This is a genomic window from Duganella hordei, from assembly GCF_040369125.1.
In the GTDB taxonomy this organism is placed as follows: Bacteria; Pseudomonadota; Gammaproteobacteria; order Burkholderiales; family Burkholderiaceae_D; genus Rugamonas; species Rugamonas hordei.
This window is the reverse complement of sequence record NZ_BPWI01000021.1, coordinates 1-56,255: the sequence shown is the minus strand read 5'-3', so window position 1 is coordinate 56,255 and position 56,255 is coordinate 1. Positions and strand designations below refer to the sequence as shown.

Here is a 56,255-nt window from a genome sequence, read left to right as displayed (position 1 = left end):
CCGGCCAGCAGTGCAAGGTGCACGTGGTGCTGCACGGCTGCCAGCAGGATCCGACCAAAATCCAGGACCAGTACTACCGCAACACCGGCTATAACAAATGGGCCGACACCAACAACATCGTGGTGCTATATCCGCAGACGGCGCCCAGCAGCACCGGCAATCCAAACGGCTGCTGGGACTGGTGGGGCTACGACGATGCCAACTACGCGAAAAAGAGCGGACGCCAGATGGCCGCGGTCAAGGCCATGGTCGACCGCGTGACCAGCGGCTTTGCCGCCCTGCCCGCGCCCACCGGCCTGCAGGTGACGGGCGTGACCAACAGTTCGATTGCATTGGCATGGAGCGGCGTGACGGGGGCGGCGGGATATGACGTGTACCGTGGCGGCGCCAAGGTCAACACTGCACTGGTGGCGGGCACCGCCTACACCGACAGCGGACTGGCGGCAGGCACCAGCTACAGCTACACCGTCAAGGCGGTGACGTCGGGAGGTTCCAGCAGCGCGGCCTCGTCGGCGGTCAGCGGCACCACCAGCGGCAGCCCGCCGCCACTGACCACGCCGACCGGCTTGAATGTCAGCGGCACCACCGCCAGCAGCGTCTCGCTGGCGTGGAGCGCGGCTTCCGGCGCCAGCGGCTATCACGTGTACCGCAACGGCGGCAAGGTGACGGCCAGCCCGGTCAGCGCCACCACCTACACCGACACCGGCCTGGCGGCCAGCACCAGCTACAGCTATACGGTGACGTCCTATGCGGCGGGGAACGAGAGCGCGCCGTCGTCGGCGGTGACGGGCACCACGCTGTCCGGCTTCACGTGCAGCGCGACGACGGCGTCGAACTATGCGCATGTGACGGCGGGCCGCGCGGTCAACAGCGGCGGCTATGCGCTGGCCAAGGGCTCGAACCAGAACATGGGGCTGAACAACACCTTCTACACCACCACGCTGGCGCAGACCTCGGCCGGCTACTACATCATCGGCAACTGCCCGTAAGCTAGGCTCCTGCGGGCAGCGATTGCTGCACCGCCTGCAGGATTTCCGCCGACAGCGCTTCGTCGTCGACGGCGCGCGCCAGCACGATGGCGCCGACCATCGAGGCGTAGGTGGCCAGGGACTGACGGCGCCTTTCCGCGTCGTCGGCACCCGGCATCAGCTTTTCCAGTATCGCCATCTGCCCGACTGCCCCTTCAGTCAGCGCATGGCGCGCCTTAGGCCCGAGGCGTGCGATGTCCGCTCCAAGCGCGGTGACCGAGCAGCCCTTTTCCGGATGCTCGCAATGCTGCCTGGTCAGGTAGCCGTCGCTGATTTTCTCCAGCGCGGTATCGCGCCCTTCGGCCAGATATCCTTCCCAGCGCTGCACCGATTTTTTCAGCGCATGCGCGGCGGCCTCGGCCAGCAAGTCTTCCTTGGAGTCGAAATGGCCGTAGAAGCCGCCATGCGTCAGGCCGGCGCTCTTCATCAGATCGGCCACGCCGATGCCGTCGTAGCCCTTTTCACGGAACAGCCGCGCGGCCGTTTCGATGATGCGCTCGCGGTTGAGCGCCACTTGCTCCCTGCTGACTTTCATAGCCATCTCCTCCTGAATCCCTGTTGACATTATACATTACGAGCGTAATATATCAATCATTGCGATCATCATTTAAAGGAATCATCATGAAAGCCGTTATCAGCGCCTATGCCCGTTCGCCCTTCCATTTCGCCCGCAAGGGCAAGCTGGCCGAGGTCCGCCCCGACGACCTTGGCGCCCAGGTGGTCAAGGGCTTGATGGAGCGCACCGGCCTCGACCCGGCATTGCTGGACGACGTCATCCTCGGTTGCGCCTATCCCGAATCCTCGCAGGGCAACAACCTGGCGCGCATCGTGTCGCTGCTGGCCGGCTTCCCGCATCAGGTCAGCGGCATGACGATCAACCGCTTCTGCGGCTCGTCGATGTCGGCCATCCACATCGCCGCCGCGCAGATCGAGGCCGGCCTGGGAGAAGCCTATCTGTGCGTCGGCATCGAATCGATGACGATGGTGCCGCAGGGCGGCTTCAACTTCTCACCCAATCCCGCGCTGCTGGCCGAAACCGACGCCTACATCAGCATGGGCGACACCGCCGAAAACGTGGCCCGCAAATACGAGGTGTCGCGCGCCGACCAGGAACTGCTGGCCTTCCAGTCGCACCAGAAGGCCGCCGCGGCCCGCGCCAACGGCTTGCTGAAGGATGAAATCGTGCCGATCGCCACCGCAAGCGGCGAAGTGATCGCCGAAGACGGCTGCATCCGTCCGGGCACCACGGTGGAAGCGCTGGCGTCATTGAAGCCGGTGTTCGATCCCGAGCATGGCGTGGTCACGGCCGGCACCTCGTCGCCGCTGACGGACGGCGCCTCGGCGGTGCTGGTCACCAGCGAGGCCTTCGCCCGCAAGCACGGCCTGAAGCCGAGCGCGCGCATCGTCGCGATGGCGGCGGTGGGATGCGACCCGGCGCTGATGGGCATCGGCCCGATTCCGGCCACGCAAAAGGCGCTGAAGATCGCCGGTCTGCAGGCCAGCGACATCGATGTGGCGGAGATCAACGAGGCGTTCGCATCGCAGGCGCTGGCCTGCGTGCGCGAGCTGGGGATCAAGCCGGAAGTGTTGAATATCGACGGCGGCGGCATGGCCATCGGCCACCCGCTGGGCGCGACCGGCGCCCGCATCACCGGCAAGGCGGCGTCGCTGCTGGAGCGCACCGGCGGCCGCTACGCGCTGGCCGCCCAGTGCATCGGCGGCGGCCAGGGTATCGCGACCATCATGGAAAGGATTTAAGCCGGCTCGATGAGGTTGCGGCCCGCGCGCTTGGCGCGGTGCAACGCCGCATCGACCCGGTCCAGCACCGTGGCGCTGCCCTCGTCCGCACCGACCTGGGCGATGCCCAGGCTGACGTTGACGGCGGCCTTGCTCGGCAAGTCCGCGTCGGCGATGGCGGCGCGCAGCTTCTCGGCCAGGCGCATGGCGTCGGCCGCGCTGGTGTGGGTAGCGACGATCATGAATTCGTCGCCGCGCATGCGTGCCAGCAGGTCCGAGGTGCGCAGGCGTTCCTTGACGATGTCGGCCACCGCGCGCAGCGTTTGCTCGCCGACCGGGGAACCGTATAAATCGTTTTCGGAATGGAAGGCGGCGACCTCGAACGACAGCACCGCCAGCGGCAAGGCGTAGCGGCGCGCGCGGCGGATTTCATTGTCCAGGAAGTCTTCGCCGGCGCGGCGGTTCGAGGCGCCGGTGAGCTTGTCGATGGTGCTCATCAGCGAGATCTGGCCGTTCAACTCGTCGTTCCGATGCTTCAATTCGCTCATGCCAAGGCCGAAGCTGACAAACTGCGCCAGGCTGGAGAAGCAGGCGAACTGCTCGCGCGAGAACACGATGTGGCGGTCGAACATCAGGCAGATCGCGCCCATCTCGGGGCTGCCCGGCTCGGCGCGCAGCGGCAGCGCCAGCACCATGTGCACGGCGCGGTCGTGCAGCGTCATGGCCAGTTCCGGGTTGCCGGATTTTTCCGGCGCGTCCAGCAGCACCATCTCGCCGCGCGCCACGGCCAGCAGCGGCGGGAAGATGTCGCGCAGCGGCGATTGCAGCAGGCGGTCGCGCCGCTGCAGCAAGCGCGCCAGATCGAGGTGGTTGCGCGATTCCTGCGCCACCAGTTGCAGGTCGCCGCGCTCCTTCATATGCAGCAGCGACGTGTGGCGCACGCCGGGGAAATTGCACAGCGCCAGGCAGATCTGCCCCGCCATGGCGTCGATATTGTCGATGTTGGCCAGCGCGCGCTGCAGGCTGCGCTGCACGCCCAGCAGGTCGCGCAATTCCTTTTCCTTGTCCAGCAATTGCTGCTGCATGAAGGCGGCTGAATCTTCCGGCTGGGCCAGCGCCTGCGCGACGGCTTGCTGCAACTCGTCGTTGAGCACCGGACAGATGCGGTAGTCGAACTGGCCGTAGGCCATCAGCTCCGGCAGCCACGCAGTGTGCTCGTAGGCGCACAGCACCAGCACCGGCGCGCCGGCGTGGGCGCGGATCAGCGCACCGACACCGGACAATTCGCTCATCTGCTCATAGCCGTTCAAGTCCAGCACCAGCAGGTCGACCTGGCGCTTGGCCAGCGCGGCGGCCGCCGCGTCGACGCTGTCGGTCAGCGCCAGCTGCGCGAACATCTCGCCGCAACAGGCTTGAAACTCCGAGCGGCGCTCGCCGCTGGCATTGAAAAATACACCTGTGCTGCTACTGGCACGGCCCTGAACATCCGCCATATTTGTTGCTCCCGCGTATTTCTGTATTTGATGAAAACGTCCCCTTCCGCTAGTGTGCCATAAAGTTCATAATTAGCAATATTTTTTGTATTAAAGATCAGTTTATTGCCCGGCAAACTTGTTTGCGTCGCAAATTAATCATATGTGAACGAGCGCACCGTCATGGAAGCGCGCGGCGCGAATACTGTTCCTTCGCAGTCGAGGAGAACAATCATGCCAAACAGCAAGAACCAGAGCGATGCGGGCGCCATGCAGCGCGAGATCCAGCAGCGCCAGGACCAGTCCGACCAGCGCGCCCGCCAGGAACCGCGCGCCAGCCAGATCGGCGAGCGCCAGGGACCGGTGCAGACCACGCAACACGACTATCCCGGCACGCCGCTGCCGGAGCAGCACCTCGAAAAACCCGGCATCGAGGCGCAGATGCAGCTCAAGCCGGAGTTCCTGGCGCCGGACTACTGCGGCAGCGGCAAGCTGGCCGGCATGGCGGCCATCATCACCGGCGGCGACTCCGGCATCGGCCGCGCGGTGGCGGTGCTGTATGCGCGCGAAGGCGCCGACGTCGCCATCATCTATCTTGACGAAGACGAGGACGCCAACGAAACCAAGCGCTACGTGGAGGCCGAGGGCCAGAGCTGCATGCTGCTGCGCGGCGACGTGCGCGACGCGGCCTTCTGCCGCGACGCCGTCGAGCAGGTGCACGAGCGCTATGGCCGGCTCGATATCCTGGTCAACAACGCGGCCTTCCAGGAGCATGCGGAAAAGCTCGCCGACCTGACCGAGGACCGTTTCGACCTGACCATGAAGACCAACGTCTACGGCTACTTCCACATGGCCAAGGCGGTGCTGCCGTATCTGAAGCGCGGCGCCTCCATCATCAACACCGGCTCGGTCACCGGGTTGAAAGGCTCGAAGCACCTGCTGGACTACTCGACCACCAAAGGGGCGATCCACGCGTTCACGATGTCGCTGGCATCGAACCTGCTGGAGCAAGGCATACGGGTGAACGCGATCGCACCGGGGCCGGTGTGGACGCCGCTCAATCCCGCCGACGCGCCGGCCGAGAAGGTGGCTCAGTTCGGCCAGGACACCGACATGCGCCGGCCCGCGCAGCCGCAGGAGCTGTCTCCGGCCTATGTGTTCCTGGCGGCGCCCTGCTGCTCCAGCTATATCAGCGGCATCGTGCTGCCGGTGACCGGCTCAGTCGGCGAGTAGGCCATGGCCGCGCGCGCATTGTGGAAAGGTGCGATCAGCTTCGGGCTGGTGCACATCCCGGTCGAGATGTATTCGGCGGTGCAGGAGCACGAGCTGGACCTGACCATGCTGGACCGGCGCGATTTTTCGCCGGTCGGCTACAAGCGCTATAACAAGAGCACCGGCAAGGAAGTGACGTGGGACGACATCGTCAAGGGCTATGAGTACGAGGACAACGAGTACGTCGTGCTGTCGGACGAGGACCTGAAACGCGCCAATGTGGAAGCGACGCAGACCATCGACATCCAGGCCTTCGTCGACGCGGCCGACGTGCCGCTGACCTACTACGAACAGCCCTACTACCTGGCGCCGTCGCGCGGCGGCGCCAAGGTGTACGCGCTGCTGCGCGAGACCCTGCGCAAGGCCGGCAAGATCGGCATCGCGACGGTGGTGATCCGCACCAAGCAGCACCTGTGCGCGCTGGTGTGCGTCGAGGACAAGATCGTGCTCAACACGCTGCGCTACGCTTCGGAGATACGCGATGTCACGGAGCTGAAGCTGCCGCCGGCCACGATGAAAGCGGCCGGCATCAGCGACAAGGAGCTGCAGATGGCGCTGTCGCTGGTCGAGGGCATGAGCGAGGAATGGAAACCGGAGCAGTACCACGACACCTACAAGGACGACGTGCTCGCGCTGGTGAAAAAGAAGATCAAGGCCGGACAGACCAAGACCATCACCGCAGCAGAACCGGAGGCCAAGGCGCCCAAGTCGTCCAACGTGGTCGATCTGGTGGCGCTGCTGCAGGACAGTCTGGGCAAGCGCCCTGCCGCCAAGAGCGGCAGTAGTGGGGCGCACTCCAAGCCGGCTGCAAAATCGGCTGCAAAACCGGCAGCGAAAACGTCGGCGACAGCAAAGACCGCCGCCAAGCCGGCTGTGTCCAAGGCCGCAGCGCCGATCAGGCGCCGGGCTTGAAGCCTATCTGCCTCATCGCGGGCGCCAGTCCCTTGGCCGATTTGGCGTAGTCATCCCAGGGCGCGTTGCCCACATCGAGCCGGGTGTGGACATTGGCGACGTTCCATTGGTCGGCGCTGTGCAGGCCGGCCAGCTCTTCCCACGTCACCGGAACCGAAATGCCCAAACCTGGCCGCGTGCGCGCCGACCAGGCTGCGACCGTGGTGGCGCCGCGACCGTTGCGCAGATAGTCGATGAAAATCTTGCCGACGCGGTTGCGCGGGCCGCTCTTCAGCACGAAGCGCTCCGGGATGTTGTGTGCCATGTGCGCCACAATCGCCTGCGAAAACGCCTTGACGTCGTCCCAGCCGTAGCCCGGCTTGACCGGCACCACCACATGCAGGCCCTTGCCGCCACTGGTTTTCAGGAACGACGGCAAACCCAGATGATCGAGCAAGGCGCGCAGCAGCAGCGCGCCCTCCTGCACCTGCGCCCACGTCACGTTCTTGCCGGGATCGAGATCGAACACCATGCGGTTCGGCTTCTCGTAGTTGGAGGCGCTGGCGTTCTGCGTGTGCAGCTCCACCACGTTCCACTGCGCCGCCGACAGCAAGCCCTGCTCGGTCGATACTTCCAGCATCGGTGGATGGTCGGGATCGAGCGCGGGATCGAGCCGCTTCACGCCGGGCAGCTTGTCGGTCTCGGCGTGCTTCTGGAAAAACAGCTCGCCGCCCACGCCGGCCGGCGCGCGCACCAGCGAGACCGGACGGCCCTTCAGATGCGGCAGCATCAGCGCACCGACCAGCGCGTAATAGCGCACCAGCGTGATCTTGGTGGCGCCGCTTTCCTTGTCGATCACGCGGTCGGGATTGGTCACTTTGAGCGAGGCGGGCAGTTTGCCCTGTACGGTGCTAGCTGGCTGCATGTCCGTTTTCTCCTTTAGATGGGCCGGCACTTCACGGATGATGGTGCCGGCCTTTTTATCCTTGCGCAGTCCCTTGAATACCGCGTGGCGGATCGAGCCGGAATGCGTCCATTCGCCGAAGCTCACTTCCGCCACCAGGGCGGGTTTGAGCCAGCGGGCTTTCTTGTCGATTTCGCGGTTCGGGGCGAACGGGCTTTTGTCGGAGGCCAGCTTGTCCATTTTACTTTTTACTTCGCGCAGCGTGGCGGCGTCGAAGCCGCTGCCGACATTGCCGGCATATTGCAGCTTGCCGTCCTTGTCGTAGGTACCGAGCAGCAGCGAGCCGAAGCCGCTGCGCGAACCTTGCGGATCGGTGTAGCCGCCGATGACGAATTCCTGGCGCTGGCCGCATTTGAGCTTGATCCACGTGCCGCTGCGCCGCGAGCTGTAGCGGGCGTCGCGGCGCTTGCCGATGATGCCCTCCAGCCCCATGCGGCAGGCGGCGGCGATGATTTCCTGCGGCGTCGCGTCCATCGTGGCGCTGTAGCGGACGCTGTCCGACGGACGCTGGTCCAGCACCTCCCGCAGGATGGCGCGGCGTGACTCCAGCGGCGTGTCGCGCAGGTCGCGGCCGTTGTGGAACGGGATATCGAACAGGAAGTAGACGATCTCGCCGGGGTTGTTCTCGTCGAAGGCGTTTTGCAGCAGGCCGAAGTCCGGGCGGCCGTTGTCGTCGTGGACCACGATTTCGCCGTCGTACCAGCCGTCGGGCAGCTTCATTTTGACGAGCGCGTCGTGCAGGGTTTGCAGCTTGTGCGTCCAGTCGTTGCCGTTGCGGGTGAGCAGGCGGATTTCCTTGCCGTCGACACGCGCCAGCAACCGGTAGCCGTCGAACTTGATCTCGAAGATCCAGTCCTCCGGCGACGACGGCGGCGCATCGACCAGCGTCGCCAATTGCGGCGACAGCGACTCGGGCAGCGCCGCCTTGGGCGCCTCGACAGCGGCTTGCGCAGGCGCGGGCACGGGGGCGGATGCGGGCAGCGGCAGCGACTTGACGCTGTCCGGCATCTCGTCCACCACGCTGAACTCGTCGGCCGGCCGCGCGTAGTCGTCCTTCTCCTTGATCAGCAGCCACGGCTCCTGCTTCTCGCCCTTGCCCTTCATCCGCACCAGCACCCACTTTCCGTGCATCTTGTGGCCTTGCAGCTCGAACTTCAGGTTCCCCGCCGCCAGCGCCTTGTGCGGATCGTCCAGCGGCCGCCACAGGCCCTTGTCCCAGATAATCACCTTGCCGGCGCCGTACTGTTTGGGCGGTATCGTGCCTTCGAAATCGTTGTACGAAATCGGATGGTCCTCCACATGCACCGCCATGCGCTTGTCGTGCGTATCGTAGCTGGGGCCTTTCGGCACGGCCCAGCTCATCATCACGCCGTCGAGCTCCAACCGGAAATCGTAGTGCAGGCGGCTGGCCCAGTGCTTTTGAATGACGAAGGTGCGCGCCTCGCCGCCCTCCTCGCCGCCTTCCGCTGGTTCGGGCGTGACGGCGAAGTTGCGCTTGGCCTTGTAGGTTTTAAGCGAGTCTCTCATGCCGCCAGCGTAGCCCCGCGCCGCGCCGCGTTCCGTGCGGTCACGAACATGTAAGCAATCTGGAGAGCTTGTAAGTGAATGTAAAGCCCGTCAACGGGATGCTTCCGGGGCGCGTTTTTCGCTCAGTGACACGGGAATTGTCCCGGCTCTAAATCAACCTGAATGAGGATTTCATCATGAACAAACTTATCGCTACCCTGATCGCCGGCCTGTTCGCTACCGCAGCTTTTGCACAGACCCCAGCTACCACCCCAGCCACCACCCCGGCTGCTACGCCTGCCGCTGCCAAAGCTGAAGCCAAAGAAACCAAGACCGTCGCCAAAGCCGAAGCGAAAGAAACCAAGGCTGATGTCAAAGCCGAGGCAAAAACCGCCAAGGTAGCCGCCGAAGCCAAGAAAGACGTCACCGTCGCCAAGGCCGATGAGAAAGCCGACAAGGCAGACGCTCACGCCAAGGCCACCAAGACCAAAGCCAAAGCCCACGCCAAGGCAGAGAAAGCCGAAGCCGCAGCAACCCCGGCTCCAGTCGTGACCAAGTAAGCACGACCCCATTGCGGCGCGCCCGGCGCGCCGCATAAAAAAAAGCCTGTGCCGCTCACGCGAACACAGGCTTTTTTATTGCCGATCCAGCTTATCGCTGCGCAACTTTCTCCGGCGCCTTCGCGCCATCCCAGCCGCCGCCCAGCGAGCGGATCAACGCCACCGTGGTCACCGCGCGATTGCCGCGCAGTTGCACCGCGCTGCGTTCCACCGCCGCCAGATTGCGCTGCGCGTCCAGCAAGTCGAGATAGCTCGAACGGCCGGCCGTGTACAGCTTCTGCGCCAGGTCGGCGGAACGGCGTGCCGACACCACCGCGTCTTCGATCTGCGCGGTCTGGCCAGCCAGGATGCGCAGGCCCGCCAGGTTGTCTTCCACTTCCGCGAACGCCACCAGCACGCTCTGGCGATAAGTGCCGACCGATTCTTCCAGCGCGGCTTCGCTACGCGTGATGTTGGCCTTGTTGCGGCCGCCGTCGATCAACGGCATCGACATCAGCGCACCCAGTACCCACGAACGGCTGCTCCACTTGAACACGTCCGCAACGGTGTTGCCGGACGTGCCACCGGCGGCCGCGTTCAGCGTCAGCACCGGGAACATCGCCGACTTGGCCACACCGATGCGGGCGTTGGACGCCTCCATCGCGCGCTGCGCCGAAGCGATGTCCGGACGGCGCTCCAGCAGCGACGACGGCATGCCAGCCGGGATCACCGGCAGCAGCGACGTGTCGAGCAGCGGGCTGGCGCCGGCCGTGTAGCTGGCCGCCGGTTTGCCCAGCAGGACCGCCAGTGCATGCTCGGTCGTCACGCGCTGGCGTTGCAGGCCGATGGCTTCGGCGCGCGAAGTCGCCAGCTCGGTCTTGGCGCGCGACAGGTCGAATTCGCCGATGTCGCCCAGGTCGAAGCGACGCTGGTTGACCTTGACGTTTTCTTCGCGGGTCTGCACCGTGCGGTTCAGCGTTTCCAGCTCGGCGTCGGTGGCGCGCAGACGGAAGTATGTCTGCGCCACGTCGGCTTGCACCGACAGCAGCACGGAGCGGTATGTCGCCTCCACCGAGGCGGCGTCGTTGCGGGCCGCGCTGACGTTCGACGATACGCGGCCGAACAGGTCGACCTCGTAGCTGGCCGTCAGGTTGGCGCTGAACACGTTGCCCGGAGCGACCGGCGTACCGGCCGGCAGGCCGAGCGCGACGTCGGACTGGCGCTGACGCTGGGCGCCGGCGTTGACGCCCACTTGCGGAATGCGGTCCGCCTCGGCGATGCCGGCGATGGCGCGGGCCTGCTTGACGCGGGCCGCGGCCACCGCCAGGTTGGCGTTGGCCCTGGTGGCTTCGGCGATCAGCTCATTCAGGGCTGGATCGTTGAAAGCCAGCCACCATTCGCCGCGCGGCTGCGCCTCGGCGGCTTGCGCCTGTTTCCAGGTGCTGCCGTCGGCCGCGGTCTTCACCGGCGCAGGCGCATCAGGTACCTGCGATTCCTTGAACGCGGTCGGCACGTCCATCGCAGGCTGCTTGAATTCAGGCGCGGCGCATGCGGTCATCAGCAAGGCTGCCAACACTGGCGCCACACCTTTGGCGATCATCTGCAGTTTATTCATCGAGTTGCTCATGTTAGTGAGTCCCTTCCAGTTTTGCCGCGGCGGCGTCGCCAGCCACGGCAGGTTTCTTCTTCTCCATGCTCACGGCCAGCTTGCGCAGCAGGACGTAGAACACCGGCGTCAGGAACAGGCCGAAGAAGGTCACGCCCAGCATGCCGGCAAACACCGCCACACCCATCGCATGACGCATTTCCGAACCGGCACCGTGCGAGAACACCAGCGGCAGCACGCCCATGATGAATGCGATCGACGTCATCAAGATCGGACGCAGACGCAGGCGGCAAGCTTCCAGCGCGGCGTCAACGATGCTGCGGCCATGGTGTTCCAGTTCCCGTGCAAACTCCACGATCAGAATCGCGTTCTTCGAGGCCAGGCCAACCAGCACGAACAGAGCGATCTGCGTGAAGACGTTGTTGTCTCCGTGGGTCAGCTTGACGCCGACCAGCGCGCAGAAGATCGACATCGGCACGATCAGGATCACCGCCAGCGGCAGGGTCCAGCTTTCGTATTGCGCAGCGAGCACCAGGAACACCAGCAGCACGCACAGCGGGAACACATACATCATCGTGTTACCGGACAGGATGTCCTGGTACACCAGTTCCGTCCATTCGTAGCCGATACCCTTAGGCAGCACTTCGTTGATGATCTTGGTCATTTCAGCCTGCGCTTCGCCCGACGACACGCCAGGAGCGGCGCCGCCGTTGATCTCCGCCGCGACGTAGGCGTTGTAGCGCTGCACGCGGTCCGGGCCATAGCTGTCCTTGACGCGCATCAGCGACGACAGCGGAATCATCTCGCCCTTGTCGTTGCGGACTTTCAGCTGGGCGATGTCCTCGGCGTGCGAACGGAACTGCTGGTCAGCCTGGACGCGCACCTGGTAGGTACGGCCGAACTGGTTGAAGTCGTTCACATAAAGCGAACCCAGGTTGATCTGCAAGGTCTGGTAGATCGTCTGCAGCGGCACGCCCAGTTGCTTGGCTTTCGAGCGGTCGATGTCGGCGAACAGCTGCGGCACGTTGATCTGGTAGCTCGAGAAGACGCCGGCCAGTTTCGGGTTCTGCCATGCCTTCATCTGGATCGCCTGGATCGCCTTGTACAGCGCGTCGTAGCCCAGGTTGTCGCGGTCTTCGATCATCACCTTGAAACCACCGGTGGTGCCCAGGCCATTGACCGGCGGCGGCGGCAGCACCATCACGAACGCGCCTTCGATCACGCCCATGCGCTTGTTGATTTCAGCGGCGATGGCTTGAGCCGATTCGCTCTTCTTGGTACGTTCCTCGAACGGTTTCAACGGCGTGAACACGATACCGGCGTTCGGCGCGTTGGTGAAGCCGTTGATCGACAGGCCAGGGAAAGCCACCGAATCGGCCACGCCAGGGATGTCCTTGGCGATGTCCGACATCTTGCGGATGACTGCGTCGGTACGGTCTAGCGAGGCGGCGTCCGGCAACTGCGCGAAGCCGATCAGGTACTGCTTGTCCTGCGCTGGAACGAAGCCCGGCGGCACGATCTTGAACATGAAGCCCGCCGCAACCGCCAGCACGGCGTACACGACCAGCGAACCGCCTTTGCGTTTCAGCACGCCGGTCACGCCGGTTTCATAGCCGTGCGATGCGCGGCCGAAGAAGCGGTTGAACCAGCCGAAGAAGCGGCCGAAGATCTTGTCCATGACGCGGGTCAGCGCGTCTTTCGGTGCGTCGTGTGGACGCAGCAGCACGGCGGCCAGGGCCGGAGCCAGCGTCAGCGAGCTGAATGCCGAGATCACGGTCGAGATGGCGATGGTCAGCGCGAACTGCTTGTAGAACTGGCCGGACAGGCCCGATACGAAGGCGATCGGCACGAACACGGCGCACAGCACCAGCGCGATGGCGATAATCGGACCGCTCACCTCTTTCATCGCCTGGATCGTCGCGTCATGCGGCGACAGGCCGTTGGAGATGTTCCGTTCGACGTTTTCCACCACCACGATCGCATCGTCGACCACGATACCGATGGCCAGCACAAGGCCGAACAGCGACAGCGTGTTGATCGAGAAGCCGAAGCCCAGCATGACGGCGAAGGTACCGACCACCGACACGGGAACGGCCAGCAGCGGGATCACCGATGCGCGCCAGGTTTGCAGGAACACGATCACCACCAGTGCCACCAGGATGATCGCTTCGATCAGCGTGTGGATCACGGCGCGGATCGATTCGCGCACGAATTGGGTCGGGTCATATACAACGCTGTACGTGACGCCTTCCGGGAAATCCTTCGACAGGCGGGCCATCGTCGCACGCACGTCCGCCGACAACTGCAGCGCGTTGGCGTTCGGTGCTTCGAAAATGGGGATCGCCACGGCCGAATTGTTGTTCAGCAGGGAGCGCAGCGCGTAGGAGTTCGAACCCATCTCCATGCGGGCCACGTCCTTCAGCAGCGTTACCGCGCCGTCGGCATTGGTCTTCAGGATGATGTTGCCGAATTCCTCTTCGCTTTGCAGGCGGCCTTGCGTGTTGACGGTCAGCTGGAAGTCGGCGCCCTTGGTAGGACCCTGGCCGATGACACCGGCGGCCACTTGCACGTTCTGCTCGCGGATCGCGTTGACGACATCGCTGGCGGTCAGGCCGCGCTGTGCCACTTTCTGCGGGTTCAGCCAGATACGCATCGCGTAGTCGCCGGAACCGAACAGCTGCACCTCGCCCATGCCGGGCAGGCGGGCCAGTTGGTCCTTGATGTTCAACACCGCATAGTTACGCAGATACAGGTCGTCGTAACGGCCGTTCGGCGATTGCAGGTGGACCACCATGGTCAGGTTGGGCGACGCCTTCACGGTCGTCACACCGATCTGGCGCACCTCTTCCGGCAGGCGCGGAAGCGCGCGCTGGACGCGGTTCTGCACCTGGGTTTCAGCCTGCTCGACGTTGGTGCCGATCTTGAAGGTGACGGTCAGCGCCAGCGCGCCGTCCGAGGTGTTTTGCGAGGACATGTACAGCATGTTCTCGACGCCGTTGATCTGTTCCTCAAGCGGCGCGGCCACGGTTTCGGCGATGATCTTCGGATTCGCACCCGGATACTGCGCGCGCACCACCACCGACGGCGGCACCACGTCCGGATACTCCGAGATCGGCAGCTTGAAGATCGATATCAAGCCGGCGACGAAGATGATGATCGACAGTACAGCCGCAAAAATCGGCTTGTCGACAAAAAATCGAGAGATATTCATATTGTTTTATTCCTTGCTGGTACCGGTTTTCGCCTTGGCGTCAACTGCGGCGACTTTTTCATCTTTTTTAGCTTCGGTTTTTGGCACGTTGGCGGCCAGCGGATCGACATCCATCGCCACCATGGTCGGCGTGATCGGCGCACCTGGATGCACGCGCTGCAGGCCGTTGACGACGATCTTCTCGCCCGGCTTCAAGCCGTCGCGCACCACGCGCAGGCCGTCGATCGCAGGTCCCAGGGTCACAGGGCGGTACTCGGCCTTGTTGTCCTTGTCGACCACGAACACGAACTTGCGGTTCTGGTCCGTGCTGATGGCGCGGTCGTTGATCAGCAGCGCCGACTTGGCGCCGGTGGAGCCGGCCAGCTGCACGCGGGCGAACAGGCCAGGCACCAGCGCGCCGTCGGTGTTGGCGAAGGTGGCGCGCATGCGCACCGAACCGCTGCGCGGATCGAGCTGGTTGTCGACGAATTCCAGCTTGCCCTCGTGCGGGAAGCCGGTTTCGTTGGCCAGGCCGATCTTGACGGTGGCCGGCTTGCCCTGGTGTGCGGCGGCGCCGACGCGCAGATAGGTGTCTTCGTCACCGTCGAACGATGCGTAGATCTGGTCCAGCGAGACCACGGAGGTCAGCACGGCCGACGCGTCGACCAGGTTGCCCAGCGTGATTTCAGCCTTCGATACGCGGCCGTTGATCGGCGACGTCACCTGCGTGTAGCTCAGGTTCAGCTTGGCCGACTCGTACTGCGCCTGCGCGGCACGGACGTCGGCGTCCAGCTGTTTCAGGCTGGACGACAGCGCATCGTATTCGCGCTGGGCGATGGCTTTGTCGGCCAGCAGCTTCTCGGCGCGGGCCAGTTCCAGCTTGGCCAGGTCGGCCTTGGCGCGGGCCGAACCGGCTGCCGCTTCGGCGCGGTTGGCTTCGGCCTGGTAAGGACGCGGATCGATGACGAACAATACGTCGCCCTTCTTGATCTGGCTGCCGGGCTTGAAGTTGATCGCGGTGATGAAGCCGCCGACGCGCGGACGGATCTGCACTTGCTCGATCGCTTCCAGGCGGCCCGAGAACTCCTGGGTCTCGGTGATGGTTTTCTCGACCACGGTGGCGGCGGAGATCGGAGGACCGCCTGCCGCAGGGGCTTCGGCCGTCTTGCCGGTCGCGTCATCGCAACCGGAGAGGCCGAAAGCGGCCAGTCCCGCCAGCGCCATAGCGGCGGCCAGCGGCCGGGCTACAGCGGTGATTTGGTTAATGTTTTTCATGTTAATTCCCTTTTATATGAAAATATTTAATAGAAATGGCGGCACCGGCTACCCTCAACGAATTGCGAGAAAACACGGTACTAGCGCCCCGCTGGCAAGCCAATGGGGACGTGACTACAGATACTGCTAAGAGGTTGGGGAACCCTATGAGGCTGGCGGCGTCTCGGACCGTTCCAGGCCAGCGATGAAACTGGCGATTTCTCCCAGCGCGTAACACTTGCACGCGCATTCGTTGCGCGCCCCTACTTCATCGAGGGACGCTGCTGGCATTCGGTTGACGGTGGTCTTCACGCCGCAGGCGATCAGCTTGGCACCATATTGTTCCGCTTCGTCGCGTAGCGGGTCGTCTTCGGCCGACAGGATCAAGGCCGGCGGCAGGTTTTTCAAGCGGCTCGACTGCAGCGGCGACGCGTACGGGTGGGTACGGTCAGCGGCGTTCGGCAGGTAGCCGCGGTAGGCCGCCGCGCAGGCGTCGGCCAGGTCCAGCAGTTCCGGCGCGTTCTGCATCTCGCGCATCGACCAGGTGCTCAGGCCGGGATCGAGCATCGGCATCACCAGGATCTGGCCCATCAGCGCCGGGCCGCCACGGTCGCGCGACATCAGCGCGCACACCGCCGCCAGGTTGGCGCCGGCTTCGATGCCGGCCACCAGCAGGCGCTTGCCGGTCCAGCCCAGCTTGCCCTTGTTCTTCTTGGCCCAGACCAGCACCGCGTGCGCATCTTCGGCGGCGGCCGGGAACGGGCGCACCGTCGCCAGCGTGTAGCCCGAGGCCAGGATGATGTGGTCCGGGCTGTCGTTCGCCATGTGCCGCAGGAAGATGTCGGCGTCATCGAGGTCGCCGCCATTGAAACCGCCGGCGTGAAAGAACACGATCAGCGAATCGCGCTTGATGCCGGCCTCGCCGCAGGTGTAGATGCGGGCCGGCAGCGGGCCTTCGGCACCCTTCACTTCAATGCCGCGGACCTTCAACTGGTCCGACAGCTGCGGCAATGGCTCGGCGACGCTGCTCATCGCTGCACCGTATCCGCTGCGCTGGACAGCAGGGCGGTGTCGGCGCAGGCCAGCGTTTCGCCGGCGGCCACCTCGGTCAGGGCACGCACGCCGGTCGCTTCGGCCTTGGCCGCCTGCGAGTAGGCATCGGTATAGACCACGCTCGCCAGGGCGACCGAAGTCAGCGCCAGTGCGATCGTTGCAAAAATTCCGTCCCGATATGTCATGGTGTTCCCCTTTCCTTCCAATACTTTCCTTGTGCAGTACAACAATCTTAAACTTGTTCTACAATCCGATAAATAGTGCAATGTCGAATTGATTGTTCAGGATTCCGAACAATGGGACTCAGAAATGAATAAACTACAAGCGATGGAAGTCTTTGTGCAGGTGGTGGACGCCGGCGGCTTCACGCGCGCGGCCGAGCACATGCAGCTGCCCAAGGCGACCGTGTCGACGCTGATCCAGTCGCTGGAGGCCGCGCTGGCGGTCAAGCTGCTGCACCGGACCACGCGCCATGTCAGCGTGACCGCCGACGGCGCCGCCTATTATGAGCGCTGCCTGCGCATCCTGTCGGACGTGCGCGAGGCCGAGGAATCGCTGTCGCGCACCCGGCTCAGCCCGAGCGGACGGCTGCGCGTCGACGCGCCGACCGGCCTCGCCAGCGATGTCCTGATCCCCGCCCTGCCCGATTTTTTCACCCGCTACCCGGACATCCAGCTGGAGCTGGGCTGCAGCGACCGCACCATCGACCTGATCGAGGAAGGCGTCGACTGCGCGGTGCGTGGCGGCCAGCTGGCCGATTCCAACCTGATCGCGCGCCGGGTCGGCATCCTCAATTTCGTCACTTGCGCCACGCCGGACTACCTGGCGCGCTACGGCCGTCCGGCGCACCCGGATGAACTGGTGCGGCACCGCTGCGTGAACTTTTTTTCGTCGCGCACCGGCAAGCTGTTCGACTGGGACTTCGCCCGCAACGGCGAGCGGATACAGGTCGCCCTGCCCGGCCACATCGCCGTCAACGACACCAACGCCTACATCGCGGCCGGGCTGGCGGGGCTGGGCATCGTGCAGATGCCGAACTTCATGCTGGAGCCTATGCTCGGCGACGGCCGCTTCGAGCTGCTGCTGGCCGACTGGACCAGCGACCCGCTACCGGTGCACGTCGTGTATCCGCAAAACCGCCACCTGTCGGCCAAGGTGCGCGTGTTCGTGGAATGGGTCGCCGAACTGTTTTCCAACCATCCGGGCATGCGCCTGCCGAAAGCATCGCCGGCCGCGCGCGCCATACCTTTTGAGGTCGCACTATGACTGAAGCACACCGCATCGTTTTCCTCGACCGCGACAGCGTGATCGCCAACATCCGCAAGCCTGCCTTCGCGCACGAGTGGACCGAGTACCCGGCCACCGCCCATGCCGACGCCGCGGCGCGGCTGCACGACGCGCGCGCCACCATCGCCATCACCAACAAGGTCAAGCTGCGCGCGGATGACCTGGCGCAGCTGCCGGACCTGAAGATGATCACGGTGGCGGCCACCGGCACCGACATCGTCGACCTGGCGGTCGCCCGCGAGCGCGGCATCGTGGTGTCCAACATCCGCAACTACGCGGTGCACACGCTGCCCGAGCACACCTTCGCGCTGATGCTGGCGTTGCGCCGGCAACTGGTGGCCTACCGCGCCGACATCGAAGCGGGGCTGTGGCAGAAGTCCGAGCGCTTCTGCCTGTTCGGCCACCCGGTCTCGGACTTGGCCGGCAGCCGTCTGGGCCTGTTCGGCTATGGCGCGCTGGGCCGGTCGGTGGCCCAGATCGCGCGCGCCTTCGGCATGGAGGTGATCGTGCATACGCGCTCGCCGCTGGCGGACGCGAAGGCCGACGGCGTGCGCGAAGCGGGCTTCGATGAAGTGCTGGAAACGTCGGACATCATCAGCCTGCACCTGCCGCTGACCGACAAGACGCGCAACATGATCAGCGCCAAAGAGTTGATCCGCATGAAGCGCAGCGCGCTGCTGATCAACACCGCGCGCGGCGGCCTGGTCGACGAGACCGCGCTGGCCGACGCGCTGCGCGCGGGCGTGATCGCCGGCGCCGGCTTCGACGTGCTGACGCAGGAACCACCGCCGGCCGACAATGTGCTGCTTAACCTGCGGCTGCCGAATTTCCTACTGACGCCGCACTCGGCCTGGGCCAGCTCGCAGGCGATGCAGGTGCTGGCCGATCAGCTGATCGACAATATCGAGGCGTGGGTGGCGGGCGCGCCCAGGAATGTGGTGGCCTGATAAACGTACAACGAGGGCGGTGGTCGCCGCCGCGGCCGATGTCGGCTTCCGCCCCGCAGCGGCCGTTCAGAAAAAGCGAGATTTAGACTCTTAACGTTTTTGAGTGAACCCGCTGGGCAAGCGCAACTTAAAACGGCACGCTGGAATGGGACGTTAGTTGTAGTTTCACGAACATTCCGGTTACTTCACGTTCCACGCTACACCTCCCGGTACAAGGGGATCAAGCTGGCGTTGCGCGTCTACGAACCACGCCTTTTCAGATTGTGGCGCCGTCACGATACTTACACCCCCGTCAGTCCTGGTATGACCGAACCACAGCACCAGCGTAAGAGACGGATAACCAAACCATTCGATGCTCCGCACTTCGCCACCGAAGACATTAGCGAGAGAAATTCTAAGCTGCTGCACACCGAAGGCCAACATCAGAGCGCTGTCTTCTCTAAGGACCACAAGGGACTTATCGGTGGAAGACGTGTGCTCCTCGTAAGTGGCAACTGCTGGATTTGAAAGGCTAATGACATAGTCACGACCGAGGCCAACCACTACGTCCGTGGGCAAAGTAAAACTAGCACTGTTCATTGATATCCCGCTTAACTAGTTTCTGATCCATCGAGGCCAACTCCATCATGTCGCGGTCATCCAGGTGTTCATTTCGAAGTTTCGGGAAGTGCTCCAGGTGGTTGGCCGCTCCAGCTTGAGCAAGGGCCTCGATAGCGGAATGTGTGATCGTCAACATTGTCTTAGAAATCACTTTGAGCGAGCAATGTGCTTGACCGGCTGTTTCTGGCCGACTGCACCCGGTCACGACAGTGGCGTCATAAATGCCTGGTGCCCAGACCAGAAGAATCATACTCGCGACATTGAAGTAAAGCCACATTGCCAAAGCGGAGGGTCTCGAAACGGCGGCGATTGGTGCCTCTTGCCCCGAAGCGGATTAACAACGGTGGTGGCCGCGCCCTGTTGTCGGTTGCGGCGATCTGGCGTAAGTAGTATGCCGGTGACGGCCACGTAGCGAGGCGGTAGCGCCATAGTTTATGGAGGGGGCTGCTTGCGCAAGCTGACCATCCGATTTGCTTTGATACCTAGCGCATGTTCAGGTGAACGCCCTCAAAAAACACAGCGGCTTCCTGCCTTGCCAGTTTGGACCTCTGCATCGCTGCATACGAGTACCCGGCGAGAAGGCCAAGTGGGACTGTACCGGCATTCCGGCAAGCCATGATGGCCACCGAAACCGGCACGGAAAGAACCCGTTTTTCCTGTGGGAGTGGAACCGATTGCGTCGCTTCCGAAAAGGCCGTTACACAAGGATATCCGCGCGTCCGGCTGGATTCATAAGTCACCTCGCCGAGGACAAGCTCTTGTGGGAATGCGCCAGCGAGCTCGGATTTGAGTTCCGCTTCAATCTTCGCCACGTCGTTCGATGCCTGGAATTTGATGACTCTGGCGTAAGCGGTCCTTTGCTCCTTGGCGATCGGATCTACGCGCTGATAGGTGATCCCAGTCTCCTTGCGCATCACCTGCCAGCCATTTCCGCCTGGCGGGACGACAGACATCGGCGGAATTGAGACGGTTGGACCGGATTGAGCGCCAGCGAAGCTGACCATGAGGAACAGCGGCAGTGCGTAGAGAAGTTTAGAAGCAGTCATATGGGATGGCATCATTAGAGAAAGTGGTCGCAGGAATACAAATTGTTTGCGTGTACGTGTGTGTTTCGAGACTGAGATCAAAGTCCGCTGTTGGCCGAACGCCGCCGTCACGATATCTGGACAGCTGTGCAATTTCGAGGTGTCGCATTTTCATGAAATAGGTCGGCCAGATACTCACACAGCTCATGCTCAGCGATGTCAGCCGGGACAACGAAGTCTGCCGGCCTACGCTTCCCTTCTGCTCCAAGGTAAAAGGCGCGCCAAGCCTCGGCTGTGCCAGTGATAGCAATAAACGAACCGAAAATGTTAAACCTAAATTCTTTCATGCGAGCCCCGATGTTGTCACTTTTCTCCGTCTGCTGGTGGCCGAACTCGACCGACGCCGTTCAGGATAGCAGCTTGCTCATCTGCAAAACTCACAAATTCCCACTTCAGACTGAAGCAGCCCCAGACTCTTAATCCGCCTTGATCAGTTCTACGCCATCTACAACCACGCTTCGGGGTCCACTCCCAGAAAGAGTTGATCCGCATGAAGCGCAGCGCGCTGCTGATCAACACCGCGCGCGGCGGCCTGGTCGACGAGACCGCGCCGGCCGACAACGTGCTGCTCAACCTGCGCCTGCCGAATTTCCTGTTGACACCGCACTCGGGCTGGGCCAGCTCGCAGGCGATGCAGGTGCTGGCCGATCAGCTGATTGACAATATCGAGGCGTGGGTGGCGGGTGCGCCCAGGAATGTGGTCGCCTGATTATCCGGGTACGTCCGACTGCTGGGGCAAGGGCAATTTTTTTCGGCGCGACTTGTGCTCGTACATCGATTGATCCGCCATGGCGAGCAGCAGCTCGCTGGTCGATGCGCAACTGGGGTAAATGGCGCTGCCGATGCTGGCGGCGGCTGTCAGGGTGAGCCCGCCGATGTCGTATGGCTGCTCCATCACGGCCTCGAGCATCGCAACCACCTTCTCCGTTTCGGCGCCGCCGCTATTGACCAGCACGACGGCAAATTCATCGCCGCCCATGCGCGCCGCCATGTCAGCCTTGCGAATATGCGAGCTCAAGCGGCTGGCCGCCTGGCGCAACAATTCATCGCCGGCAGCGTGGCCGTGCGTGTCGTTGATCTGCTTGAAGCCGTCAAGGTCAAGGTACAGCAGGCCAAGGGACGCGCCCGTACGCTCGCATGCGGCCAGTTGCCGGTCCAGGAAGGCATGCAGCATGACGCGATTGGCGATGCCGGTCAGCGCATCGTGATGAGCTTGATGGGTCGCCGCATGCAGCATGTCCGATGCCTTGGCCAATGCCAGACCGACCTCATTGGCCTCGCGCAGGCCATAGTTGGCGGACTTGACTTCCCCGCCCGATCCCAGCGCCAACGCGGGCGGGATCAAGCCTTTCATGGCCCGGCGAATTTTGGTGCCGATTATCCACGCGAAGACCAGGCCGGCGCCCAGTGTGACGATGGTAGCCAGCACCAGCAGCCACAGCTTGCCGACGGTCTGGGTCCTCAACACCTGCAAGGGTATGCCGATAGCCACTGTCCATCCCGAGTATTGCGCGCGCGCCAGCACGGCAAGGATAGGTTTGCCATCCAGGGTGGCCGTTTCAAACGAGCCTTCAGGCTGTTCGCGCATGCGCTTCAATACGTCGGGAATCGCCGAGGCCCCCACATAGCGCTGCATATCGGCCGAACGGGCGACGATTTTTCCGCTTCTGTCCAAAATACTGGTGACCCAGTGCTCGGGATAATTTTGATGCTGCAGGATTTCGCCGAAACGTTCAACCGTCACCGTGCCGGACAACACGTTCAGCCCGCCGCCGCGCTGCACAGGAATGCCGATCGAGACGATCTGCCGCCCGGACAGGCGGCCGGTGAACAGGTTGGAGATATAGGTCGCCCTGTTCTCGCGCAAAGCCTTCAGTGCAAGCTGGTCCGGTTCCGGTGGCAGTGCTTGTCCTGTGGGCATCACGGTGTTCATTACCTGCCGTCCCTCGGCGTCCTCAAGCACCACGTTGAACATATTTTGCTTGATTGACAGCTCGCTGGCCTGCGCATGGAGTGCTGCCAGATCGTGGGCCATGAAGCTCGGCGACGTCGACAGCGCGAACAAGGAGGACTCGACGATGGCGAACTCCTTGTCGACCTCCATCGCGTTCGCGCGCGCGGTGGCCATGGCGCTGCGAATAAAGTTTTCCCGCGTAAGTTGGTAATCGTAGGAGATAAGAATGCCGGCGAGCAGGAAGGCGGGGAAAATGCAGGCTGCGACCAACAACATCAGCCTGGACCTGATCGATGGCGGATGAGATAACTTCATCGAAGCAAGGCAACTATGTGCAAGAGAATATGTTTAGATTCTACAACAAATAGTTTATTGCCATACATGAACTTTTCTCATATTCCCCGGATTACGGACTGCACGCCGTCATGCCATCAAAAGCTCCCCGGCAGCAGGATGTTTTTATCGACCTTGGTCACATCGCGCAGGCCGCAGAAGGCCATCGTCAGATCGAGCTCGTTGCGGATGATGTCCAGGCACTTGCTGACGCCCTGCTCGCCCATCGCCCCCAGGCCGTACAGGAACGGACGGCCGATGTAGACGCCTTTCGCGCCCAGCGCCAGCGCCTTGATCACGTCCTGGCCGGAGCGGATGCCGCCGTCCATGTGCACTTCGATCTGCTTGCCGACCGCGTCGGCGATGGCCGGCAGCGCGCCGATCGACGACTGCGCGCCGTCCAGCTGGCGGCCGCCGTGGTTGGAGACGATCAGCGCGTCGGCGCCGCTTTCCACGGCGAGGCGCGCATCTTCCGCATCCATGATGCCCTTGATGATCAGCTTGCCGCCCCAGCGCTGCTTGATCCACTCGACGTCCTTCCACGACAGGCTCAGGTCGAACTGCTGGCTGGTCCACGCCGACAGCGACGACATGTCCGACACCGAACTGGCGTGGCCGACGATGTTGCCGAAGCCGCGCCGTTTGGTGCCCAGCATGCCCAGCACCCAGCGCGGCTTGGTGGCCATGTTGACGATGTTCGGGATGGTCAGCTTCGGCGGCGCCGACAGGCCGTTGCGCAGATCCTTGTGGCGCTGGCCCAGCACCTGCAGGTCCAGCGTCAGCACCAGCGCCGAGCAGCGCGCGGCCTTGGCGCGGTCGATCAGGCGGTTGATGAACTCGCGGTCCTTCATCACGTACAACTGGAACCAGAACGGCTTGCTGGTGTTGGCGGCGATGTCTTCGATCGAGCAGATGCTCATGGTCGACAGCGTGAACGGCACGCCGAATTTTTCGGCCGCCTTGGCCGCGAGGATTTCGCCGTCGGCGTGCTGCATGCCGGTCAGTCCGGTCGGCGCCAGGGCCACGGGCATGGCCACGTCCTGGCCGACCATGGTGCTTTTCAGCGTGCGGTTTTCCAGGTTGACGGCCACGCGCTGGCGGAATTTGATGGTCTGGAAATCGTCGACGTTGGCGCGATAGGTGGATTCGGTCCACGAGCCTGCATCAGCATAATCGTAGAACATGCGCGGCACGCGCTTCTGGGCCAGCACGCGCAGGTCTTCAATGGTGGTGATGATGGTCATGCACACTCCTCCGTAACGATGATCGGCAAATCATCGGGCATTTCGGCGGAAATGCCAATAGGAATGTACTTCAGCGATTGTGGAGGTAAATTTGCAGCATGGCGAAATTGACGGCAAACTGCAGCGCGCTGGCCGACAATACGACGCCGATCAGCCAATTGCGGCTGCTTTGCACGATCTTTTCAACGTCCGCCTTGGTCGCATAGTGCGACAGACGTTGGTCCAGATATGCCCTGGTCACGTAATTGGCACGGATTTCCTTGACGATATCCACCACCGTTTCCATTTGATACTCCAGCAGCGAGACGCGCACCTCGATACGTTCATCATTTGCCATGATGTCCTCCAAGTCAAGCAGCGCCATCCGGGCGCGATCAGGGCAGCTTACGCCGGCAAGAACAAACCGCTCAGGATGTGGCACAAAGATAAGACCCGGCGAACAAAGAAAAAGGGCCTGAAGATTACTCTTCAGGCCCTTCGTCTTACGAATTTTGGTGCGGCTGGCAGGAATCGAACCCACGACCCCTTGGTTCGTAGCCAAGTACTCTATCCAGCTGAGCTACAGCCGCTTAAGGCAATATTATAACAGGGGAAACTCAAATCAAGAAGCATACCGGCGCGAAATCTCACATATTTGGCCGGCATGTTGAGAAATCCGATTGACCGACAAAATAAGCGGGACGATCATGCTTCCTATGAGTGCGACCACCGACAAGGATTATATCGACGCCAAGCTGGAGGCAACCGCCGCCAGACTAGAGGGCGTTGTGCGGGAAAATGAGGCGCAGCTCAGGACGTTGGAACAAACACTGCAATCGACTGCACAATCGCTACGGGCCGATTATGCAGCCCAGTCCGCACAACTGGAGGCCAACTTTCACCGCACGCAGAGCGAAATGATCAAATGGGTAGCCGCCACCTGCATCGGCAGTTCGGCGCTCACGATCGCGGCGATGTCGTTCATGTTGTCCAATTACGCGCCCAAGACTCCGGCGCCCATCATCGTCTACGCCCAGCCGGCGCCGCCGCGATAAGCTCCGCGTAAAGAAAAAGGGCCCGAAGATTTCTCTTCAGGCCCTTCGTCTTACGAATTTTGGTGCGGCTGGCAGGAATCGAACCCACGACCCCTTGGTTCGTAGCCAAGTACTCTATCCAGCTGAGCTACAGCCGCGAAAAACAAGATTATAACAGCGTTTTCTTGTTTGGCGAAGCATTCCAGAAAGAAATTTTGCAATCCGTTTCAGGAGCTTACACTTAAAGCAAAAGGGCCCGGAGATCGCTCTCCGGGCCCTTCCACTTACGAATTTTTGGTGCGGCTGGCAGGAATCGAACCCACGACCCCTTGGTTCGTAGCCAAGTACTCTATCCAGCTGAGCTACAGCCGCGTAAGCAACATTATAAAGCATTAATTTCGTTTTGCAAAGTTTGATATTTTCTATCGTTTAGTTGGTCAAGCGCACGATACGCCGAATCAACCACACTTGCAAACTGCTTTGCTGCATCTCCTTCAAGCGGCATGCCGTTCGAAAGAAGCAGCATTATAGGGACACTGCCGCAGCTTGTCCAGCACTCTCTGTCAGGTACCGAACTCGGCCGCCGCCTTGGCCGACCACAGCGCCTCGTTGTACGACGGATACGGATCGCCATAACAGTCGACCTGCCCGCCCTCGCCGACGAACTTGACCCACCAGCCGTCGCTGTCGGTGACGATGGCGATATCGCCCCGGCGGCAATGGCCGGCGATCTGCTCGCTGCGTTCGAGCACCACGATATTCACTTTCCTGTGCCTGACCACCGTCGCCATGCCAGCCTCCGCCATGCGCGGCACCGCGCCGCTCCTCTATCAGTGTAGCGCCATTGTGCGGTGCAAGCCCGCTCCGCAGAGGCTTCATTCATGCCAGTGATCTCGATCATCATCAGAAAAAATTTGCATTCGTTTGCGCATTGCAGCATTATTGAGCTGTCTCCTCTATTCTCCTCCAAGGAAATAGATTTAGCCCGCTCCTGTAGCGGGCTTTTTTTTGGTGTACGATGCGGTCAGCTTTGCCTTCCATAAGACAGAAAACAGACAGGTCGCCAGCATGCATGCATCCGATTCCGTCGCGCCGCCCTCCCCGGACTGGTCGCGCTCCGCCCTTGGCGATCCCGCCGGCTGGCCGCCGTCGCTGCGGCTGACGGTCGACATCCTGCTCAATTCCCCGCTGGCCATGTTGCTGATGTGGGGCCCCGAACAAATCATGGTGTACAACGACGCGTATTCCGCGCTGATCGGACTGTCGAGCCTGCGCGCGCCCGGCGGCGGCGTGCCGTCGATCCAGCCGGCGGCGTGGAGCTGGAACGGGGCGGCGATCCGCCAGGCCTGGAGCGGCGCCGGCGCCAGCTATCGCGGCGTCAGCCTGCCGGTGTGGCGCAACGACGGCGTCGCCCAGCAACTGCTCGACCTGTACTACACCCCGATCCGCAACGAACACGGCCAGGTGGCCGGCGTGCTGTGCGCGCTGAACCCGGCCCAGGGCGCGCCGGCGCCCGAGGGCGCGCGCCCGCTGCGCATCCTGGTGGTCGAGGACAACGCCGACGCCCGCTACCTGGTGTGCGAAACGCTGCGCGCGCTGGGCCACGAGGTGCAGGCCGCGGCCACCGGCGAGGACGCGCTGCCGGAACTGGCCGGCCAGCCGTTCGACGTGCTGTTCACCGACGTCAGCCTGCCCGGCATGTCGGGCGTCGAGCTGGCCCGCCAGGCGCTCAGGCAGGCGCCGACTCTGCAGTTGCTGTTCGCCTCCGGCTACGGCGACGAACTGACCCGCCACCTGGAGTTTCCCGCTCAGTCGCTGCAAAAACCCTACGACATCGAACAGCTGCAAGCGGCGCTGGCGCAGATCGCCGGCCGCATGGACGCCGGCCCCGCCTGAGTGCCGCCAACCGTGCGGTGCCACGGCTTTGGTTAGGACTACAATGAAGACACCGTTAAACGTCAAGCGTTAGCCCGGCGAGTCCGCGGCCGCCATCCGGCGCCAACCGGCATCGCAGCAAGCCTGAACCATACATGATCCTTCCAACTGAGCCTACCGATGCCGTCACGCCCGCAACCCCGTCGGACGACGTCGAGCTCACCAGCCCAGCGACCACGCGCAACATGAGCGCGCGCGAGGCGCTGCGCCAAAACCAGCGGGAACTGCGCGCGCTCGCCAACTCGATGCCGCAGCTGGCCTGGATCGCCGAACGGAACGGTACCATGGCCTGGTACAACCAGCGCTGGTACGACTACACCGGCACCACGCCGCAGCAGATGGCCGGCGACGGCTGGCGCCAGGTCTACGCCCCCGACTGCCTGGACGCGATGGAACAGCGCTGGGCGCAGTCGCGCGAAAGCGGCGAACCGTTTGAGCTCGAGGTGCCGATCCGCAACGCCGACGGCGAATTCCGCTGGTTCCTGACGCGCGCCAACCCGGTCCACGACAGCAACGGCCGGGTGCTGCGCTGGTTCGGCACCAGCACCGACGTCGACCAGGTCAAGCGCGTGCAGGAGGCGCTGCGCGACGAAACCGCCGTGCTCGAGCTGGTCAACCGCATCGGCAGCGCGCTGGCCGCCACGCGCGACCTGCATCCGCTGCTGCAGGAAGTGACCGACGCCGCCACCAACATCAGCGGCGCGCGCTTCGGCGCCTTCTTCTATCATGGCGTCGACGCCCACGGCAAGGCGCTGATGCTGCATACGCTGGCCAGCGGCACGCCGGCCGCCTATGCCCGCTTCGGCCTGCCGCGCGACTCGCTGCATTTCGTTCCCGAGCAGTGCGGCCGCGGCACCATCCGCAGCGACGACCTGCAGGCTGATCCCCGCTACGGCGCCGACCACCCCTGCCACGGCGTGCCGCCGGCCCAGCCGCCGGTGCGCAGCTACCTGGCGGTGCCGGTGGCGCTGCGCTCGGGCGTGGTGATCGGCTACCTGTTCTTCGGCCACCCCGAACCGCACATGTTCAGCGAACGCACCGAGCGCATCATCGGCGGCATCGCCGCCCAGGCCGCGGTGGCGATCGACAACGCGCGCCTGTACGAAGCCTCGCAGCAGGCCGCCGAGGAACGCAAGATCCTGCTCGACAGCGAACGCCAGGCGCGCGCCGAGGCCGAACGCAACAGCCAGATGAAGGACGAGTTCCTGGCCACGCTGTCGCACGAGCTGCGCACGCCGCTGACTGCCATCCTCGGCTGGGCCCAGGTGCTGCGGCGCGGCAGCCGCGACCAGGCCGACCTGCACCGCGGCCTGCAGACCATCGAGCGTAACGCCCGCATGCAGGCCCAGCTGATCGAGGACCTGCTCGACATGAGCAGCATCGCCTCCGGCAAGGTGCGGCTGGAAATGCTGACCTTGGCGCCGGCCGCCATCGTCGCCGCCGCCATCGACACCGTGCGCCCGGCCGCCGGGGCCAAGCAGATCGCCATCCACCAGCAGTTCGAGCCGATGCCCGGCATGGTGGCCGGCGACGCCAGCCGGCTGCAGCAGATCATCTGGAACCTGCTGACCAACGCGCTCAAGTTCACGCCGCCGGGCGGCAACATCACCGTCGCCATCCGCCGCGAAGGCGAGCAGATCGCCATTTCGGTGCGCGACAGCGGGGTCGGCATCGCGCCGTCCTTCCTGGCCCACGTGTTCGAGCGCTTCCGCCAGGCCGACGCCACCACCACCCGCAAGCACGGCGGGTTGGGGCTGGGACTGTCCATCGTCAAACACCTGACCGAACAGCACGGCGGCACCGTCACCGCCGCCAGCGACGGCGAGGGCCGCGGCGCCTGCTTCACCGTGCGGCTGCCGCGGCGCAGCGGCTTGGACGAACCGCTGGCCGCGGCCGGCGACGACGGTCGCCAGCGGCGTGCTGCAGCGCATGATTTATCCGGCCTGCAAGTGCTGGTGGTGGACGACGAGGATGACGCCCGCGAGCTGATCAAGCGCATTCTCAACGACTGTAACGCCGACGTGCTGACGGCTGCCACCGCCACCGAGGCGCTGAGCTTGCTGCAGCATGCGCGGCCGGACCTGATGGTCAGCGACCTCGGCATGCCGGAAGTGGACGGCTACGGCCTGCTGGACCGCATCCGTGCGATGGGGCCGTCGCGCGGCGGCGACCTGCCGGCCATCGCGCTGACCGCCTTCGCCCGCTCGGAAGACCGGATCAAGGCGCTGTCCAGCGGCTTCCTGGCGCATATTTCCAAGCCGGTCGAGCCGAACGAACTGATCGCCAAGGTGGCCGCGATGGGGGCCGCCCCCCGCCACGCCTGAGGAGGCCGCGCGACACTGCCTGACTGTCAAGAGTTGTGAATATTCTTGCCACAAGCGGCCCATGTCACTCCTACTTGCAGACGCGGTAATGTCCTACAAGCAATGTGAGCTTCGCTTGCTACACTACAAAAACATCAAAAAGCGCGTACAATTATTTCCACGTGGAAATTAACCACACTTGTGTGCGCCGCAGCACATACGCATGCGCTATGATGGAATTAAGATAATTTTTTCGGCCATATGCCGATTTTGGGACAGACAGAGAACCTTATGCCGAGCCGAGACGAAATCCTGCGCGCCAAGATCCTGGTGGTGGATGACAGCGCCGACAACGTCGAATTGATGTTGGAAATCCTGCGCGAGGCCGGCTATACCGACGTCAGCTCGACCATGCTGCCGGAACAGGTGTGTCCGCTGCACCGCCAGCACTGCTACGACCTGATCCTGCTGGACCTGCAGATGCCCGGCCTGAACGGCTTCCAGGTGATGAAGGGCTTGAAGGAAATCGAACAGGGCGGCTACCTGCCGGTGCTGGCGCTGACGGCGCAGCCAAGCTTCAAGATCGCCGCGCTGGAAGCGGGCGCCCGCGACTTCATCAGCAAGCCCTTCGACCTGCTGGAAGTGCACAAGCGCATCCACAACATGCTGGAAGTGCGTCTGCTGTACAAGGAACTGGCGCAATACAGCCGGCAGCAGCAGGAACTGGCGCTGCATGATCCACTGACCGGCCTGCCCAACCGCCGCCTGCTGGAAGACCGCATCGCCACCGTGCTGCAGCACGCCACCCGCCAGCAGAACAAGGCGGCCGTGATGTACCTGGACCTGGACGGCTTCAAGACCATCAACGATACGCACGGCCACGCCACCGGCGACGAAATCCTGAAAATGGTGGCGCAGCGCCTGGTCGGTTGCGCCCGCAAGGAAGACACCGTCTCGCGCGTAGGCGGCGATGAGTTCGTCATCGTCATGGGCAATATCGGCCACCTGGGCGACACCCAGGAGCCGGCCGCCAAGCTGATCGAGGCGGTTTCCGAACCATATGTGATCAACGGCCTGACCTTGCGGCTGTCGACCAGCATCGGCATCGGCATCTATCCGGACGACGCCGGCGAAGTGGCCTCGGTCATCGCCGCCGCGGACGCCGCGCTGTACGAAGCCAAGCGCTCCGGCAAGAACCGCAGCTGCAGCGCGCAATCGCTGCTGGGCGCGCCGTCGCGCCGCCACACGATGTCGCCCGCCCCGGCCTGAGGCGCGGAGCGGGACCGGCAGGCGCGCCGCTTAGTGCGCCGCCTCCTCGACATCGCTTTCCATCTTGCCCGCGTGTTGGTGATCGTCATGCGCGTCGACCATTTCCGGCGCCACTTCGATGCGCGTCACGCCGGAATCGACCGACACCGGATCGCTGGCCGGGAACGTCATTTCCAGGCCGCCGTCGATCAGCGTTTCCTTGGCCTGCTCTTCCGGCGTGGCCTGCTCGTGTTCGGCCAGCGTGGTGATGGCGGCCGCCCACTTGACGAATTCCAGGTTGGCCAGCTCGCGCACCGAGTGCACGTTGAAGGCCTGCGCCAGCGCCTTGGCGTCCTTGGCGCTGATGCCGCGCAAGGCGCTGACGGGGGCGTCGGCCAGCGCGCGGAAACTCAGGCCCAGATATTCCTTGTCTACGACAGTATCGATATTCATCATGATTCCTTTCAGTGAGGGGATGTCCCAATGTGGCAGGCAGGCGACAACGAGTCTGTGCGGGATCGAACACTGGCGCGGTAGCGTTCGATTGACCCGTGGTTTTTGACATTCATATATGCAATTGCTATGATCGTCGAGCACCCCCAACCATGCTTCCCAGGCAGCTATCAGGCCGCGGATTTTGTTCCGTTCAGTGTCGTGCAGAGACCCCTGTGCCTAAAATAGAAAAACCAAAAATCCTGGTAGTCAACGACGATGCGAACAGCCTGTTTGCGCTGACCAGTTTGCTTGCCCAGTGGGCTGAGCAGGAATCCTACGAAGTGCTGGCGGCCCGCTCCGGCCAGGAAGCGCTGCGCCAGGTGCTGATGCACGACTTCGCCGTGATCCTGCTCGACGTCAACATGCCCGGCATGGACGGTTTCGAAACGGCCGAGGCGATCCACCAGCGCGCCCGCTCGGCCGACATCCCCATCATCTTCATCACCGCCTTCCTGGCCGACGAGCTCGACCGGCTGAAGGCTTACCAGCGCGGCGCCGTCGATTTCCTGTTCACGCCGGTGATCCCGCAGATCCTGTACGCCAAGATCGCCGTGTTTGTCGCGCTGGCGATGAAGAACGAAGAGTTGAAGAAGCAGGCACGCCAGCTGAGCCAGCGCACCACCGAGCTGACCGCCACCAACGTGCGCCTGACGCGCGAGATCGAGGACCGGCAGTCGGCCGAGCGGCAAAACCACGCCAAGGACGAATTCCTGGCCATGCTGGGCCACGAGCTGCGCAATCCGCTGAGCGCGATCAGCAGCGCCGCCTCGCTGATCGGCCTGCCCGGCGTCAGCGCCGAGGGCGTGATCCGCGCCAAGAAGATCATCCAGCGCCAGAGCCACCACCTGGGCCGCATCGTCGACGACTTGCTGGACCTGTCGCGCGCGATGTCCGGCAAGATCCTGCTCAACCGCACGCCGGTGGACCTGGCCGCGCTGGTGGCGACGGCGCTGGACACCTACCGCGCCACCGGCCGCAGCGCCGACTTCCAGCTGGTGCCGGACCTGGACCCGGGCTGGGTCAGCGGCGACGCCACGCGGCTCGAGCAGATCACCAGCAACCTGCTCGACAATGCGCTCAAGTACACGCCGCCGGGCGGCCGCATCGAGGTGCGCACCTGGACCGAAAACGACGACGTGGTGTTGAGCGTGCGCGACACCGGCGTCGGCATCGCGGCCGACCTGCTGCCGCACGTGTTCGACGTGTTCGTGCAGGGTTCCAGCACGCTGGACCGCTCGCAAGGCGGGCTCGGTATTGGACTGTCGCTGGTGCGGCGGCTGGCCGAACTGCACGGCGGCGCCGTGGTCGCCGAAAGCAAGGGTCCGGGCGGCGGCAGCACCTTCACGCTGCGCCTGCCCCGTATCGAGCACCAGCCGGCGCCGGCGCCGGCGCCCAGCGGCGACAGCCAGGGCGAGCTGGCCAAGCCCAGCGTGCTGCTGATCGAAGACAACGACGACGGCCGCGAAATGATGACCATGATGCTGAGCTGCTACGGCTACGAGGTGCAGGCGGCGGCCGACGGCCTGCAGGGGCTGGAGGCCGCCGGCCGCTTCCTGCCGGAACTGGCGCTGGTCGATATCGGCCTGCCCGGCATCGACGGCTACGAGGTGGCGCGCCGCCTGCGCGCCGATCCGGCCACCCGCCACATGCGGCTGATCGCGCTCACCGGCTACGGCCAGGCCGAGGATTTGCGGCGCGTCATGGAAGCCGGCTTCGACCGCCACCTGGTCAAGCCGGTGGACATCGACCAGCTGATGGAAGTGATCGGCAGCCGCATGCCGGCGCCGGTCCGCTAGCGGCCCGGCCAGTGCGCCACGTCCGGCAAAGCTCGGGTATGATCGCTCCATAAAAAGTCCGTCCACGAAGAGAAAACCATGTCCTTACCGGCACAACAAGAACAGCATCCCGACCAGCAGGACGCCCTGCGCAGCGCCGACCTGAGCGACCTGCTCGGCCATCTCCACACGTGCTGGGACAATGAACGCCGCTCGCTGTCGCGCCAGCTGCACGACAGCCTGGGCTCGTCGCTGACCGCGCTGACCATGCACCTGGGCCTGCTGATGCAGAAGATGCCGCAGGAGCCGGCGCTGCAGGACCGCGCGGCCCACATGAAGAAGCTGCTGTTGCAGATCGTCGAAACCAACCGCCAGATGCAGCTCAAGCTGTGGAACGACAAGCTGGAATTCCTCGGCGTGCGCGTGGCGCTGGGCGAGCTGGTCGCGCAGTTCGGCGAGCAGCACCAGCTGGCCGCGCGCTGCAGCCTGCCGGAGGACGAGCTGCAGTGCCCGCGCAGCCACGGCATCGTGCTGCTGCACACGCTGGAAGAAGCGCTGCGCAACATCGCCGCGCACGCGCAGGCCAGCGAGGTGGACGTCATCGTCGACGACAACGAGGACGAGGTCATGCTGACGGTAAAGGATAACGGCATCGGCCTGCCCGGCCCGGTGGCGGCCGTGCTGGGCCAGGTGTCCGGCAAGTTCGGCCTGCGCATGGCGCGCGAACGCGCCGCCTACCTGGGCGGCACGCTGACCCTGGCCAGCGGCGCCGAGCGCGGCGTGACCCTGACCATGATCCTGCCGAAGCAGACTAGTGTAGCTTGACCAGCGGCGTGCTGCGCTTGATCAGGAAGCGCGCCAGCGCCAGCACACCGGTGCGCACCGTGCCCAGCACCGCGCGGTGGTGCAGCAGGTGCAGGCTGACATACATCATCCGCGCGACAAAGCCGTCGACAAACCAGCTCAATCCCTTCAGCGATCCCATCAGGCTGCCCACCGACGTGGTCTGGCCGAACGACACCAGCGAGCCGTAGTCGCGGTACACATAGGGCCGGGCCGGCGGCGGCTTGCCCGCGTGTTGCCGCATGAAGGTGTCGAACAGGTAATCGGCCTGCTGATGCGCCGCTTGCGCGCGCGGCGGCACCAGCTTGCCGTCCGGGCCGGTGCACGCGGCGCAATCGCCCAGCGCGAAAATATGGTCGCAGCCGGCGACGGCCAGGTTGCCGCCGACCTCGACCTGGCCCGATTTCACCGTCGGCAGCCCCAGCGCCTTGAGGAAATCCGGGGCCTTGATGCCGGCCGCCCAAACCACGATCTGCGCCGGATAGACGACCTCGCCGGCGGTGACGGCGTCGGCGGCGATCGCCGTCACGCGGGTACCGGTCACCACCTTGACGGCGCGCTGCCGCAGCAACTCCAGCGCGGCCGACGACACCTTTTCCGGCAGCGGCGCCAGGATGCGCGGCGCCCCTTCGAGCAAGGTGATGCGCACGTCGCGCTCGGCCTGCAGCCGGCGGAAGCCATAGGTGGCGTACACGCCGCTGGCCTCGCGCAGTTCCGCCGCCAGCTCGACGCCGGTGGCGCCGCCGCCGATGATGACGATGTCGACGCCGGCCTCGGGCCGCGTGTCCTTCTGCAACTCGGCCTGCGTCAGCAGCTTGAGCAAGGTCAGGCGGAAGCGCTCGGCGTCCTCGGTGGCGTTGAGTGAAATGGTATGTTCGGCCGCGCCGGGCACGCCGAAATAGTTGGAGGTGCTGCCGACCGCCAGCACCAGCGAGTCGAAGCCGACCTGCCGCTCCGGCAGCACTTCTTCGCGCCGCGCATGGTCGGCGCTGTCGCCGCTGTAGATGGCGCCGACGGTCAGCCGCCGCTGCACCGCGTCGAGCGCGAGCAGCGGTCCGTAGACAAAGGTGAAGCCATTGTCGTGCGCCAGCATCTGGTAGGACAGGCCTTCCTGGTGCACGTCCAGCGTGCCTGCCGCCACCTCGTGCAGCGACGGCTTCCAGATATGGAACAGGCGGCTGTCGACCAGGGTCACCGCTTGGGCGCCCAGCTTGCGGCCCAGCTTGCAGGCAAGCTCCAGCCCGCCCGCCCCGCCGCCCACGATCACGATTTTGCTATGCAAACGCTGCTCCTGTGGCGGCGGCCGGCGCCGCGTTGTCAGTCCTTGTTGTGGCCGTGGCCCTTGCCGTGGCCCTTGCCGTTGTCGTGGTCGTCGCGGTCATCGCGTCGATCGTCGCGGCGGTCTTCACGACGCTCTTCGCGGCGTTCTTCATGGTGGCCGTCGCGATAGCCATCACGGTAGCCGTCGCCATGACGTTCGCGGTAGCGCGGCGCGTATTGGTTGTTGTACCAGCCGTCCTGGACGAAGTACACGCGCTGGCCGCAGGCGTTGTAGGCGCCGCAATGCTTGGACCAGTGCTTGATGTGGCCTGGCGGCACGCGCAGGTAGATAGGCGCGGTCTCGACATAGCGGACCGGACGCTCGACCAATATCGGCTCGCGATAGATCACTTGCGGCTGCGGAAAATCGCCGATATCGAGACGGCCGTAGAAACCGGGCTGGCCGACGTTAATGGAGACGCCCACGTTCTGGGCGAAGGCGCTGCCGGACAATACCAGCAGACTGATGGCGATGATCTTGGCTTTCATATTTGCCTCTTTTCTTATATGAATGGCTGAGCGGTGTTACTCATTCGCAATAATATCAGGCTCAGCTTTCATTATCCGTACGCCAGCGCACATAGTTGTCACCATAGTTGAGCTAGCGGCAACACCACGCCGCTAAAGAAAGACCAATCCGGCGACGCGTGGTTCAATCCGTGCGCAAACCCGGCGTCCAGGGTCAGCCGCTTGCTGGGACTGTACGAGACGGCAAACAGCACCTGCGCCGTGCTGGCCGCGCCGCTGCGGCGGGTGCCGGACAGTTCGCCGGTCGCGCCCCACTGCTCGTTGACCGGCGTCGAGAACGAGGCCGACAGGCCGGTCTGCACGCGTCCGCTGCCCGGTTCGTAGCTGCCCAGGCGGGTGCCGTTCAGGTTGGCGTCCATGTGCACGCTGCCGATGTCCTGGCTGTAGATGCCGTTCAGGCTGTAGTCGGCGCGGCCGCTGCCGATGCTGTCCCTGGCGGTCGGCGCCTTGGCGCCCAGTTCCAGGCCCAGCGCGCTGTCCTCGCCGAGGATGAAGGCGCGCTTGAGCACGAACTGCGTATCGCCGATGCCGTGCGCGCGGCCGCCGTCGCCGTCCGGCGCCGACACATAGCCCTCGCCCACCAGCACCACGCCCCACTGCTGGTTGAAGCCCAGCTTGAGCGCGTACGGCAGGCTGTTGCGGCGGCCATCGTCGGATTTGCTGCTCAGTCCGCCAAGCTCCAGCTCCAGCTGGCCGGCCGCCGGCAATTGGGCCGGGCTCGACACCGACGGCCGGTAAGGCGTGACCGGCGGCCCCTCCTGCGCCAGGCAAAACAGCGGCAACAGGCACAGCGCGGCGGCGGAAACAGGCATTTTCATAGCGGTCCTTGAGAGGGAGATGGCATTCAGCGTAGCACGTCCCTTGGCGAGGAGAAAGTACCTATGCTAAGATAATAGTTCGATACCTAACGATTAGCAGGTGAATAGTATGTCTTCTATCGAAGAGCGTTTCTCCTCCGCGCTGCACGGCACCGCCCGCGCCTGGCGCCTGGCGATCGACCGCCGCCTCAAGCACCTGGGCATCAGCCAGTCCAGCTGGATGGCGATCGCCCTGACCGCCAAGGAAAAGGAGCCGCCGTCGCAGACCCGGCTGGCCGCGCGCGTCGGCGTCGAGGATCCGACCATGGTCGCCACCATCGACCGCCTGGTCAAGGCCGGTTACATGCTGCGCACGCCGTCGGCGACGGACCGCCGCGTCAAGCTGCTCAGCCTGACCGAGGAAGGCTGGCGCCTCTATGCCACCGTGAAATCCGAGGCGGAAGTCGTGCGCAATGAAATGCTCGGCAAGGCCGATCCGGAAATCCTGCGCGTCGTCACCGAGTTCCTCGAGTCGATGCAGACCGACATCGAGTCCTGCGCATGAGCGACGCAGTAACCGCCGCCGGGCCGCAGCAGCAGCCGCCGATCAACCGCCGCATGATCACCATCTCGATCATGCTGGCGACCATCATCCAGGCGCTGGACGGCACCATCGCCAACGTCGCGCTGCCGCACATGCAGGGCAGCCTGTCGGCCTCGCAGGACCAGATCACCTGGGTGCTGACCTCCTTCATCGTGGCCGCCGCCATCGCCACCCCGCTGACCGGCTGGCTGTGCGACCGCTACGGCCAGAAGAACATCTTCCTCACGGCGGTGGCCGGCTTCACCGTGGCCTCGGTGCTGTGCGGGCTGTCCGGATCGCTGGCCGAAATCGTCGCCGCGCGGCTGCTGCAGGGCGTGTTCGGCGCCGCGCTGGTGCCGCTGTCGCAGGCCACGCTGCTCGACATCAACCCGCGCGAAAAGCACGGCTCGGCCATGGCCGTGTGGGGCATGGGCGTCATGATCGGCCCCATCCTCGGCCCCACCCTGGGCGGCTGGCTGACCGACAGCTACAACTGGCGCTGGGTGTTCTTCATCAACGTGCCGGTCGGCGCGATGGCGTTCTACGGCATCTGGCGCTACATCCGCCCTGTGCCGGGCGCGCGCAAGATGACTTTCGACGCCTTCGGCTTCGTCACGCTCAGCCTGGCCATCGGCGCGCTGCAGATGCTGCTGGACCGCGGCGAGCAGAACGACTGGTTCGCCGCCACCGAAACCTGGATCGAGGCGGTGGTGCTGGCGCTGAGCTTTGCGTATTTCGTCGCCCACACCGCGCTGCGGCCGGCCGGCAAATCCTTCTTCGACTACCGGCTGCTGAAGAACGCCAACTACGTCAGCGGGCTGCTGTTCATCTTCATCGTCGGCCTGGTGCTGTTCGCCACCCGCGCGCTGACGCCGTCGATGCTGCAAAGCCTGATGGGCTATCCGGCCGCCGTCGCCGGCCTGGTCACGGCGCCGAGCGGCATCGGCACCATGATCGCGATGATGGTGGTGGGCCGGCTGGTCGGCAAGTTCGACCTGCGGCTGCTGCTCGGCCTGGGCTTCGCCATCACCGCCTTCTCGCTGTGGCAGATGACGCGCTACACGCTGGTGCTGTCGCAAAGCGACATCGTCTGGCCGGGCGTGATCCAGGGCCTGGGCCTGGGGCTGGTGTTCGTGCCGCTCAGCGCCGCCACCTTCGCCACCCTGTCGCCGGAGATGCGCGCCGAAGGCACGGCCATCTACAGCCTGATACGCAATATCGGCAGCTCGATCGGCATCGCGCTGGTGCAGACGCTGCTGGTGCGCAACACGCAGACCATGCACGCCACGCTGGCCGAGAAGATCACCACCGTCAACCCGTCGCTGCTGGACAACCTCGCCACGCCGGAAGCGGCGGCCGCGCTGAACGGCGAGATCACCCGCCAGGCCTCGATGATTTCGTATGTCGACGATTTCTGGCTGATGATGATCTTGACGCTGTGCGTGATCCCGCTGTTGCTGCTGATACGCCCGCCGGCCAAACACGCCGCACCCGCCGTCGACCACGCCGCCATGGACTGATGATGAAAACGATGAAAACCCGACTCAAGAAAACCGCCCCGCTGCTGGCCATGCTGCTGGCGATGGCCGGCTGCGCCCATGTCACGCCGGACCTGCACCCGCTGGCCCGGCGCGACATCGCCGGCGCCGAACTGGCGTCCGGCATCAAGCTGGCGCGCGAAGGCTGGCCGCAGGCGCAATGGTGGACCGCCTACCACGACGAGCAGTTGAACGCGCTGATCAAGCAGGCGCTGGCCAGCGGCCCGACGCTGGAAGTGGCCGCCGCGCAGATCGGCACCGCCAGCTCGGCGCTGCAACGCACGGCGGCCGATGTCGGCGTCGACATCAGCGCCTACGCCAACGCCAACCGCCAGCGCTATTCCGGCACCGGCCTGTTCCCGGCGCCGATAGGCGGCACCTGGTTCACCGCCGAAACGCTGCGCCTGGACGCGCGCTACAACTTCGACTGGTGGGGCAAGAACCGCGCGCAGGTCGCCGCCGCCGTCGGCGAGCTGACGGCCGGCCGCGCCGCCTATGCCCAGGCCGAACAGGCGCTGGCCGCAGCCGTCGCGCAAAGCTACTTCCGCCTGCAGGGAGCCTGGGCGCGCCTGGCCAACACCGAACAGCTGGCGACCGCGCAAACCGCGCTGGCGCAGGACAAGGCCAAACGCATCGCGCGCGGCCTGGCCAACGCCGACGAGCAGCGCGGCGCCGAACTGGAACTGAACCTGATCCGCAAGCGGCAGGCGGAACTGCGGGCCGACATCGGCCGCGAACGCGAGGCCCTGCGCGCGCTGGTCGGCGCCGACAGCAGCGCGCTGGCCGACCTCAAGCCGCAGCCGCTGAATGCCGCGCCGCACGCCCTGCCCGCCCGCCTCGGCATCGAGCTGCTGGCGCGCCGGCCCGACCTGCAGGCAGCGCGCTGGAAACTGGAAGCCTCGCTGAGCCGGATCGACGCGGCCAAGGCGGCCTTTTATCCTGACGTGAACCTGACCGGATCGATCGGCCTCGATACCGTCAAGCTGGAAAACCTGCTGCAGGCGGCCAGCCGCACGCTGTACATCGGCCCGACGCTGACGCTGCCGCTGTTCGACAGCCGGCGCCTGGATGCGCAGCTCGACAGCGCCCGCACCAGCCGCAACGAACGCATCGCCGAATACAACCAGGCGGTGATCGACGCCGTGCGCGACGTGGCGCAGGACGGCGTGCAGTTGCAAGGCATCGAACAGCAGATCGCGCAGCAGGCGCAGGCCACCGGCCTGGCGCGGGCGCAGATGGCGTCGGCGCAGGCGCGGCTCGACCACGGCCTGGCCGACCGCGGCAGCGTGCTCAATGCGCAACTGGCGCTGCTGCGCCAGCGGGACGCCGACCTCTATCTGCAGCAGGTGCAGCTGCTGGCCGAAGTGGCGCTGACCAACGCGCTGGGCGGCGGCTATCACGAAGAAGCGCCGCTGGCGACGGCTTCCAAATAACAAGGATGAAACCATGAGCACCGACATCACCAAACCGAACGACAAGAAACGCAAGACCGTCCTGGCCGGCATCACGCTGCTGTTCATCGCCGCCGGCATCGCCTACGCCGCCTACTACAAGATCGTGCTGTCCAGGGAACAGCAGACCGACAACGCCTACGTCGGCGGCAATCTGGTCAACCTGTCGTCGCAGGTCACCGGCAACGTGGCCGAGATCCGCGCCGACGAAACGCAGATGGTGCAGGCCGGCGCCACGCTGATCAAGCTGGACTCGGCCGACGCCGACGTGGCCCTGAGCCAGGCCGAGGCCCGCCTCGGCGCCGCCGTGCGCCAGCAGCGCCAGCGCTACGCCGATGTCGCCCAGTACGACGCCACGGTCGCACAGCGCAAGCTGCAGCTGAAGGAAGCCGAGGACGACCTGGCGCGCCGCAAGCCGCTGGCGGCCGACCACACCGTGTCGGGCGAGGAAGTCGAGCATGCGCGGCAGGCGGTGGACAACGCCCGCGCCGCGATCGCGGTGGCGGTCAAGCAGGCCGACGCCGCGAAGGCCGGCGTGGCCGGCGTGGCGGTGGCGCAGCATCCGTCGGTGCTGGCGGCCAGGGCCGACTACCAGCAGGCGTGGCTGGCGGCGCGCCGCAACACCATCGTGGCGCCGGTGTCGGGCTACGTGGCCAAGCGCAGCGTGCAGATCGGCGCAAGGGCGACGCCGGGCACCTCGCTGCTGTCGATCGTGCCGCTGGACCAGTTGTGGGTGGACGCCAACTTCAAGGAATCGGAGCTGCGCAACATCCGCGTCGGCCAGCCGGCCAGGATCGAGGCCGACATGTACGGCAGCAAAGTCGAATTCCACGGCAAGGTGGTGGGGCTGTCGGCAGGCACGGGCAGCGCGTTCTCGCTGCTGCCGGCGCAGAACGCCAGCGGCAACTGGATCAAGGTGGTGCAGCGGCTGCCGGTGCGGATCGCGCTCGACCCGAAGGAGCTGGCCGCGCATCCGCTGCGCATCGGCCTGTCGACCACGGTGACGGTCGACATCAGCAAGACCGATGGCCCGGTGCTCGGTGCGCCAATGCCGCAGGCACCGGTCTACACCACGCAGGCGCTGGCCCAGCCGCTGCAGCAGGCCGCCACCGCCGCCGACGCCATCATCGCCCGCAATTAAACCCGGGGTCAGATCCGACATTTGGACACGAGCTCTACCGTTGCGGCTGCAACGGTAGAGCTCGTGTCCAAATGTCGGATCTGACCCCGGATTATTTTTGCAGCTCGGCGTCCAGCTGGCGGATCGCCGCCTGCGCCTGCGTGATGACGCGGTCGGCGATGCGCTGGCGCATGCCGGGCACGCGGCCGGCCGCTTCGGCTTCCAGCAACAACGGCGTCAGCAACTGCAGCGCCGAGTCGTGGAAGCCTTGCGCCACCATGTCCAGTTGCGTGTTGAAGCTGTGCTCGGCCGCCTGCAACTGCTTGCGCAGCTCGTCTTCGAAGGCGGCGCGCTTGTCGCGGATTTCGGTGCGCTTGCGCTTGCCGCTGTCGGTGAACCACTTGAACGCGCCCGCCAGCAGCACCGCGCCGCCGACAAACGGCGCCACCGGCGCCACCACCGGCAACACCACCGCCGCGCCGATCAGATAGGCCGCCGTGCCGGTGCCGGCCGCCACCACCGCCCCGCTCATCAAGGTGACGCTGGCCGCCGTGTCGACGCCGTTGACGATGCGCGTGCCGACCCGCAAGCGCGGCATCAGCTTGGCCAAGGTCGAATGATGCTGCCGCTGGAACACCGACGACTGATTCAACCGCATCGCCTGCTGGAACAGCCGCAGGTCCTCCTGCAGCAGATGCAGCGCCTGTTCCTTGCGCCGCACGATGCGGTCCAGCCGCCGCTCCATCTCCTGGCCGAACTGGTTGCGGCCCATGCTGGCCCACACATCCTCGTCCTTCCATTGGTCGGTGTTGAGCCGGTCGGTGATGGCCAGCTCGATGGCGTTGCCGGCGTCGTGCACGGCGTCGTCGATTTCCTCGACCAGCAGGCGGCGCTCGTGGGCGATGCGCTGGTCGACCAAGGTCAATCGCTGCAGCACCTGGTTCTTCAGGTCGTTGGCGGCGTTGACCAGCGTGGCCGCCGTGGCCTCGCCCACCGACAGCATGTGCGCCTGCTCCAGGTAGACTGAAATATCATGCGCAATGGCCGAGGTGGTGCTGCCGACCAGCTCGCGCAGCTGGCCATGATCGATGTCGCCGGACTGGAACTGACGCGCATGCTCGATCAGCGCCTGCTGGCCGGCATTGCGGCCGAAGTCGGCCACGGCGTCGGCCAGCGAGCGGCCGCGCACCAGCCGGCGCGCCTGCTCGCCCAGGTTGGCCAGGATGCCGCGCTCTTCGGCCGGCGGCAGCAGATGCAGATGTTCGGGCGTCAGCCGCACCGACAGCGCCTTGGCCAGCCGCTGGGCCAGCGCGCGGGCGTCGGCGCCGTGCAGCGCCAGCAGCGGGATGGCCATGCCGAGGGCGTTTTCGCGCGCGGCCTGGTCGATGCCGGCGCTGCTGCGGCTGAGCGCGTTGAAGGCCCAGTCGACGTCGACGCCCGATTCGATGGCGTTCAGCACCAGCGCGGTGAAGACGGCCGAGGACTTGCCGTCGCCGGCGATGTCGGTGACGGCGGCGAACTGCGCCAGCGTCAGGCTGCCCTCCTTGCCGGCGATGGCGCCGACCGCGCGCGCGTAGGCCGAGCTGAAGCTCTGGTCCGAAGACATATGCTCGTCCAGCGAGCGAACGCTGACCGCGTGGGTTGTTGTCGGAGTACCGTGCTGACTGTTCACACCTGCTCCAGTTCATTTAATGCCATTATGGCATTCTAACTGAAGCATCGGTTCAATGAGGCATGTAGCGGATCGCGACCAGGATCAGACTGGCTTGTCCGACCGCCGAAGCAAATATCCACTTCAATATTTCCGCCTTCTGCTCCGCCAACTGCTGATTTATAAAGAGCCGAAGACGCTCCTCAAACGCAGCCAGATCGGATTTGCTGGCCGCTTGCGTCACTAGTGCTTGCGTCACTAGTATGTCTGCAAGCGCCATGGCGTGGGCTTCCGCCTGTCCGGTCGGCACGCCTGCGGATTCCAGGCGCTTCGCATAGCTGAGTGTATCGAGAGAAATCATAATGGTCCCCCAAGCATCCCGTTATTGTCCTCCTTCCGAGAGCGCCCGCAAGTAGCGCATGCTGATCCATATCAACCCTGCACCACCTCGGTAGACAAAATCAGCGTCTCCTTGATCTCCTCCATCACGACATAGCTTTTCGACTGCGCCGCGCCTGGCAGGCTGAGCAGCATGTCGCCCAGCAGCTTGCGGTATTCGGCCATTTCGTGGATGCGCGCCTTGATCAGGTAGTCGAAGTCGCCCGACACCAGGTGGCACTCCTGCACCTCCGGTATCCGCAGCACCTCGCGCCGGAATTGTTCGAACACCGGCCCCGATTTCTGGTTCAGCGTGATCTCGACAAACACCAGCAGCTTGGCCCCCAGCGAAGGCGGATCGATGCGCGCGTGGTAGCCGGTGATCACGCCGTCGCGCTCCATGCGCTTGACCCGCTCGATCGCCGGCGTGATCGACAAGCCGACCTGCTCGCTCAAGTCCTTCATCGAAATCCGGCCATCGGCTTGCAAGATCTGCAATATCTTTCTGTCCAGCTTGTCCAGGCTGCGGACCGATTCTTTTTGAATTCGCATGAATATCCACTGAATTTATCAAGTTATACAGTAACAAATACTAGTGATACAAGCATACCATAGCGGAATATCTGGCAGGTTCAATAATTAGGGGGATGAGATGCGCGTTGTGATCTTGGGTAGCGGTGTTATCGGCGTCACCAGCGCCTATTATCTGGCCAAGGCCGGCCACGATGTGACCGTGCTCGACCGTCAGCCCGGTCCCGCGCTGGAAACCAGCTTCGCCAACGCCGGCCAGATCTCGCCCGGCTACGCCTCCCCCTGGGCCGCGCCCGGCATCCCGCTGAAAGCGATGAAATGGATGCTGCAGCGTCACGCGCCGCTGTCGATCACGCCCGACGGCACGCTGTTCCAGCTGGAATGGATGTGGCAGATGCTGCAAAACTGCACCGCCGAACGTTACGCCACTAATAAAGAGCGCATGGTGCGCCTGGCCGAATACAGCCGCGACTGCTTCAAGGTGCTGCGCGCCAGCACCGGCATCGAATACGAAGGCCGCCAGCAAGGCACGACCCAGCTGTTCCGCACGCAAAAGCAGCTGGACGACGCCGCCAAGGATATCCAGGTGCTGGAAGAAACCGGCGTGCCGTATCAACTGCTGAGCCGCGAACAACTGCTTGCCGCCGAACCGGGCCTGGACCAGAACAAGCTGGTCGGCGGCCTGCGCCTGCCCAACGATGAAACCGGCGACTGCCAGCTGTTCACCACCCGCCTGACCGCGATGGCCGAGGAACTGGGCGTCAAGTTCCGCTACGGCGTCGACATCACCGGCCTGGCCACGGCCGGCGAGGAAATCAAAGGCGTGCAGTGCGGCGCCGAACTGGTGACCGCCGATTCCTACGTGGTGGCGCTGGGCGCCTATTCGACCACGCTGTTGAAGGACCTGGTCAAGATTCCCGTCTATCCGCTCAAGGGCTACTCGATCACCGTCCCCATCGTCAACGCGGGCGCCGCGCCGGTGTCGACCATCCTCGACGAAACCTACAAGATCGCCGTGACCCGCTTCGACGACCGCATCCGCGTCGGCGGCATGGCCGAAATCGCCGGCTTCGACAAGCGCCTCAATCCGCGCCGCCGCGAAACGCTGGAGATGGTGGTCAACGACCTGTTCCCCGGCGCCGGCGACACCGCGCAAGCCAGCTTCTGGACCGGCCTGCGTCCGATGACGCCGGACGGCACGCCTATCGTCGGCCGCACCGGCCTGCGCAACCTGTTCATCAACACCGGCCACGGCACCCTGGGCTGGACCATGTCCTGCGGTTCGGCGCAGCTGCTGTCGGACCTGATCTCGGCGCGCCGCCCGGCGATCCTGGCCGACGACCTGTCGGTGAGCCGCTACAACACCGGCGGCGCCCAGCGCCGTCCGCAGCTGGCAAACGCCTGACGACAGTCCAAGCTTAACCCCGGTCGCGGCGCCATCGATGGCGCCGCGCACGGTTTCCTCCTTGCGCCGCACGGCGCTTTCGGCCGCGGATCATTGCTATCCGCGCGCACCGGCACCAGCATCGGCGCGATACTGTGGCATCGCCGCCTCTAATCTGACATTGAATCCGCTATCACGCCTACATGGCGTTGAGATTGCAGCGGCGGGTGCGTATAATTTTCATCATGAATAAACTCGAAGCATTCGGCCATATCGCGGCCCTGGCCATTCGTGGCGAACTGGTATTCCCAACCAGCGTAAACGCGGCACTGCGCGTTCAATTGGCGTTGGACGATCCGGAGTGCCCGGTCGACAAGGCGATCAGCCTGGTGCTGGCCGAGCCGCTGCTGGCGGCGCGCACCGTCGCCATCGCCAATTCCGCCATGTTCAACCGCGCCGGCGCGCCGACCATCACCAACGTGCGCGGCGCCATCATGCGCATCGGCTACCAGAACCTGTTCGCGCTGGCCGCCGCCATGGTGGTGCGCCAGTTCGGCAGCAAGATCTCCGATCCGGCGCTGCGCCTCAAGGCCGAACAGCTGTGGGACCACACCATCGCCGTGGCGGCGCTGTCGCGCATCATCGCGCGCCAGGTCACCGGCGTGAATCCGGACACCGCGCTGTTCGCCGCCATCGTGCACGAGGTGGGCGGCTTCTACCTGCTGTCGCGCGCCGACGAATTCCCGGGGCTGCTGGAAGAGGATCCGGAAAACTGGCACTCGGCCAGCGAAGAGATCATCACCCGCGAAGTGATGCGCAAGCTGTGCATCCCCGAGCCGGTGGCCGAGGCGATCGAGGGCCTGCGCGACAGCTTCATGTCGATCCCGCCCGATACGCTGCTCGACACGCTGCTGCTGGCCAACCACCTGACGCCGGTGAAGTCGCCGCTGCAGGAACCGCAGCGCGACCTGCCGCCGCATTCCGATTCGGCCATCGACCTGTTCATCGACGAACAGAAGCTGGCCGACATGCTGGCCGAAGCCGAGAACGACGCCGTCGAGATGAACGCCGCCTTGCTGGTTTAATCCGCCGCTCTAGCGGTTGGCGTAGCCCGATCGGAACGGTTTGACGGCGCCATCGGGCGCATACACGGAGCGATCGATGGCGCCGATGTCCCCGCCGTACACGTGCACGCCGACCGACACCCGGTCGTCATAGGCGTTGCGCACTTCGTGGATGTCGCCCAGGGCCGGCGATACCGCGCTCACCTGCCCCTGTTCCAGCCGCAGCGGCGCGCCGTCCGCCACCATGGCGCCGCCGGCCCCGCGCCGGTAGGCCTGCGCGATCTCGGCGCCGCGCAGGATGCCGACCAATCCCCACACCGTATGATCGTGCACAGGCGTGCGCTGGCCCGGCCCCCAGACAAAGCTGGCGACCGAATAGCGCGCGGCCGGATCGAGGTACAGCAGGTACTGGCGGTAGAACTGCGGATCGGGCTGCGCCATCGCATCGGGCAGCCAGTCGTCATGCGCCAGCAAGGCGCGCAGCAGCGCACCGCCCTCCTCGACGATGCGCGGTTCGGCGGCGCCCTGCGCCAGCAGGCGGTCCATGCCGTCGACAAAGACGGCCAGGCGCGGCGGCAAATCGGTATGCATAACAAATCTCCCGGTCAGGATCTCACCCTATGGTAGCGTAATTTGCTATCCTGATGCCCGCGACCACCATGGAGAAAACGAATGCAGAATGCGCCTCAGTCCTACGGATCCGACCAAGCGGGCATGGTCTGCGGCTATGTGTTCGGCCGCACACCGGACGGCAAGGGCGTGCCGCTGGATACCGACCAGGCCTGCCTGTGGCTGAAGAACCGCGAGCAGCATCCGGGCGAATTCGTCTGGCTGCACTACAACCTGGCCAACACGGCCAGCGAGAAATGGCTGCACGAACATACCTCGCTGCCGGAGGAATTCTATGAAAGCCTGCACGAAGGCCCGCGCTCGACCCGCATCGAGCTGGCCGACAACACGCTGGTGGCGGTGGTCAACGACGTGCTGCACGATTTTTCGTTCGAGCCATCGGACATTTCCACGCTATGGCTCAGCGTCGACAAGCAGATCGTCATCAGCGCCCGGCGCAAGCCGCTGAAGGCGGTCGACAGCCTGCGCAACGCGGTACGCAACGGCGAGCCGATACGTTCATCGGTCGAGCTGCTGATCCACCTGCTGCGCGACCAGGCCGACGCGCTGATCAAGATCGTCCGCGACTCGATCGCCACGGTGGACGACATCGAAGACAATCTGCTGGCCGGCAAGCTCAACACCAAGCGCGCCAGCCTGGGCGCGCTGCGGCGCGTGCTGGTGCGTCTGCAACGCCTGCTGGCGCCGGAGCCGGCGGCGCTGTTCCGGTTGCTGCAACGGCCGCCGGCCTGGGTCGCCGAGATCGATGCCCAGGAACTGCGCCAGTCGACCGAGGAATTCTCGATGGTGCTGGCGGACATGGCCTCGCTGCAGGAGCGCATCAAGCTGATACAGGAGGAGATCGCGGCGCTGGTCAACGAAGGCAACAACCGCAGCCTGTTCGTGCTGACCGTGGTGACGGTGCTGGCCCTGCCGATCAACATCATCGCCGGCCTGCTCGGCATGAACGTGGGCGGCATTCCGCTGGCGCAGGAGCCGGAGGGGTTCTGGGTGGTGGTGGCGATCGTCGCCAGCTTCACGCTGATCGCCGGCTGGATCGCCTTCCGCCGCCAGGGAGACGTGTCGTGAACGGCCCGTCGCCGGCCGATCCGCACCCGATGCCGGGCTTCCCGCAGGTCTGCTACATCAAGAACATCGTGCGCAATCCGAACATCGTCATCGGCGACTACACTTACTACGACGATCCGGAAGACCCGGAAAACTTCGAGCGCAACGTGCTGTACCACTTCCCCTTCATCGGCGACAAGCTCGTGATCGGCAAGTTCTGCGCGCTGGCGCGCGGCGTCAAGTTCATCATGAACGGCGCCAACCACAAGATGTCGGGCATCTCGACCTATCCGTTCCAGATCTTCGGCAACGGCTGGGAGCAGGCGATGCCGGCGCCGGGCGAGCTGCCGTACAAGGGCGACACGGTGGTCGGCAACGACGTCTGGATAGGCTACGACGCCTTGATCATGCCGGGCGTGCATATCGGCGACGGCGCCATCGTCTCGTCGCGCTCCGTGGTCACCGGCGACGTCGCCCCGTACACCGTCGTCGGCGGCAATCCGGCCAGGCAGATCAAGGAGCGCTTCGCGCCGGAAGCCGCGGCGCGGCTGCAGGCGATCGCCTGGTGGGACTGGCCGGTCGAACGGATCACGGCCAACCTGGCGCTTATCGTTTCCGGCGATATTGAGGCGCTGGCGCAGGTTCAGCCAGGTTCCTGAGGTTGTAGACCAGGCGGCCGCCGTAGGCCGCGAACAGCACGCCCAGGACCAGCGCGATCAGGTTGTCGCGGCGGTAGCTGCCCCGCACGGTGGCCAGGCTGGAGACTTCCTTGCCGCCGACCGACACGCCATACACCGTGTAGTACCGGCCTTGCAAAAAACCGGGCGAGGCCGACTGGCCCGGGTGCAGGAATACGGTGACCGGATACGACCCGGCCTCGGCGTCGCCGATCGCCTGCCGCAGTCGGCCATCGCTATCGCCCTTGACGTACACCACGAACTGGCGCGGCTCGCCGGCGAGGGCGAAGTACAGGCCGCCCTGCGCCGGGTGGGCCGAGGCGACGCGGCCGGTGGTTGTCTGCAGCTGCCCGGCATCCGGAAAGTTCCGCTCCAGCGCGACGTACAGCATCATCAGGCCTATGCCCAGCAGCAGAAAGAAGTACGCGCCACGGCGGCCGGCAAACCAATTCTTCATCTTGTTTCAGGCGGATTGCAAAGTTGACGACAGAGCCGCCATCATACATGCGCGCTGCCGACGCGGCAGCATAAGTAAACATTTTTGTTTACTTAATAATGAGATCCGCCTACAGTAGCGTTACTCGATTCGTTGAATGCCACCCATGAAAACACCCCTGCTGATCGGCGCCGCCTGCCTGCTGGCCCTGCTGTCCACGATAGGCGCGGCGCTGCCGTATCCGATTCTGCCGCCGCTGTTCGCCGCCGGCGTCAGCAACGGCTTGAACCAGTTCCTCGGCCTGCCGCCCAAGCTGCTGTTCGGCCTGGCGCTGACGATCAATCCGCTCGGCCTGCTGATCGGCTCCGCCCTGCTCGGACCGATGTCGGACCGCTACGGCCGCCGCCCGGTGCTGCTGGTGACCGCCGTCGGCGCCGCCATCGGCCACGCGGTGACGGCCGTCGCGCTGCTGCTGGAATCCTATCCGCTGTTTATCGTCGCCCGCTTCGCCACCGGTCTGCTCGAGGGCAACGGCTCGGTGGCGCGCGCGATGCTGGCCGACCGCCTCGACGGCGACCTGCGGCGCAAGGCCCTGTCGTGGCTGAACGGCGCCTTTTATATGGGCTGGCTGGCCGGCCCGCTGCTGGCCGGCGTCACGCTGGCGTGGGGCATCACGATGCCGTTCTGGGTCGCCGTGGCCGCGCTGCTGCTGGTGGCGGTGCTGGTGGCCGCCGTGCTGCCGCACGAAACGCCGTCGCAAGCGACCACCTCGTGGTGGCAGGTGGCGCGCGACCGCCACGCGCTGAACCTGCTGCGCGAGCCGGACCTGCGCAACCTGTTCATCGTCACGCTGGCCTATACCTGCGGCGTGACGGCGTTCTACGAGTTCTATCCGCTGTGGCTGGTGGAGGTGCCCGGCTACGGCGCGCGCGGCATCGCCTGGACCACCGCCGCCATGTGCGCGGTGATGACCACCACCACCCTGTTCGCCGGCCGTCCGTTCCAGGGGGAGCCGCTGCTGCGGGCGCGCCGCTTCGCCATCGTCACCGCTACGCTGATCGCGCTGCTGGCGGCCAGCAACGCCTGGGTCGGCATCGCCGCCATCATCCTGTTCGGCGTGCCGCACTCCTGCTACAACGCCATCGTGCCCAACTGGTGCGCCGAGCGCTTCGGCGCGCACGGCCAGGGCGCCGTCATGGGACTGATCTCCACCACCTTCTGCCTGGCCAATATCCTGATGGCCTTGGCCGGCGCGGTGCTGACGCTGATCGACACCCGTTTGATCCTGGTGCTGGGAGCGGTGCTGACCGCGTGGTCGGCGTGGCGCATGCAAAGCTGGCACGCCAGCATGAACGCCAGGCTGGAGGGCGCGCTGCCATGAACACCGCCGAACAAACGCTGTTCCTGTTGAAGACGCGCGGGCCGCAGACCGCGCAGCAACTGGCCGGCCTGATGGACCTGACCTCGATGGGCGCGCGCCGGCAGCTCGAAGCGTGGCAGGAAAAAGGCATGGTCAGCTACGAGGACGTGGCCGACAAGCCGGGCCGCCCGTCGCGCCGCTGGCTGCTGACCGAGGCGGGCCACGCGCGCTTCCCCGATCGCCACGCCGACCTGACGGTGCAGCTGATCGACCAGGTGCGCGGCCTGTTCGGCGACGCGGGCCTGGAGAAATTGATCGTCGCGCGCGAGGCCGCCAGCGAACAGCAATACCGCCAGCATCTGCAAGGCGTGCGCGCGCTGCCGCAACGGGTGGCGGCGCTGGCGCAGGCGCGCACCAGCGAAGGCTACATGGCGGAAGTGCAGGCGCAGGACGACGGCAGCCTGCTGCTGGTGGAGAACCATTGTCCGATCTGCGCCGCCGCGCGCCGGTGCCAGAAGTTCTGCCGCTCGGAGCTCGACGTGTTCCAGCGCGTGCTGGGGCCGGAGTGCTCGGTGGGCCGCGTCGAACACATGCTCAATGGCGCGCGCCGCTGCGTGTATTTGATCAAGCCGCGTAACTAAATTCCAGAAACAAATATCAACAAGAAATAGATGTCAAGCCGCCAGGATAAGCTCCGCCGCGCAGTTTGATCGCAGTCAAGCCGCACTACGCTGGTCAGAAGACAATCAACGCATGCCGGGTGCCCGCACCGGGCAATCAGCCAGATTGCTTCATGAAGGTATTGCGCATCATGTTTTATTTAGCCTCACGTATTGCCTGCCTTGCCCGCCGTCTCAGCGAAAAAGCCATCGCCATGAGTCGGCGCGGCAAAAGCGCCGTGATGCTGGGTGCCGATTGCCTGGCGCTGCCGCTGTGCGTGGAGCTGGCGATGCTGATGCGCTCCTCGCCCCTGGCGCCGCTGTCCGCAACGCTGCTGCTGTCGGCCGTGTCGGCGGCGGCGCTGGCGATGTCCGACCTGTACGGCGCGGTGCTGCGCTACCTTGAGCAGCGCATGCTGGCCCGCGCCGCCTTCGGCATGGCGATCGCCGTGCTGTGCATCCATCTGCTGACGCTCGATCAGGCCACGCACTACCCGGCCGGCGCGCTGGTGACCTACTGGTTTGTCGCACTGGCCTACCTGGTGGCCTCGCGGGTGGCGGTGTGCAGCCTGCTGCAGCGCCTGAGCGGGCCGCCGCCACAGGCGCGCGAAGCGGTCGCCATCTACGGCGCCGGCGACGCCGGCGCGCGCCTGGCGCAAGCCATGCGCGCCGACAGCCGCTATAGCCCGATCTGCTTTTTCGACGAGAAGCACGGCCGCGCGCCGCACACCATCGCCGGCCTGCGCGTGCTGCCGCCGCAGCAGCTGGCCGAGACGGTGGCCGCCGCGTCGATCAGCCTGATCGTCATCGCCCTGCCCGACATTTCCGGCGAGCGGCTCGGCGCCGTGCTGCGCATGGTGCGCACCAGCGGCGTCAGCGTCAAGTTCCTGCATGGCCTGCTGGACCTGGCCGACCACGCGTGGCGCCGCCAGGCGCCGCGCAGCGCCAGCTTCGAGTTTCCGCTGGAGCAGTTGCTGGGGCGGCCGCCGGTGCCGCCGGACAGCGCGCTGTTCGGCCGCTGCGTGCGCGCCAGGAGCGTGCTGGTGACCGGCGCCGGCGGCTCCATCGGCAGCGAGTTGTGCCGCCAGATCGCCAGCCTGGGTCCGCGCCGCCTGCACCTGCTGGACCACTGCGAGTTCTCGCTGTACACCATACGCCAGGAGCTGATGGCGCAATGGCCGCAGCTGCAGCTGCGCGCGCACCTGGGATCGGTGTGCAACGAGCGGCTGCTCGACCGCATCATGCAGGAGGACAGCATCGACACCATTTATCACGCCGCCGCCTACAAGCATGTGAACCTGGTCGAGACCAATGTGGTCGAGGGCCTGCGCAACAACGTGCTGGGTGCGCGCAACGTCGCGCGCATCGCCGACAAATACCTGGTCGAGACCTGCGTGCTCGTTTCCAGCGACAAGGCGGTGCGTCCCAGCACCATCATGGGTGCCAGCAAGCGGCTGTCCGAGCTGGTGTTCCAGGCGGCGGCGCAGACGGCCGCGCGCGACGGCGGCCGCACCGTGTTCAGTATGGTGCGCTTCGGCAACGTGCTGGGTTCCTCCGGCTCGGTGGTGCCGCTGTTCCGCCGCCAGCTGCAGCAAGGCGGTCCGCTGACCGTGACCGACGCCGGCATGGAGCGCTACTTCATGCTGATCCCGGAGGCGGCGCAGCTGGTGATCCAGGCCGGCGCGATGGCCGAGGGCGGCGAGGTGTTCGTGCTCGACATGGGCCGGCCGATCCGCATTGTCGACCTGGCGCGCAGCATGATCGCGCTGGCCGGCCTGACCGAGAAGACCGCCCAGTATCCGCACGGCGACATCGAAATCCAGTACGTCGGCCTGGTCCCCGGCGAGAAACTGCAGGAGGAGCTGTTGACCGAGCAGGACGCCGTGCCCAGCGAGCACCCGCGCATCCTGCGCATGAAGGAACGGGCGCTGCCGCCGGCGCTGCTGGAGCAGTACATCGAATTGCTGCTGGTGGCCTGCGACACCAACGACCGCTGGCTGATCGAAGCCATGCTGAAGACCATCATGTCCGAGTTCACGCCGCAAACCGGCGCGCCCGCCGGCGCCGACGAGGCGCTGCGGGCGATGGCGCAGCTGGCGCAGACGTCCTGACATCCATCCCATCACCCCGAGGAGAACCGCATCATGCGCCAGTTCGCACCCGCCGTTACCGACCGCAAGATGCGCTTCGCCCTGGTGGGCTGCGGCCGCATCGCGCAAAACCATTTCTCCGCGCTGCGCCAGCACGGCGAGCGCTGCACGCTCGACGCCGTGTGCGACGTCGATCCCGCCGCGCTGGAGCGGGCCGCCGAACACACCGGGGCGGCGCCGTTCGCCAGCCTGCAGCAGATGCTGGCTACGGCGGACATCGACGCCTGCATCATCACCACGCCCTCCGGCCTGCATCCGGAGCAGGCGGTGCAGATCGCCCGCGCCAGCCGCCACGTGATCACCGAAAAGCCGATGGCCACCCGCTGGGAAGACGCCAAGCGCATGGTCGCCGCCTGCGACGCGGCCGGCGTGCGCATGTTCGTGGTCAAGCAGAACCGCCGCAACGCCACGCTGCAGCTGCTCAAGCGCGCGGTCGACAAGAAGCGCTTCGGCCGCATCTACATGGTGACGCTGAACGTGTTCTGGACCCGGCCGCAAGCCTATTACAACAGCGCGGCCTGGCGCGGCACCTGGGAATTCGACGGCGGCGCGTTCATGAACCAGGCCAGCCACTACGTCGACCTGATCGACTGGATCGTCGGCCCGGTGGAAAGCCTGCAGGCCTACACGGCCACGCTGGCGCGCGACATCGAGGTCGAGGACACCGGCGTCATCAGCCTGCGCTGGCGCAACGGCGCGCTCGGCTCGATGAACGTGACGATGCTGGCCTATCCGCACAACCTCGAAGGCAGCATCACCATCCTCGGCGAAAAGGGCACGGCGCGCATCGGCGGCGTGGCCGTCAACGAAGTGCAGCAATGGGACTTCGCCGAGCCGGACGAGGACGACGAGCGCGTCAAGGACGCCAGCTACGCCACCACGTCGGTCTACGGCTACGGCCATCCGCTGTACTACGACAACGTGCTCAAGGTGCTGCGCGGCGAGGCCGAGCCGGAGACGGACGGCCGCGAAGGCCTGAAGTCGCTGGAAGTGCTGATCGCCGCCTACCGCTCCGCCCGCGACGGCCGCCGCGTGGCGCTGCCGCTCGATTACTGATGCCCGGCCATCCGCCGTTCAACCAAGGATACAACCAAGGAGAATCGCATGTCCCGCAACGCCCTCTTGCAGCCGCAGCACACCATCCATCCGAGCGCCGTGGTCGACGCCGGCGCCGTCATCGGCCCCGCCACCCGCATCTGGCACTTCAGCCACGTGTGCGGCGGCGCGCGCATCGGCGCCTGCTGCTCGCTGGGGCAGAACGTCTACGTCGGCAACGATGTCGTGATCGGCGACAACGTCAAGATCCAGAACAACGTCTCGGTGTACGACGCGGTCACCATCGAGGACGACGTGTTCTGCGGCCCGAGCATGGTGTTCACCAATGTCCACAATCCGCGCGCGGCGGTGGTGCGCAAGGACGAATACCGGCCCACGCTGGTGCGCCGCGGCGCCACCATCGGCGCCAACGCCACCATCGTCTGCGGGGTGACCATCGGCAGCTACGCCTTCCTCGGCGCCGGCGCCGTCGCCACCCGCGACGTGCCCGATTTCGCGCTGATGGCCGGCGTGCCGGCGCGGCGCATCGGCTGGATCAGCCGCCACGGCGAGCGGCTGGCGCTGCCAGAGGCAGGCGAGGGCCGGGCCGTGTGCCCGCATACGGGCGACGTGTATGCCGTCAGCGGCGGCGTCTGCACCCTGCTGTCGGCGGAATAAGGAGAGCATCGTGGAATTCATCGACCTGAAAGCGCAATACCAGCGCCTGCGTGAGGATATCGGCGGCGCCATGCAGCGCGTGCTCGATCACGGCCAGTACATCATGGGGCCGGAAGTGGCCGAACTGGAGCAGCGGCTGGCCGCGTGGAGCGGCGCGCGCCATTGCGTGACGGCGGCCTCGGGCACCGAGGCGCTGCTGATCGCGATGATGGCGCTGGGCGTGCGGCCGGGCGACGAGATCGTCACCACGCCGTTTTCGTTCATCGCGACGGCGGAGGCGATCGTGTTGCTGGGCGCGCGGCCGGTGTTCGTCGACGTCGAGCGCGGCAGCGCCAACATCGATCCGGCGCTGATCGCGGCGCGCCTGAGCAAGCGCACCCGCGCCATCATGCCGGTGTCGCTGTACGGCCAGCCGGCGGACATGGACGCCATCAACGACCTGGCGCAGGCGCACGGCCTGGCCGTGATCGAGGACGCGGCGCAGAGCTTCGGCGCCAGCTATCGCGGCCGGCGCAGCGGCAACCTGTCGACCATCGGCTGCACCAGCTTCTTCCCCAGCAAGCCGCTGGGCTGCTACGGCGACGGCGGCGCGGCCTTCACCAGCGACGACGAGCTGGCGCAGGCGATGCGCGAGATCCGCGTGCACGGCCAGTCGCAGCGCTACCGGCACACGCGCATCGGCGTCGGCGGCCGCATGGACACGCTGCAGTGCGCCGTGGTGCTGGCCAAGCTGGCCGTGTTCGACGAGGAGCTGGCGCTGCGGCAGCGCGTGGCCGCCTGCTACGAGCGCCTGTTCGCCGGCCGCGTCGCCACCTTCGCGCCGGCGGTCGACCGCAGCAGCGCCTATGCGCAGTACACCATCCTGCCCAGGCGGCGCGCCGTGGTGCAGGCGGCGCTGCAGCAGGCCGGCATACCGAGCGCGGTGCACTACCCCGTGCCGATCCACCGCCAGCCCGCCTATGCCGGCTTCGACGACGCCGATTGCCCGGTTGCCGAGCTGCTGTCGCAGCATGTGCTGAGCCTGCCGATGGGACCCTACCTGTCCCTGGCCGACGCCGAAAAAGTGGCGGCCACCGTGCTGGCCGCCGATGAATCAGCGGGCCATCATGCCTAGCCTGCCGCCCCTGCCGCCCTTCTGGCAACACCTGCTGACCGTGCTCAGCGGATCGCTGGCGGCGCAAGCCCTGCCCATCCTGGCCGCGCCGCTGATCACCCGCTGGTGCCGGCCGCAGGACCTGGGCGCGTTCGGCGTCTGGTACGGCGTGGTGGCCATCGCCGCCGTGGCGGCCACGCTGCGGATGGAAAACGCGATGATCATCGATCACCGGCGGCCCCGGCAGCGCATCTGCTTCGGCGTGGTGGCGTGGTCGGCCGGCTGGCTGGCGGTGCTGCTGACGCTGGGCGCCGCCATCGCCAGGCTGGCCGGCTGGACCGGCATGTCGTGGCTGGGCGTGCTGACGCTGGGCGCGGCGGCCTGGCTGACGGCGGTCATGCAGACCACGCTGGCCTATGCGGCGTCGCATAACGCCTTCGGCGCGGCGGCCAAGGCCAAGGTGTGGGCGGCGGGCGGCATCGCCGCCGCCCAGCTCTGCCTGCTGCTGGCCGGCGCCGGCGCCGCCGCGCGGCTGGCCGGTCACCTGTCCGGGCTGTCACTGGGGCTGCTG

At 65.2% G+C, this 56,255-nt stretch carries 51 protein-coding genes, 3 tRNA genes and 2 pseudogenes (1 of these 56 running past the window's edge); 29 read left to right on the top strand and 27 right to left on the bottom strand.

All coding sequences use genetic code 11. The annotated features are described in order from the left end of the window. Positions 1–989 carry the 3' portion of an extracellular catalytic domain type 2 short-chain-length polyhydroxyalkanoate depolymerase gene (locus ABWW33_RS29370; RefSeq protein WP_444551020.1) on the top strand. 772 nt of this gene lie to the left of the window's left edge, so only the last 989 of its 1,761 coding nucleotides appear in the window; its start codon lies beyond the left edge, outside the window; its stop codon occupies positions 987–989. A 1-nt stretch (position 990) separates the two neighbouring features. Here ABWW33_RS29370 and ABWW33_RS29365 read toward each other — a convergent pair whose 3' ends face one another. Further along, entirely contained in the window at positions 991–1,563 is a 573-nt protein-coding gene (locus tag ABWW33_RS29365) for a TetR/AcrR family transcriptional regulator (RefSeq protein WP_176650119.1), read from the bottom strand. Between the two features lie 86 nt (positions 1,564–1,649). On the opposite strand from ABWW33_RS29365, the gene ABWW33_RS29360 reads away from it, so the two are divergent. Next, positions 1,650–2,786, top strand: a complete 1,137-nt coding sequence (locus ABWW33_RS29360; RefSeq protein WP_353404957.1) for a thiolase family protein — start codon at positions 1,650–1,652, stop codon at positions 2,784–2,786. Here the strand turns inward: ABWW33_RS29360 and ABWW33_RS29355 are convergent. Next, positions 2,783–4,258: a GGDEF domain-containing protein gene (locus ABWW33_RS29355; protein WP_353404955.1), complete on the bottom strand. Its 1,476-nt coding sequence runs from the start codon at positions 4,256–4,258 to the stop codon at positions 2,783–2,785. The genes ABWW33_RS29360 and ABWW33_RS29355 overlap by 4 nt on opposite strands. A gap of 213 nt (positions 4,259–4,471) precedes the next feature. On the opposite strand from ABWW33_RS29355, the gene ABWW33_RS29350 reads away from it, so the two are divergent. Further along, positions 4,472–5,470 (top strand): SDR family oxidoreductase, encoded by a 999-nt coding sequence (locus ABWW33_RS29350; protein ID WP_353404953.1) that lies wholly within the window; start codon positions 4,472–4,474, stop codon positions 5,468–5,470. A gap of 3 nt (positions 5,471–5,473) precedes the next feature. After that, positions 5,474–6,421: a non-homologous end joining protein Ku gene (ku, locus tag ABWW33_RS29345; protein WP_353404951.1), complete on the top strand. Its 948-nt coding sequence runs from the start codon at positions 5,474–5,476 to the stop codon at positions 6,419–6,421. On the opposite strand, the gene ligD is transcribed toward ku, so the two are convergent. Then, a complete protein-coding gene (gene ligD, locus ABWW33_RS29340; protein ID WP_353404949.1) occupies positions 6,405–8,891 on the bottom strand; it encodes a DNA ligase D in 2,487 nt (828 codons plus the stop codon). The genes ku and ligD overlap by 17 nt on opposite strands. 176 nt (positions 8,892–9,067) lie before the next feature. Here ligD and ABWW33_RS29335 point away from each other — a divergent pair, with 176 nt between their 5' ends. Next, on the top strand, positions 9,068–9,430 hold the full coding sequence (locus ABWW33_RS29335) for a hypothetical protein (protein WP_176650113.1): 363 nt from the start codon (positions 9,068–9,070) through the stop codon (positions 9,428–9,430). A gap of 91 nt (positions 9,431–9,521) precedes the next feature. On the opposite strand, the gene ABWW33_RS29330 is transcribed toward ABWW33_RS29335, so the two are convergent. The 5 genes from ABWW33_RS29330 to ABWW33_RS29310 form a co-directional block, all read right to left on the bottom strand. Then, complete coding sequence (locus ABWW33_RS29330) at positions 9,522–11,024, bottom strand: efflux transporter outer membrane subunit (RefSeq protein ID WP_353404947.1); 1,503 nt, start codon at positions 11,022–11,024, stop codon at positions 9,522–9,524. Between the two features lie 13 nt (positions 11,025–11,037). Then, the gene (locus ABWW33_RS29325) at positions 11,038–14,226 is read right to left on the bottom strand and encodes an efflux RND transporter permease subunit (protein ID WP_353404945.1); all 3,189 of its coding nucleotides are present in this window, start codon (positions 14,224–14,226) and stop codon (positions 11,038–11,040) included. Positions 14,227–14,232: 6 nt separating this feature from the next. Beyond that, complete coding sequence (locus ABWW33_RS29320) at positions 14,233–15,480, bottom strand: efflux RND transporter periplasmic adaptor subunit (RefSeq protein WP_353404943.1); 1,248 nt, start codon at positions 15,478–15,480, stop codon at positions 14,233–14,235. Positions 15,481–15,624: 144 nt separating this feature from the next. Continuing rightward, positions 15,625–16,491 (bottom strand): alpha/beta hydrolase, encoded by an 867-nt coding sequence (locus ABWW33_RS29315; RefSeq protein ID WP_353404941.1) that lies wholly within the window; start codon positions 16,489–16,491, stop codon positions 15,625–15,627. Further along, positions 16,488–16,697, bottom strand: coding sequence for a hypothetical protein (locus ABWW33_RS29310; protein WP_176650108.1), 210 nt, complete (start codon positions 16,695–16,697; stop codon positions 16,488–16,490). Before ABWW33_RS29310 ends, ABWW33_RS29315 begins: the two co-directional genes overlap by 4 nt. 124 nt (positions 16,698–16,821) lie before the next feature. Between ABWW33_RS29310 and ABWW33_RS29305 the strand changes: the two genes are divergently transcribed. After that, positions 16,822–17,778, top strand: coding sequence for a LysR family transcriptional regulator (locus ABWW33_RS29305; protein WP_353404939.1), 957 nt, complete (start codon positions 16,822–16,824; stop codon positions 17,776–17,778). After that, positions 17,775–18,746, top strand: coding sequence for a D-2-hydroxyacid dehydrogenase (locus tag ABWW33_RS29300; protein ID WP_353404937.1), 972 nt, complete (start codon positions 17,775–17,777; stop codon positions 18,744–18,746). The genes ABWW33_RS29305 and ABWW33_RS29300 overlap by 4 nt, the downstream gene beginning before the upstream one ends. A gap of 180 nt (positions 18,747–18,926) precedes the next feature. Here the strand turns inward: ABWW33_RS29300 and ABWW33_RS29295 are convergent, their stop codons facing one another. The 3 genes from ABWW33_RS29295 to ABWW33_RS29285 all read right to left on the bottom strand — a co-directional run bounded on the left by ABWW33_RS29295 (position 18,927) and on the right by ABWW33_RS29285 (position 20,718). After that, on the bottom strand, positions 18,927–19,325 hold the full coding sequence (locus tag ABWW33_RS29295; RefSeq protein ID WP_353404935.1) for a hypothetical protein: 399 nt from the start codon (positions 19,323–19,325) through the stop codon (positions 18,927–18,929). A 503-nt stretch (positions 19,326–19,828) separates the two neighbouring features. Further along, entirely contained in the window at positions 19,829–20,392 is a 564-nt protein-coding gene (locus tag ABWW33_RS29290; RefSeq protein WP_353404933.1) for a hypothetical protein, read from the bottom strand. 107 nt (positions 20,393–20,499) lie between these two features. After that, positions 20,500–20,718, bottom strand: a complete 219-nt coding sequence (locus ABWW33_RS29285; RefSeq protein WP_353404931.1) for a DUF7661 family protein — start codon at positions 20,716–20,718, stop codon at positions 20,500–20,502. A 191-nt stretch (positions 20,719–20,909) separates the two neighbouring features. Here ABWW33_RS29285 and ABWW33_RS29280 point away from each other — a divergent pair. After that, positions 20,910–21,140 (top strand): annotated as a pseudogene (locus ABWW33_RS29280) (glycerate dehydrogenase); the annotation flags it as partial. Here ABWW33_RS29280 and ABWW33_RS29275 read toward each other — a convergent pair. The 4 genes from ABWW33_RS29275 to ABWW33_RS29260 form a co-directional block, all read right to left on the bottom strand. Continuing rightward, on the bottom strand, positions 21,141–22,661 hold the full coding sequence (locus ABWW33_RS29275; protein WP_353404929.1) for a diguanylate cyclase domain-containing protein: 1,521 nt from the start codon (positions 22,659–22,661) through the stop codon (positions 21,141–21,143). It abuts the pseudogene before it with no gap. A 155-nt stretch (positions 22,662–22,816) separates the two neighbouring features. Next, on the bottom strand, positions 22,817–23,962 hold the full coding sequence (locus tag ABWW33_RS29270) for an alpha-hydroxy acid oxidase (protein ID WP_176655996.1): 1,146 nt from the start codon (positions 23,960–23,962) through the stop codon (positions 22,817–22,819). A gap of 70 nt (positions 23,963–24,032) precedes the next feature. Then, the gene (locus ABWW33_RS29265; protein WP_353404927.1) at positions 24,033–24,482 is read right to left on the bottom strand and encodes a hypothetical protein; all 450 of its coding nucleotides are present in this window, start codon (positions 24,480–24,482) and stop codon (positions 24,033–24,035) included. Further along, positions 24,455–24,531, bottom strand: a tRNA-Arg gene (locus tag ABWW33_RS29260). The genes ABWW33_RS29265 and ABWW33_RS29260 overlap by 28 nt, the downstream gene beginning before the upstream one ends. A 90-nt stretch (positions 24,532–24,621) precedes the next feature. On the opposite strand from ABWW33_RS29260, the gene ABWW33_RS29255 reads away from it, so the two are divergent. Continuing rightward, complete coding sequence (locus tag ABWW33_RS29255; RefSeq protein WP_353404926.1) at positions 24,622–24,996, top strand: hypothetical protein; 375 nt, start codon at positions 24,622–24,624, stop codon at positions 24,994–24,996. Positions 24,997–25,056: 60 nt separating this feature from the next. On the opposite strand, the gene ABWW33_RS29250 is transcribed toward ABWW33_RS29255, so the two are convergent. From ABWW33_RS29250 to ABWW33_RS29240, 3 genes are all read right to left on the bottom strand, one after another. Beyond that, positions 25,057–25,133, bottom strand: a tRNA-Arg gene (locus ABWW33_RS29250). Positions 25,134–25,270: 137 nt separating this feature from the next. Next, positions 25,271–25,347 (bottom strand) — tRNA-Arg (locus ABWW33_RS29245). Between the two features lie 191 nt (positions 25,348–25,538). Then, positions 25,539–25,781, bottom strand: coding sequence for a hypothetical protein (locus ABWW33_RS29240; protein WP_353404988.1), 243 nt, complete (start codon positions 25,779–25,781; stop codon positions 25,539–25,541). A 262-nt stretch (positions 25,782–26,043) separates the two neighbouring features. Here ABWW33_RS29240 and ABWW33_RS29235 point away from each other — a divergent pair, with 262 nt between their 5' ends. From ABWW33_RS29235 to ABWW33_RS29225, 3 genes are all read left to right on the top strand, one after another. Then, positions 26,044–26,871: a response regulator gene (locus ABWW33_RS29235; RefSeq protein WP_353404924.1), complete on the top strand. Its 828-nt coding sequence runs from the start codon at positions 26,044–26,046 to the stop codon at positions 26,869–26,871. A gap of 134 nt (positions 26,872–27,005) precedes the next feature. Continuing rightward, positions 27,006–29,234 (top strand): hybrid sensor histidine kinase/response regulator, encoded by a 2,229-nt coding sequence (locus tag ABWW33_RS29230; protein WP_353404923.1) that lies wholly within the window; start codon positions 27,006–27,008, stop codon positions 29,232–29,234. A 270-nt stretch (positions 29,235–29,504) separates the two neighbouring features. Next, positions 29,505–30,482, top strand: coding sequence for a GGDEF domain-containing response regulator (locus tag ABWW33_RS29225; protein ID WP_176655991.1), 978 nt, complete (start codon positions 29,505–29,507; stop codon positions 30,480–30,482). Positions 30,483–30,512: 30 nt separating this feature from the next. On the opposite strand, the gene ABWW33_RS29220 is transcribed toward ABWW33_RS29225, so the two are convergent. Then, entirely contained in the window at positions 30,513–30,914 is a 402-nt protein-coding gene (locus tag ABWW33_RS29220) for a hypothetical protein (RefSeq protein ID WP_176656014.1), read from the bottom strand. Between the two features lie 215 nt (positions 30,915–31,129). Here ABWW33_RS29220 and ABWW33_RS29215 point away from each other — a divergent pair, with 215 nt between their 5' ends. Further along, positions 31,130–32,752: a response regulator gene (locus ABWW33_RS29215; RefSeq protein WP_176655990.1), complete on the top strand. Its 1,623-nt coding sequence runs from the start codon at positions 31,130–31,132 to the stop codon at positions 32,750–32,752. A 78-nt stretch (positions 32,753–32,830) separates the two neighbouring features. Next, complete coding sequence (locus ABWW33_RS29210) at positions 32,831–33,556, top strand: sensor histidine kinase (RefSeq protein WP_176655989.1); 726 nt, start codon at positions 32,831–32,833, stop codon at positions 33,554–33,556. Here ABWW33_RS29210 and ABWW33_RS29205 read toward each other — a convergent pair. The 3 genes from ABWW33_RS29205 to ABWW33_RS29195 all read right to left on the bottom strand — a co-directional run bounded on the left by ABWW33_RS29205 (position 33,543) and on the right by ABWW33_RS29195 (position 36,240). Next, on the bottom strand, positions 33,543–34,856 hold the full coding sequence (locus ABWW33_RS29205; protein WP_353404922.1) for an NAD(P)/FAD-dependent oxidoreductase: 1,314 nt from the start codon (positions 34,854–34,856) through the stop codon (positions 33,543–33,545). The genes ABWW33_RS29210 and ABWW33_RS29205 overlap by 14 nt on opposite strands. Positions 34,857–34,891: 35 nt before the next feature. After that, complete coding sequence (locus ABWW33_RS29200; protein ID WP_353404921.1) at positions 34,892–35,383, bottom strand: hypothetical protein; 492 nt, start codon at positions 35,381–35,383, stop codon at positions 34,892–34,894. Between the two features lie 98 nt (positions 35,384–35,481). Continuing rightward, a complete protein-coding gene (locus ABWW33_RS29195) occupies positions 35,482–36,240 on the bottom strand; it encodes a transporter (RefSeq protein WP_353404919.1) in 759 nt (252 codons plus the stop codon). 109 nt (positions 36,241–36,349) lie between these two features. Between ABWW33_RS29195 and ABWW33_RS29190 the strand changes: the two genes are divergently transcribed. From ABWW33_RS29190 to ABWW33_RS29175, 4 genes are read left to right on the top strand one after another with little or no spacing between them, the layout of a single operon-like run. Further along, positions 36,350–36,784, top strand: coding sequence for a MarR family winged helix-turn-helix transcriptional regulator (locus tag ABWW33_RS29190; protein ID WP_353404917.1), 435 nt, complete (start codon positions 36,350–36,352; stop codon positions 36,782–36,784). Continuing rightward, positions 36,781–38,322 (top strand): MDR family MFS transporter, encoded by a 1,542-nt coding sequence (locus tag ABWW33_RS29185; RefSeq protein WP_353404915.1) that lies wholly within the window; start codon positions 36,781–36,783, stop codon positions 38,320–38,322. Before ABWW33_RS29190 ends, ABWW33_RS29185 begins: the two co-directional genes overlap by 4 nt. An 11-nt stretch (positions 38,323–38,333) precedes the next feature. Then, positions 38,334–39,773: an efflux transporter outer membrane subunit gene (locus ABWW33_RS29180; protein ID WP_353404913.1), complete on the top strand. Its 1,440-nt coding sequence runs from the start codon at positions 38,334–38,336 to the stop codon at positions 39,771–39,773. Positions 39,774–39,786: 13 nt separating this feature from the next. Then, positions 39,787–40,932 carry an HlyD family secretion protein gene (locus ABWW33_RS29175; RefSeq protein WP_353404911.1) on the top strand — a complete coding sequence of 382 codons (1,146 nt, stop codon included), beginning with the start codon at positions 39,787–39,789 and terminating at the stop codon, positions 40,930–40,932. 91 nt (positions 40,933–41,023) lie between these two features. On the opposite strand, the gene ABWW33_RS29170 is transcribed toward ABWW33_RS29175, so the two are convergent. The 3 genes from ABWW33_RS29170 to ABWW33_RS29160 all read right to left on the bottom strand — a co-directional run bounded on the left by ABWW33_RS29170 (position 41,024) and on the right by ABWW33_RS29160 (position 43,492). After that, positions 41,024–42,583, bottom strand: a complete 1,560-nt coding sequence (locus tag ABWW33_RS29170) for a hypothetical protein (protein WP_353404909.1) — start codon at positions 42,581–42,583, stop codon at positions 41,024–41,026. Between the two features lie 52 nt (positions 42,584–42,635). Next, complete coding sequence (locus ABWW33_RS29165; protein ID WP_353404907.1) at positions 42,636–42,923, bottom strand: hypothetical protein; 288 nt, start codon at positions 42,921–42,923, stop codon at positions 42,636–42,638. A 71-nt stretch (positions 42,924–42,994) separates the two neighbouring features. Continuing rightward, positions 42,995–43,492, bottom strand: coding sequence for an Lrp/AsnC ligand binding domain-containing protein (locus ABWW33_RS29160; protein WP_176654040.1), 498 nt, complete (start codon positions 43,490–43,492; stop codon positions 42,995–42,997). Positions 43,493–43,592: 100 nt separating this feature from the next. Between ABWW33_RS29160 and ABWW33_RS29155 the strand changes: the two genes are divergently transcribed. Both ABWW33_RS29155 and ABWW33_RS29150 read left to right on the top strand, forming a co-directional pair. Continuing rightward, a complete protein-coding gene (locus tag ABWW33_RS29155) occupies positions 43,593–44,876 on the top strand; it encodes a D-amino acid dehydrogenase (protein WP_176654039.1) in 1,284 nt (427 codons plus the stop codon). Positions 44,877–45,100: 224 nt separating this feature from the next. Beyond that, complete coding sequence (locus ABWW33_RS29150) at positions 45,101–45,940, top strand: HDOD domain-containing protein (protein ID WP_176654038.1); 840 nt, start codon at positions 45,101–45,103, stop codon at positions 45,938–45,940. 9 nt (positions 45,941–45,949) lie between these two features. On the opposite strand, the gene ABWW33_RS29145 is transcribed toward ABWW33_RS29150, so the two are convergent. Next, the gene (locus ABWW33_RS29145) at positions 45,950–46,510 is read right to left on the bottom strand and encodes a cysteine dioxygenase family protein (RefSeq protein WP_176654037.1); all 561 of its coding nucleotides are present in this window, start codon (positions 46,508–46,510) and stop codon (positions 45,950–45,952) included. A gap of 81 nt (positions 46,511–46,591) precedes the next feature. Between ABWW33_RS29145 and ABWW33_RS29140 the strand changes: the two genes are divergently transcribed. Both ABWW33_RS29140 and ABWW33_RS29135 read left to right on the top strand, forming a co-directional pair. Further along, positions 46,592–47,617, top strand: coding sequence for a transporter (locus ABWW33_RS29140; RefSeq protein WP_176654036.1), 1,026 nt, complete (start codon positions 46,592–46,594; stop codon positions 47,615–47,617). Positions 47,618–47,646: 29 nt separating this feature from the next. Further along, complete coding sequence (locus tag ABWW33_RS29135) at positions 47,647–48,255, top strand: Vat family streptogramin A O-acetyltransferase (protein ID WP_353404986.1); 609 nt, start codon at positions 47,647–47,649, stop codon at positions 48,253–48,255. On the opposite strand, the gene ABWW33_RS29130 is transcribed toward ABWW33_RS29135, so the two are convergent. Next, a complete protein-coding gene (locus ABWW33_RS29130) occupies positions 48,203–48,730 on the bottom strand; it encodes a hypothetical protein (protein WP_353404904.1) in 528 nt (175 codons plus the stop codon). The two genes, ABWW33_RS29135 and ABWW33_RS29130, sit on opposite strands and share 53 nt — an antisense overlap. Before the next feature lie 145 nt (positions 48,731–48,875). Between ABWW33_RS29130 and ABWW33_RS29125 the strand changes: the two genes are divergently transcribed. The 7 genes and pseudogenes from ABWW33_RS29125 to ABWW33_RS29095 all read left to right on the top strand — a co-directional run. Beyond that, the gene (locus ABWW33_RS29125; RefSeq protein WP_353404902.1) at positions 48,876–50,090 is read left to right on the top strand and encodes an MFS transporter; all 1,215 of its coding nucleotides are present in this window, start codon (positions 48,876–48,878) and stop codon (positions 50,088–50,090) included. Then, on the top strand, positions 50,087–50,710 hold the full coding sequence (locus ABWW33_RS29120) for a helix-turn-helix transcriptional regulator (protein WP_353404900.1): 624 nt from the start codon (positions 50,087–50,089) through the stop codon (positions 50,708–50,710). The genes ABWW33_RS29125 and ABWW33_RS29120 overlap by 4 nt, the downstream gene beginning before the upstream one ends. Before the next feature lie 170 nt (positions 50,711–50,880). Continuing rightward, positions 50,881–52,839, top strand: coding sequence for a polysaccharide biosynthesis protein (locus tag ABWW33_RS29115; RefSeq protein ID WP_353404898.1), 1,959 nt, complete (start codon positions 50,881–50,883; stop codon positions 52,837–52,839). A gap of 33 nt (positions 52,840–52,872) precedes the next feature. Continuing rightward, positions 52,873–53,934 carry a Gfo/Idh/MocA family protein gene (locus tag ABWW33_RS29110; protein WP_176654031.1) on the top strand — a complete coding sequence of 354 codons (1,062 nt, stop codon included), beginning with the start codon at positions 52,873–52,875 and terminating at the stop codon, positions 53,932–53,934. A gap of 48 nt (positions 53,935–53,982) precedes the next feature. Then, positions 53,983–54,591 (top strand): acyltransferase, encoded by a 609-nt coding sequence (locus ABWW33_RS29105; protein ID WP_176654030.1) that lies wholly within the window; start codon positions 53,983–53,985, stop codon positions 54,589–54,591. A 10-nt stretch (positions 54,592–54,601) separates the two neighbouring features. Beyond that, on the top strand, positions 54,602–55,705 hold the full coding sequence (locus tag ABWW33_RS29100) for a DegT/DnrJ/EryC1/StrS family aminotransferase (RefSeq protein WP_353404897.1): 1,104 nt from the start codon (positions 54,602–54,604) through the stop codon (positions 55,703–55,705). Beyond that, positions 55,698–56,255: pseudogene (locus ABWW33_RS29095) on the top strand (lipopolysaccharide biosynthesis protein); the annotation flags it as partial. The gene ABWW33_RS29100 and the pseudogene ABWW33_RS29095, both read left to right, overlap by 8 nt.

Bases quoted from the DNA above. Each gene is read 5' to 3' on its own strand.
- ABWW33_RS29180 (WP_353404913.1), top strand. From the start codon at position 38,334: ATGAAAACCCGACTCAAGAAAACCGCCCCGCTGCTGGCCATGCTGCTG.
- ABWW33_RS29365 (WP_176650119.1), bottom strand. From the start codon at position 1,563: ATGAAAGTCAGCAGGGAGCAAGTGGCGCTCAACCGCGAGCGCATCATC.
- ABWW33_RS29160 (WP_176654040.1), bottom strand. From the start codon at position 43,492: ATGCGAATTCAAAAAGAATCGGTCCGCAGCCTGGACAAGCTGGACAGA.
- ABWW33_RS29355 (WP_353404955.1), bottom strand. From the start codon at position 4,258: ATGGCGGATGTTCAGGGCCGTGCCAGTAGCAGCACAGGTGTATTTTTC.
- ABWW33_RS29330 (WP_353404947.1), bottom strand. From the start codon at position 11,024: ATGAATAAACTGCAGATGATCGCCAAAGGTGTGGCGCCAGTGTTGGCA.
- ABWW33_RS29185 (WP_353404915.1), top strand. From the start codon at position 36,781: ATGAGCGACGCAGTAACCGCCGCCGGGCCGCAGCAGCAGCCGCCGATC.
- ABWW33_RS29145 (WP_176654037.1), bottom strand. From the start codon at position 46,510: ATGCATACCGATTTGCCGCCGCGCCTGGCCGTCTTTGTCGACGGCATG.
- ABWW33_RS29190 (WP_353404917.1), top strand. From the start codon at position 36,350: ATGTCTTCTATCGAAGAGCGTTTCTCCTCCGCGCTGCACGGCACCGCC.
- ABWW33_RS29335 (WP_176650113.1), top strand. From the start codon at position 9,068: ATGAACAAACTTATCGCTACCCTGATCGCCGGCCTGTTCGCTACCGCA.
- ABWW33_RS29225 (WP_176655991.1), top strand. From the start codon at position 29,505: ATGCCGAGCCGAGACGAAATCCTGCGCGCCAAGATCCTGGTGGTGGAT.
- ABWW33_RS29285 (WP_353404931.1), bottom strand. From the start codon at position 20,718: ATGAAAGAATTTAGGTTTAACATTTTCGGTTCGTTTATTGCTATCACT.
- ABWW33_RS29135 (WP_353404986.1), top strand. From the start codon at position 47,647: ATGCCGGGCTTCCCGCAGGTCTGCTACATCAAGAACATCGTGCGCAAT.
- ABWW33_RS29200 (WP_353404921.1), bottom strand. From the start codon at position 35,383: ATGAAAGCCAAGATCATCGCCATCAGTCTGCTGGTATTGTCCGGCAGC.
- ABWW33_RS29220 (WP_176656014.1), bottom strand. From the start codon at position 30,914: ATGAATATCGATACTGTCGTAGACAAGGAATATCTGGGCCTGAGTTTC.
- ABWW33_RS29325 (WP_353404945.1), bottom strand. From the start codon at position 14,226: ATGAATATCTCTCGATTTTTTGTCGACAAGCCGATTTTTGCGGCTGTA.
- ABWW33_RS29310 (WP_176650108.1), bottom strand. From the start codon at position 16,697: ATGACATATCGGGACGGAATTTTTGCAACGATCGCACTGGCGCTGACT.
- ABWW33_RS29125 (WP_353404902.1), top strand. From the start codon at position 48,876: ATGAAAACACCCCTGCTGATCGGCGCCGCCTGCCTGCTGGCCCTGCTG.
- ABWW33_RS29240 (WP_353404988.1), bottom strand. From the start codon at position 25,781: ATGGCGGAGGCTGGCATGGCGACGGTGGTCAGGCACAGGAAAGTGAAT.
- ABWW33_RS29275 (WP_353404929.1), bottom strand. From the start codon at position 22,661: ATGTTGTTGGTCGCAGCCTGCATTTTCCCCGCCTTCCTGCTCGCCGGC.
- ABWW33_RS29175 (WP_353404911.1), top strand. From the start codon at position 39,787: ATGAGCACCGACATCACCAAACCGAACGACAAGAAACGCAAGACCGTC.
- ABWW33_RS29230 (WP_353404923.1), top strand. From the start codon at position 27,006: ATGATCCTTCCAACTGAGCCTACCGATGCCGTCACGCCCGCAACCCCG.
- ABWW33_RS29315 (WP_353404941.1), bottom strand. From the start codon at position 16,491: ATGAGCAGCGTCGCCGAGCCATTGCCGCAGCTGTCGGACCAGTTGAAG.
- ABWW33_RS29115 (WP_353404898.1), top strand. From the start codon at position 50,881: ATGTTTTATTTAGCCTCACGTATTGCCTGCCTTGCCCGCCGTCTCAGC.
- ABWW33_RS29320 (WP_353404943.1), bottom strand. From the start codon at position 15,480: ATGAAAAACATTAACCAAATCACCGCTGTAGCCCGGCCGCTGGCCGCC.
- ABWW33_RS29155 (WP_176654039.1), top strand. From the start codon at position 43,593: ATGCGCGTTGTGATCTTGGGTAGCGGTGTTATCGGCGTCACCAGCGCC.
- ABWW33_RS29305 (WP_353404939.1), top strand. From the start codon at position 16,822: ATGAATAAACTACAAGCGATGGAAGTCTTTGTGCAGGTGGTGGACGCC.
- ku (WP_353404951.1), top strand. From the start codon at position 5,474: ATGGCCGCGCGCGCATTGTGGAAAGGTGCGATCAGCTTCGGGCTGGTG.
- ABWW33_RS29210 (WP_176655989.1), top strand. From the start codon at position 32,831: ATGTCCTTACCGGCACAACAAGAACAGCATCCCGACCAGCAGGACGCC.
- ABWW33_RS29270 (WP_176655996.1), bottom strand. From the start codon at position 23,962: ATGACCATCATCACCACCATTGAAGACCTGCGCGTGCTGGCCCAGAAG.
- ABWW33_RS29120 (WP_353404900.1), top strand. From the start codon at position 50,087: ATGAACACCGCCGAACAAACGCTGTTCCTGTTGAAGACGCGCGGGCCG.
- ligD (WP_353404949.1), bottom strand. From the start codon at position 8,891: ATGAGAGACTCGCTTAAAACCTACAAGGCCAAGCGCAACTTCGCCGTC.
- ABWW33_RS29350 (WP_353404953.1), top strand. From the start codon at position 4,472: ATGCCAAACAGCAAGAACCAGAGCGATGCGGGCGCCATGCAGCGCGAG.
- ABWW33_RS29110 (WP_176654031.1), top strand. From the start codon at position 52,873: ATGCGCCAGTTCGCACCCGCCGTTACCGACCGCAAGATGCGCTTCGCC.
- ABWW33_RS29300 (WP_353404937.1), top strand. From the start codon at position 17,775: ATGACTGAAGCACACCGCATCGTTTTCCTCGACCGCGACAGCGTGATC.
- ABWW33_RS29295 (WP_353404935.1), bottom strand. From the start codon at position 19,325: ATGAACAGTGCTAGTTTTACTTTGCCCACGGACGTAGTGGTTGGCCTC.
- ABWW33_RS29105 (WP_176654030.1), top strand. From the start codon at position 53,983: ATGTCCCGCAACGCCCTCTTGCAGCCGCAGCACACCATCCATCCGAGC.
- ABWW33_RS29150 (WP_176654038.1), top strand. From the start codon at position 45,101: ATGAATAAACTCGAAGCATTCGGCCATATCGCGGCCCTGGCCATTCGT.
- ABWW33_RS29165 (WP_353404907.1), bottom strand. From the start codon at position 42,923: ATGATTTCTCTCGATACACTCAGCTATGCGAAGCGCCTGGAATCCGCA.
- ABWW33_RS29140 (WP_176654036.1), top strand. From the start codon at position 46,592: ATGCAGAATGCGCCTCAGTCCTACGGATCCGACCAAGCGGGCATGGTC.
- ABWW33_RS29130 (WP_353404904.1), bottom strand. From the start codon at position 48,730: ATGAAGAATTGGTTTGCCGGCCGCCGTGGCGCGTACTTCTTTCTGCTG.
- ABWW33_RS29360 (WP_353404957.1), top strand. From the start codon at position 1,650: ATGAAAGCCGTTATCAGCGCCTATGCCCGTTCGCCCTTCCATTTCGCC.
- ABWW33_RS29235 (WP_353404924.1), top strand. From the start codon at position 26,044: ATGCATGCATCCGATTCCGTCGCGCCGCCCTCCCCGGACTGGTCGCGC.
- ABWW33_RS29195 (WP_353404919.1), bottom strand. From the start codon at position 36,240: ATGAAAATGCCTGTTTCCGCCGCCGCGCTGTGCCTGTTGCCGCTGTTT.
- ABWW33_RS29290 (WP_353404933.1), bottom strand. From the start codon at position 20,392: ATGACTGCTTCTAAACTTCTCTACGCACTGCCGCTGTTCCTCATGGTC.